Below are 57,671 nucleotides of genomic sequence, written 5' to 3'. Positions count from 1 at the left end.
ACAGCAGCAAGCGGATAAACCCGAGCATGCCGGGCACCAGCACCAATGGATAACGCGTAGCCGAACCTTGCGACATGGGGCAGACATCCTTGTGGTCGGTGAGTGACGCAAGGCGTGCAAGACGCCCGCCAAGCATCACTCGCGATGATGACAACTCGACGAGCAGTCTAGGTCATCCTGAACATCTGCCGTGGCCGCAGGCCCCGCGCTGAATCAGATAAAACTTTTCGCATCACGCGCAACTCACAACTTGGGTAGCGATCACGCCTGTAGAGCGTGGCGCCAATCGGATTAGCCTCCAGGAGACTGAAATGAGCGACCTGCATTTGTCTGATGTTCTAACCCTGCGCGAGCGCGCGCGGCAAAACGTGGAAAACGGTGCCGTCACCGAAGGCTACAGCGCCGACCGCGACGAAGTGCTGCGCCTGCTCAATGAGTCGCTGGCCACGGAACTGGTCTGCGTGTTGCGCTACAAGCGCCACTACTTCATGGCCAACGGTGTGAAGGCGCATGTCGCTGCCGAGGAATTTCTGGAACACGCCACTCAGGAAGCGCAGCACGCCGACCGTCTGGCCGAGCGCATCGTGCAATTGGGCGGCGAGCCGGAATTCAATCCTGACCTGCTGTCGAAGATGTCCCACGCGCAATACGTCGCCGGGAACACTTTGAAAGAGATGGTTTATGAAGATCTGGTGGCCGAGCGCATTGCGATCGACAGCTATCGCGAGATCATTCAGTACATCGGCGAAAAAGACCCGACCACGCGGCGCATCTTCGAAGACATCCTCGCGCAGGAAGAAGAGCATGCGGATGACATGGCCGACATCCTCAACGATTTGTAAGCCCTTCAAGATTGTCATCGCGGGCAAGCCCGCTCCCACAGGGTCGAGTACAAATCCTGTGGGAGCGGGCTTGCCCGCGATGGCGTCGGTACAGGTTTAGCGATTTACTTGGTTGGTTTGACGGTGACGGGCGCCTTGCCCGCCTTCATTTGCTCAAGCAACGGCGCACACTGATTCGGCTCACCGCCGCTCGGCGCTATCAGGGCCAACAGCCCCGCCGCCGGCGCAGCAATCACGCCCAGCGCCACCATCCCCGCGCCACGCAGCAACAACGGCACCGCTTTCACCCCGGCATCCGGTTTGATGAACTTGCCGCGCACGTACAGCGGCGAACGCAGCGAAATCAAACGCCAGCCCTTGGATTCCGGCGTCACGGTCAGGTCCAGTTGTTCGGTGGCCATGTTCGCCGTTCCGTCGACGTAGATGATCGCGTTCTCGGTATCGAACACAAACAAACGGGTCGAGGCCAGGCCGGTCTTGATGTCGAAGTCCGCCGCCGCGCAGTTGATCTTTACTTCCTTGTCGCCAAAGATCTTGCCCATCACGTAGTTGCCGACGTTAAGCCCCGCCAACTCCATCAACTCACGACTGATCGCACCGTCGTTGATCAGCATTTTCAGATTGCCATTGGCGCTGCCCAACAGCTTCGCCACCGAGTTGCCGCGACCGCTGATGTCGGCGTCGCCATTCAGCTCGCCGAAACTGGTCTTCATCGGTTCGAAAGTCGGGAACAGCTGTTTGAGCTTGAAGCGCCGCGCGGTGAGTTTGGCCCGGCCTTCGAGTGGTTCGGTACGGCCATTGAGGCGGATTTGCGCGTCGAGATTGCCGCCGGCCACGCCGAAACGCAGCGGCTCCAGGCTGAGGACGCCGTCGGTCAGCACCAGATGCGTATAGAGGTCGGTGAACGGCAACTCTTCGCTGTGAACGATGCGCTTGCCGGTGAATTCGACGTCGGCGTCCATGTCGCGCCAGCGCTCGGTCTTGAATTCTTCGACCGGCAGCACTTTATCCGTTGGCTGCTTGCTTTCGCCGCCGCGAGCCTTCTGCTTGGCGTTGGAATCGGCGCCGATCAGCGGTGCGAGGTCGGCGAACAACAGTTGATTGGACAGCAGCGCGCCGCTGAGCTTTGGTCGTGGCTGACTGGCGACGTAGGCCAGATCGCCGTGAATATCGCTGCCGCCAATCTTGCCGTTGAATTTTTCGTAGCGGAACTGCGCGCCAGCAGGGTCTTGCAGCTTGGCGATCAAATGCCCGTCGGTGGCATATGGCGGAGTATCCGGCAGAGTCACGCCGGTCAGCGGATACAAGTTACCCAGGCTGGCGCCAGCGAGTTTCAGGCGCAGATCAAGGGCGCCGAGATTCAGCGGATCAGTCAGGGTGCCGGCGAGTTCGATGCTGGTATCGCCAATCTTCGCCTGCGCCTGCAACGGGAACGGTTTGCGCGAATCCTGCAATGCCAGCAGGCCGCCGATCTTGCCTTGGCCGGCAAGTTTCTGGCCGTGGTACTGGCCAGTGACTTTCAGGCCGAACGCATAATCCTGCGGCGCAGCATGCTTGTCCTGCGCAGCTTTCGCGGCTTTGTCACCGACGATCTCGCTGAACGGAATCGGCTTGCCCAGCGGATCGATCAACACATCGAGACTGGTTTTCAGCGTCTGGTCATCAAGGGTGACGTGGCCCTTGTCGAAACCGATGGCACCGATGTCCACCACCCAGTTCGAGGGTTCGGCATTCGGGTCCTTGGGATCGAATTTGAACGTCCAGTTGGCGCGACCATCGGCCAGGCGTTGCAGATCGGCATTCGGCTCAGTCAGGTCGATGCGCGGAATCGCCACGCGCTGGGCCAACAATGCCAACGGCGAGATACGCAGTTCGACGCGCTTGAGCGTGACCATTTGCGGCTTTTTCGACCACTCGGGGTTGCCCAGGCTCAAATCCTCGGCCACCACGTGCGGCCACGGCACCCAGGCGCGCCAGCCGCCCTCGTCCAGCTCACGCCGCCAGACCACCGCCAGGTTGCCATTGATCGCAAACGGTCGGTGCAGTTCTTCCGAGACTTTGGCGTTGAGCGGCGGTTTGATGCGGTTCCAGTCGAAGAACACGATGACCAACACCAGCACCGCTAATAGCAGAACAAAAATGGTGAAGGTCCAGGCGAGGATTTTACGAGTGCGCGTCATTGCACAAAGCTCCTGAAGACGACTGCGTCCGAGAACACGACGCAGCTGAAACGGTGGGCCGAAAGCGGCCCCATTATGAGTTCTGTGACTGACAAAGCAGCCGCAGGTTTAATTGAAAGTCTGATTAGCGGGTAAAAAGCTGCCGCGATTCTGACCGATCAGTCGAGTTGGCGTTACCGGCCCCGCACTTTTGCGAGGCGCGAGTGGGTGGAAAATACCCACCTCGGTGCAAAACCACTCGCCTGAAAGGCCCGATCTAGAGCCTCCCAGCAGAACAATCAATTCTGTTGATTATTACCATTGCGTTTATGAACTTTTATATCGACTTATCGAGAGTAGCATTGCCCTCGTACCCACTTTATCGCCCTCCCGAGGAGCAACCCATCATGAAACGCCAATTACTGCTTAGTCTTACCCTCTCGATGCTGGCCAGCACTGCCTTCGCTCTGCCAGCCGCTGATCAAGCGACCCCACAAGTCAAAGCCAGCCACTCTGTGTTCAGCCAGACCCTCGCTGAAGACGGTTACGACAAGACTCCACAGGGCCAGACTGTCGCCGAAAACGGTCGCAATCGTCTGGAAGAAAAAGGCCTGGTCGAAGACGGCTACGACAAAACTCCACAAGGTCAGGCTGTAGCCGAAAACGGTCGCAATCGTCTGGAAGAGAAAGGTCTGGTTGAAGACGGCTACGACAAAACCCCACAAGGCCAAGCTGTTGCCGAAGGTGGTGGTGACCGTGTGATCGAACGCAACAGTGCCTTGAGTTAGGCCCTTGGCGGCCTGGAAAAAAAGCCCAATCACCGGATTGGGCTTTTGACTTTTAGAACGCCGGCATAAACAAATCGCTAATTCCCCGCTACACCCCCGCTGCCGTTCGACGCCAACGAAGCCGATTTGCTAGAGTGCGGCGCTTGTCCCGACCAGAACACACCTTGCGATGCTGCCCCGCGCCGAACAGAAACAACAGACCCGCAACGCCCTGATGGACGCTGCCCGCCATTTGATGGAGAGCGGCCGAGGATTCGGCAGCCTGAGCCTGCGTGAAGTGACGAAAACCGCCGGCATCGTGCCTACCGGTTTCTACCGCCATTTCTCCGATATGGACGAGCTCGGCCTGGTGCTGGTCAGCGAAGTCGGCCAGACCTTCCGCGAAACCATTCGCCTGGTGCGCCACAACGAATTTGTCATGGGCGGCATCATCGATGCGTCGGTGCGGATCTTTCTTGATGTGGTCAGCGCCAACCGTTCGCAATTTCTGTTTCTCGCGCGCGAGCAGTACGGTGGATCGCTGCAAGTGCGCCAAGCGATTGGCCGCTTGCGTGAAGACATCAGCTCCGACCTCGCGGCCGATCTGGCCTCCATGCCCAAACTGCAGCATCTGAGCCGTGATGGTTTGAGCGTGATTGCGGATCTGATCGTCAAATCGGTGTTCGCCACTTTGCCGGAAATCATCGATCCGCCGGCCGAAGCGCTGCCCGAGCATCTGATGCCGCAAGCAAAGATTACGCAGCAACTGCGTTTTATCTTTATCGGCCTCAAGCACTGGCAAGGCCTCGGAAGCACCGAATAACCCTGGGAGTTTCAATCCAGCTTCAAATTGGTGCATGTAAAAACCTTCATGCACCAAAACCCCTCATATTCCTGCAACATTCTGAAACATCCACTACGCTCCGACAGGGATTTCCCACATTTCGTCCGATTGGCAAGCCCCTTGCTCTAGCCTGAGCATTGTCCATTGCTGGAAGCTTTCCGATGCTGGTGATTCATCGCAGAATCGCGCCTCAACCCGTCTGGGCCGCCGAGTTGCACCTGACCTTCGAGGCACGCAGCAAAAGCCGTCTGCGCTGTTTCAGTGCCGAGGGCGAAGACGTCGGGCTGTTTCTGGAGCGCGGTCAGCCGCCGTTGTTTGATGGCGAATGCCTTGAGGCTGAGGACGGCCGCATCGTCAAAGTCTGCGCGCGTCCCGAGCAACTGCTGCACGTCATTTGCGCCAGTGCTTTCGAACTGACCCGCGCCGCGTATCACCTGGGTAACCGCCACGTCGCCCTGCAAGTCGGCGACGGCTGGCTGCGCCTGCTCGACGATTACGTGCTCAAAGCCATGCTTGAACAACTTGGTGCACAGGTCGAAGCGATTGAAGCGCCGTTCCAGCCGGAACACGGTGCCTACGGTGGCGGCCATCACCATTCACGCCACGGCGAGGAAGCGTTCAATTACGCACCGAAACTGCATCAGTTCGGCGTGCGTTTATGAATCCGGCCTGGGCGCTGCTGCGCCTGGCCAGTCCGCAATTGCCGATTGGCGGCTACAGCTATTCGCAAGGTCTGGAAATGGCGGTGGATAACGGCCGGGTCAACAATCCCGACAGCGCGCGGCGCTGGATCAGTGATCAACTGCTGCTGAACCTCGCGCGCTTCGAAGCGCCGCTGTTGCTTGCGCATTGCCAGGCCGCTGCCGAGGAAAACTGGGGCGAACTGCTGCAAATCTGCGAAACCCATCGCGCCAGCCGTGAAACCCGCGAGCTGCATCTGGAGAGTCGGCAGATGGGCTATTCGTTGCAGCAGTTGCTCAACGGCTTGCCCGAACTCGATCAACCGGCGCGCGATGTCCTCGAACAATGCAGCGAACCGCATCTGGCCCTGTGCTGGTCGCTGGCCGCGCGTGCCTGGCAGATCAGCCCGCAGGACGCGCTGGCCGCGTGGTTGTGGAGTTGGCTGGAAAACCAGCTCGCGGTGCTGATGAAAACTCTGCCGCTGGGCCAGCAAGCCGCGCAGCGCCTGACCAGTCAATTGCTGCCGCTGTTGCATCAGGCGCAGCAGGACGCTACTCGCAGCAATCCCCAACACATCGGCAGCGCCGCTTTTGGCCTGTCCCTGGCGAGCATGGCCCATGAGCGCCAGTACAGCCGCCTGTTCCGTTCTTAGGAGAAACAACCATGACCTCACAACCTCTGCGCGTCGGCATCGGCGGCCCGGTCGGTTCCGGCAAAACCGCGTTGACTCTGGCGCTGTGCCTGGCCTTGCGCGAGCGCTACAACCTGGCGGTGGTCACCAACGACATCTACACCCGCGAAGACGCCGATTTTCTCGTGCGCAACCAAGCCTTGGCGCCGGAACGCATCATCGGCGTGGAAACCGGTGGCTGTCCGCACACGGCCATTCGCGAAGACGCCTCGATCAACCTTGAAGCGGTCGATCAACTGAACCGGCGCTTTCCGGGGCTGGATCTGATTCTAGTGGAGTCCGGTGGCGACAATCTGTCCGCGACCTTCAGCCCGGAACTCTCCGACCTGACCATCTACGTGATCGACGTTTCGGCCGGCGACAAGCTGCCGCGCAAGGGCGGGCCGGGCATCTGCAAGTCCGATCTGCTGGTGATCAACAAGATCGACCTGGCGCCGCTGGTGGGCGCCTCCCTGGAGCTGATGGACAGCGACACCCAACGCATGCGCAACGGCAAGCCGTTCGTTTTCAGCAACCAGAAAACCGGTCAGGGCCTGGAAGCAATCATCGCCTTCATCGAACGCCAGGGCTTGCTCACCGCAGCCTGATTTTCATCAACAAGGAAGCTTATTCATGACACTCAAACGCATTCTCGGCGCGGTCGCGCTGCTGCTGACCCCGGCGCTGGCTTTCGCCCATCCGGGGCATGGCGACACCGGCCTGATCGCCGGCATCAGCCACCCGATTGGCGGCCTCGATCACCTGCTGGCAATGCTCGCGGTAGGCCTGTGGGCTGCGCAGCAACAAGGCGCCGCGCGCTGGGCGCTGCCGTGCACTTTCGTCGGCACCATGTTGATTGGCGGCATGCTCGGGTTTGAAGGACTGGAGTTGCCAGCACTGGAAAGCGGGATTGCGGCATCGGTACTGGCGCTGGGTCTGGCGGTGGCGCTGGCGGTGCGTCCACCGCTGGTGATGGCGGTAGCGGCGACGGCGGTTTTTGCGCTGTTTCATGGCGTCGCACATGGTCTGGAGCTGCCGGAGATGTCCAATCCTTGGGCCTATGCGGCGGGGTTTGTGGTGGCGACGGCTGTGCTGCATGCGGCGGGTTATGGCGTGGTGCGCGTGCTGCCTCAAGCGGCGGCGCCGTTGGTGCGCCTGGCCGGGGCGGCTTCGGCGGTGACTGGTGCGTGGTTGCTGGCCGGGTAATCGACACACCACCTGTAGGAGCTGCCGCAGGCTGCGATCTTTTGATTTTTGCTTTTTTAGATCAAAAGATCGCAGCCTTCGGCAGCTCCTACAGGGATCGTGGCCTGACAGGCGCCGCATCGCTGATGCCAGTCTCTCTGCTACCATGTCGCGCAATCGCCCCTGCCGTGACGACGTCCGCCCATGCCCCACGCTTCCCGCTCTGCCTCCCAGCCTGAATTGACCGCCGTATTCGGCGACGTGCACCAGCACTTTCTCGACGTGATCGTGCCGCTCTGGCAAGGCCCGGGCTGGAATGCCGACATGGCATTGCCTTATGAGGCGCTGGACGCCGCGCATCAACCGCTGCCACCGCAGCGCTATCGCGCCATGGCCTGCGCGCGGCAGCTGTATCTGTTTTCCAGCTTGATCGGCGTTGTGGATAACGCCGAGGTTCGCGCGGCAGCGCTGTTCCAGTCCCTGCATCGGCACTTTCACGATGCCGAGCACGGCGGCTGGTTCTACAGCATCGATCCGCAGGGCAAACCGCTGGATCAGCGCAAGGATCTGTACACCCACGCCTTCATCCTGTTCGCCTGCGCGCATTACTGGGAGAAATCCCGCGAGCCGCTGGTGCAATCGACCCTGAACGCTGCGCTGGAAGTCATCGGCCGACGTTTCGCCACTGGCGATGGCCTCTTCGAAGCCTGTCTTGAGCGCGACTGGGCAACCCTGCAAACCGGCCCGCTGCAAAATCCGCTGATGCACTTGGCCGAAGCCTTCCTCGCGACCATCGCAGTGCGTGAAGACCCGGCGGCGCAGAAAGCGTTGAGCGAGTTATGCACAGCCATGCACAAGCAATTCGTCGATCCGCAATACGGCGTGTTGATGGAGAAACCGCTGGGCGCTGTGGATAACTGGTACGAGCCGGGGCATCAGTTCGAATGGTATTTCCTGCTCGAATCCTCGCCACTGCTGCGCGGTTCGAAACTGCACGCGGATCTGGATCGGGCGTTTGCGTTCACCGAGCAGTTCGGCGTGGTCGAGCCATCCGGTGCCGTACGGGCGATGCTCGATCTGGAGCTGGATGGACGGCCGAAGGATTCAACTCAACGCATCTGGGCCCAGGCTGAATACCTGCGGGCGCTGACCTTGCGTCCGGACGCAGAAGCCGCTGTGCTGCGCCAATTGCTGGCGCTGCAACAGCACTTCCTGCATGCCGGTGGCTGGTATGAGTGTCGCGACGAACAGGGCGAGGTCAGCCGCAAGGACATGCCGTCGACCACGCCGTATCACTTGGCGACCTGCTATCGCGGGCTGGCTGAATATTTGCGCTGACCTACAGTCAGGCGACCCACTTCTTGTCGCCGGTGAAGCTGATGGTCAGCCATCGGGCGGCATCCGGCTTGCCCAATCTGGCCGAGATATCCTCGCGCAAAACGTCGAGTTGACCGACGCTCTCCAGTCGATAATCCGCCGGCAAAATCACATGAATCTCGATGAACCGCGCCCGGCCGTGCTTCTGCACGTAGGACATGTAATCGTCGAATCCATGCTCGACTTTCGCCGCCTCCATCACCTGACGCACCTGTTCATCCAGAGTGTTCGGGGCGATTCCCAACACATCACGCAATGCCGGGCGCACAATTTTGAACGCCGGAGCGAGCATGCTCAGGGCCAGCAGAATCAGGATCAACGGGTCGACGTAAAGCGCCCATTCGTCATAGCCCTGGGACTTGAGCAACAACGCCGTGAGAAAACTCACCAGCAGGCCGACAGAAAGCATCGCGTCCACCAGCCAACTGATGTTGTCGAACCGGATCAGCGTCGACTTGAGCTTGCGATTACGGCGACGGATGTAGAAGAAGTAGGCGAACTCAACCACGGTAAACACGGCCGCATAGATGATCACCATGCCCAGCTCGACTTCACGCCCGCCGCTGATGATGCCGAACACGCCGTTGAGAAATGCATAGATGGCGATCAAGAACAGGAAACTGCCTTCGATCAGCAGCACCATCGGCTCCAGATGCCAGAAGCCGAACTGAAATCTGTGATTGCTTTGCTTGGCGATCAACTTGGCGGTGATCAGCATCAGCACTTTGATGAAGGTTGCGATCAGGGAGAAAAAACCATCGAACAGGATGGATTCGGCACCAGAAACAAAACCGGTCACGATCCCGGCGATCGATACGGCGAACATCAGAATGGTGGATTGTTTGAGCAGCGACTGCTCACCTCGGTTACTCACTTTAACTCCTCGAAAACCTTGAAAACCGCAGGGGTGCGGTGGGGTTGTGCGGAGGGAGTTTACCTTATGCAGCTTTTTTGCCTGTTCTGGCCTCATTGCTGGCAAGCCAGCTCCCACAAGTACCGAGTCGGTCACAAGGTTTGTGTACACCGATAATCCTGTGGGAGCTGGCTTGCCAGCGATTGGCCGTTACTCGGTGTTAAGCCTTGTTCCGCTCGATGGCAAAACCGGCCCAGGTCTGGCTCACCGGCATCAGTTCAAGGCTGTTGATGTTGATATGCGCCGGCGCATTCATCACCCAGAAAATCGTCTCGGCGATGTCCTGCGGCTGGATCGGCTCGGCACCCGCGTAAGTCGCGTCGTAGCGCGCCTGATCGCCAGCAAAGCGCACCAGCGAGAACTCGCTCTCGCACAGGCCCGGCTCGATGTTGCTGACGCGCACGCCAGTGCCCTGCAAGTCGCAGCGCAGGTTCAGCGAGAACTGTTTAACAAATGCCTTGGTCGCGCCATACACATGGCTGCCCGGATACGCGTAGTTGCCGGCGATGGAGCCGAGGTTGACGATGCCGGCGCCACGGCCATGGGCGATCAGGCGCGGTAGCAGCAGGCGCGTGGCGTACATCAGGCCTTTGACGTTGGTGTCGACCATGGTGTCCCAGTCGTCGAGGTCGCACTTGGGCGCCGGATCGACACCCAGCGCCAGCCCGGCGTTGTTGATCAGGCCACGCAGTTTGGCGAACGATGGCGGCAGGTTGGCAATCGCCTCCTCCATCGCCTTGCGATCGCGCACGTCCAGCACCAGGCCGTGCACTTCGGTCTGCTTCGACAGTTCGGCACACAGCGCATTGAGGCGTTCTTCACGACGACCGGTCAGCACCAGTTTCCAGCCAGCCTCGGCAAAACGACGGGCGCAGGCTTCACCAAAACCGGAAGTAGCGCCGGTGATAAACAGGGTGTTGGACATCGTGTTCTCCTGACTTCGACCGCCGTGGCAGCCATTGAAATGGACCATCAGCGGGCAGCATGCCCGGCCCTGCAATCACAGGCAACCACCGAACCCTGTACAAAAAACGATCAACGCCTTGAGCGCCATAGCCTGCGCGGGCTGTAGCCATGTGCGCGCATGTTATCCACAGTCTGCTCCACAGATAACGGGGGCAAGTGCAAAAGCGCAAAGCCCCGCCACACAAGGCTTCGCGCAGGATTTTGAAAGTTTTTTGCTTGACCCTGAACCGAGGGATGTGCGGGACAGGGCATTTTGCACGACTACCCGGTCATGGACGTGATTGCGCGAGGCCAGCAATCACGGCCCTTAGCGCAGTCTTTCCAGAGTTTAATCACAGACTTATCCACAGGTTGATGCACTAGCCCTTCACCGATTTTCGTCGCCTATAAAAAGGTTGACAAGCGAAGCGTCTGCTTACCAGAAAACGCCTGATCAAAAAACAACCACAAGCCTGCAAGCCACGGTTTCAGAGGCTTTCAGCCAGCTACTCCCACGTTATTCACAGCCAGCTCCACAGCGAATGGGGACAAGTCAAAACTGTGCAAAAACAGCCATTTGCAGCGTCTTTATGTCGCGCTTTGGCAGCTTGGCGAATTTGTTTTCCACAATTTCAGAATCTCCTCGAAATTCAGATTTAAAAAAGCCCCGGGACTTGCGTCGCGGGGCTGTGTATAACTGCAGAGAATTCAGTGCCCGCCCAGATAGGCGTTGCGCACCTCCTCATTCACCAGCAACTCCTTGCCGGTGCCCGAGAGGCGAATCTCGCCGTTGACCATCACATACGCCCGGTCGGACAGTTTCAACGCATGGTTGGCGTTCTGCTCGACGAGGAAAATGGTCATGCCGGTTTTCGCCAGTTCGCGCAGGGTGGCGAAGATCTGTTTCACCACAATCGGTGCCAGACCCAGGCTCGGCTCATCCAGCAGCAACAACTTCGGCCGGCTCATCAACGCGCGGGCGATGGCAAGCATCTGCTGCTCGCCGCCGGACATGGTCATCGCCCGTTGCGTGCGACGTTCTTCGAGCCGTGGAAACAGCGCGAACATGCGCTGCATATCCTCTTTGGCGTACTTGTCGCCAATCGGGATGGTGCCCATCAGCAGGTTTTCCTCGACGGTCATGTCAGGGAACACCCGCCGCCCTTCCGGCGATTGCGCGATGCCGTTGGAGGCGATGTAGTGCGATGACTTGTGGGTGATGTCCACACCTTGGTAGAGGATCTGCCCGCTGGCCGCGCGCGGCTGACCGAAGATCGACATCAACAGCGTGGATTTGCCAGCACCGTTAGAGCCGATCAGGCTCACGGTTTCGCCTTCATTGATCTGCAGCGAGACTTTTTTCAGGGCCTGAATCGGCCCGTAAAACACGTCCAGCTCCTTGAGTTCGAGGATGGGTTGCGTCATACCAGCTCCTCTTCATCGGCGCCCAGATACGCAGCAATCACTTTCGGATCGTTGCGAATTGCCTCTGGTCCGCCCTCGGCGATCACGATGCCGTGGTCCAGTACAACGATGTGATCGGAAATGCTCATGACCATACCCATGTCGTGTTCGATCAGCACCACGGTCAGATCATGCTCGTCGCGCAGCAGCCGGATCATCGCGCTCAGCGCTTCGGTTTCCTGAGGGTTGAGGCCGGCGGCCGGTTCGTCGAGGCAGATGATCTGCGGACGCGTGCACATGGCCCGGGCGATTTCCAGACGGCGTTGCTGGCCGTAGGACAGCTCACCGGCCAGACGGTTGGCGCAGTCCACCAGATCGACCACTTCCAGCCAGTAGAACGCGCAGTCCAGCGCGTCGCTCTCGGCCTTGCGATAGCCCTTGGTATTGAGGATGCCGGCGAGCATGTTGCGGTTGACCCACATGTGCTGGGCCACCAGCAAGTTTTCCAGCACCGACATTTCCTTGAACAGACGAATGTTCTGGAAAGTTCGGGCCAGGCCTGCACGGTTCACCAGATGGGTGCCGCCGAACATCTTGTAGTACATCCGGCTGAGAAAGCTCTTCGGCGAGACGAAGTCAGTCGGTTTGAACGACTCGCCCAACAGCTGAATGACGTTGGTCTGCTGGCCGCGCACGTTGAGCTCGATCTTGCCGCCGGAAGCCTTGTAGAAACCGGTCAGGCAGTTGAACACCGTGGTCTTGCCCGCACCGTTGGGGCCGATCAGGGCGAAGATCGAGTTGCGTTGGACCTTCAGACTGACATCGCTCAAGGCCTTGATGCCACCGAAGTGCATCATCAGTTTTTCCACAGAAAGAACTACTTCACTCATCGCGCAGCCCTCTCGTAGTGAATCGCCCCTTTGCGTGGTTTGACCCCGGTACGGCTGATGCGGATCAGCCCGCGTGGGCGCCAGATCATCATCAACACCATCAGGATGCCGAACAGCAACACGCGGTATTCAGCGAAGCCGCGCAGCAGTTCCGGCGCGACCGTCAGCACGAACGCTGCGATCACCACGCCGATGGTCGAACCCATGCCGCCGAGCACGACGATGGCGAGGATCAGTGCCGATTCGAAGAAAGTGAACGAGGTCGGGTTGACGAAGCCCTGATAAGTCGCGAAAAACACACCCGCCAGACCTGCAGTCGAGGCACCGATGGTGAACGCCGAGAGCTTGACCAGCACGTGATTGAGGCCCATCGAGCGGCAGGCGATTTCGTCTTCACGCAAGGCTTCCCAGGCGCGACCGACCGGCATTTTCACCAGACGATGTTTGATGTACAGCACGGCCAGCACCACCAGGAACAACACCGCGTAAATGAAGTAATACTTCACGTCCGGGTTGTAGGCGATGCCGAAGAACTCGTGAAACGGCACCCCGCCATCCTTCGCGCGCTTGCCGAATTCCAGACCGAAGAACGTCGGCAGCGGCGCCGGCATGCCGTTCGGGCCTCCGGTCAGCGACAGCCAGTTGTTGAGCACCAGACGAATGATTTCACCGAAGCCCAGGGTCACGATTGCCAGATAGTCGCCGTGCAGGCGCAACACCGGAAACCCGAGGATGCACCCCGCCAGCCCCGCAGTGATCGCCGCCAGCGGCAGCACCGTCCAGAAACCCAGCCCCAGGTACTGATAACCGAGCGCCAGACCGTAGGCGCCAATGGCGTAGAACGCCACGTAACCGAGGTCGAGCAGACCGGCCAGACCGACCACAATGTTCAGCCCCAGCCCCAGCAGCACGTAGATCAGCCCGAGGATGACCACGCCCAGCAGATAGGAGTTGGAAACGAACGGTACGATCACCGCCAGCACAATCAGCAGCGGAATGATCCAGCGCAGGCTGGATTTGTGATCGGCTGGCAACACATGCACACCGGAACCGGTGCTCTCGAATCCGTCGAGAATCTTCAAGCCTTTCGGCGTTTGCAGGAACAGGCTGAGGGCAAACCGGCCGGCCATGACGATGGCGATGATCCACGCCACACGGGTGGTTTCGAGGTTGAAGCTGTAGCCATCGAGTACGACGCCGACAATCGGCCCGAAAACGATCAGGGCAATCAGACCGGCCAGAATCGCCTCGACCAGGCTCTTTTTGATATCAATGGATTTTTCAGTGGTTGCAGACATCGCTTACACCTTCGACACAAGAGGACGGCCCAGCAGGCCCTGCGGCCGGAAGACCAGAACAAGTACGAGCAGCGAGAAGCTGAACACGTCTTTGTAGTCGGAGTTGACCAGACCGGAGAACAGCGACTCGGAGATGCCGAGGATGATCCCGCCCAACATCGCACCGGGTAGCGATCCGATCCCGCCGAGTACCGCAGCGGTAAACGCCTTGATGCCGATGATGAAGCCGGCGTAGAAGTCGAACGTGCCGTAGTTCATGGTGATCAGCACGCCGGCCAGAGCCGCCATGGCTGCACCGATGATGAACACGTAGGAAATCACCCGGTCGGTATTGATGCCGAGGATCGAAGCCATCTTGCGATCTTGCTGGGTGGCGCGGCACATGCGGCCGAGCTTGGTGTATTTGATGATGTAGGTCAGCAGTCCCATGCCGACGAACGCCGCGATCAGAATGAACACCTTGGTGTAGGTCAGCTGGACAAACCCGGTGCCGACTTCGACCCGCCATGCGCCAGTCAGCAGCGTAGGCACGCCCTGTTGTTTGGCGCCTTGGGCAATCTGTGCGTAGTTTTGCAGAATCAGCGAAATGCCGATGGCGCTGATCAGTGGAGCCAGTCGGGTGGAGTTGCGTAGCGGTTTGTAGGCGACACGTTCGATGACCCAGCCATACACCGCCGTGACGACGATGGTGAAGATCAACGTGCCGAGCATCAGCAGAGGGAAAGATTCGATACCGAAGTACGCCAGCAGAGCCAGACTGATTGCCGCGAGGTAAGCGGAAATCATGTAAACCTCGCCGTGGGCGAAGTTGATCATGCCGATGATGCCGTAGACCATTGTGTAGCCGATGGCGATCAGGCCGTAGACCGACCCGAGGGTCAGGCCGTTGACCAGTTGCTGCAGGAAAATACCATCCATAACGCAATCTCACGCAGTGAGAACCTGCACACCCGAAAGTGTGCGGCTCTTCTAAGGAAAATACAGATATACGTCGGAGCAATGTCAGCCACGATCAGCCAGACCACACCGTCCACTGTGGGAGCTGGCTTGCCAGCGATAGCGGTCGAGCATTCAACGAATATGTTGTCTGTCAGTCCGTCATCGTCGGAACGCCGCCCGGTGCAAGCCCGCTCCCACAGGAAATGGTGGAGATCAGCCGATCAAGTCAGCCCTTACTTCTGTTTTTCCAGCTGGTGATACTTGCCATCCTTGTCCCACTGGTAAACCACGTAGTCGGAGACTTTCAGGTCGCCCTTGGAGTCCCAGGCTTTTTCGCCCATGACAGTTTTCACCGGGTTGGCTTTCAGCCACTTGGCCGCTTCTTCGCCTTTGTTCGACTTGGCGCCGTTGAACGCAGCAACCAGGGTCTGAACCGAAGCGTAGGCGTACAGGGTGTAGCCTTCAGGCTCGGTACCGGCCTTGCGGAAAGCGTCCACCACGGTTTTGCTGTCAGGCAGCATGCGTGGGTCGGCGCCGAAGGTCATCAGCACGCCATCAACAAATTGCGGGCCGCCAGCGGTGGTCACCAGTTCGTCGGTGACGATGCCGTCGTCGGACATGAATTTCACGTCTTTCAAGCCTTGCTCACGCAGTTGGCGAACCAGCGGACCGGCTTCCGGGTGCAGACCGCCGAAGTACACGACGTCGGCGCCAGCGCCACGGATCTTGGTGACGATGGTGCTGAAGTCTTTCTCGCCACGGGTCAGGCCTTCATACAGCACTGGCGTTACGCCGCGCTTGACCAGTTGCGCCTTGGTGGCGTCTGCCAGACCTTGGCCGTAGGTATCTTTGTCGTGCAGCACGACAACCTTTTTGCCCTTGAGCACGTCGACGATGTAATCGCCGGCGACGATGCCTTGCTGGTCGTCACGTCCGCACATGCGGAACATCGCGCTCAGACCACGCTCGGTAACTTGCGGGTTGGTCGAACCCGGGGTGATCGCGATGATCCCGGCTTCGTCGTAGATTTCCGACGCTGGAATGGTCGAAGAGGAGCAGAAGTGACCGACCACGCCGGCGACTTTCTGGTTGGTGAGGTCCTTGGCGACCGTCACGGCCTGCTTCGGTTCGCAGGCGTCATCGCCTTTGACCAGTACGATTTTTTCCCCGTTGACGCCGCCCGCTGCGTTGACCGCATCGGCCGCCGCTTGTGCACCCTTCATGTACTGTTCGCCAAATGCCGCGTTGGCGCCCGTCATCGGACCGGCGACACCGATTTTCACATCAGCCTGTGCAAACGCAGAAACACCCAACGCAGTAGCCACTGCGAGGGCCAGAAAGCCTTTCTTGTAAAACGTCTGGGACATGAGGTGGTGCTCCAAGGTTTTTTTTAGTTGGCACTGCGACTTCAGTTCACTGGATGCTCAGAGCAAGCGCCGTGCCATCGGTTTTTTATTCTGCAAAAAGTCGCTGCCTTGTTGTTATTTCGACTGTTTCGATCCCATTTTCATTGGGCGTGCAACCGTCTAAACCGCGGAAGGTGAAACCGTAAATATTTTCAGGCGCAACCCGCGTGCGCCATCATTGCAACCGCGCCAGCAAACGACGTGCAACCAGCCTGTAACAGCCCGCGTCACCGAACTGCACACTGCTGGTGCGGAACTGCTACAACCCGCACCATTACAGGCTAGTCGCTGCATCGAAAAGCGCCGCTTCCGGCAACATATTTCAACAATCAGATAACAATGCGCAGGCATTGGCCCGCGTGGTACAGCGAGAATCCGGCCTCGTACAGACAGCTGCGCAAGCCGACACCGGCGAGCGGCTGCATTGGCGCGAAGGGAATCGGCAGGGTTTGCGGATTGCCGTTGCACAGATAGTCGGCGAAGGCTTTGCCGACCACGGTGCCAGTGGTGACGCCACGTCCGTTGTAACCGGTGACAGCGACCAGTCCCGGTGCCGGTTCGAACAGCCGCATCAGATGATCTGGCGTGAAGGCGATGCGCCCGGTCCAGGTGCATTCCCATTCCACCGGTTTCAGATTGGGGAAGTAATGCTGCTGTACGCGGTCGGCCCAGGCCTTGAGGAACCACGCCGGTTTCTGGTTGCCGTTGCCCAGGCTGCCGAGCAACAGCCGGCCTTCTTTGTCGCGGCGAATACTGCTCAGCACCTGCCGGGTATCCCACGAGCCCTGCCCGCCCGGCAGAATTTCCTGCGCGGCGTCTTCGGTCAGCGGCACCGAGGCGACCTGGTAGTAATAACCGGGGAAGAAATTACGCTTGAGCTCGGTCCAGTCGCCTTCGGTGTAGGCGTTGGAGGCGATCACCACTTTCTCGGCGAGAACAGAACCATGTTCGGTCTGCACCGACCATTGCGAGCCTTGGCGCTCCAGACGGGTGACTGGCGAATGATCGAACATCTGCCCGCCGAGACTGAGCACGGCGTTGGCCAGACCTGTGGTGTAAGCCATCGGATTAAGCGTGCCGGCGCGTCGATCGAGCAACGCAGCGGCGATTTTTTTGGTGCCGGTGGCTTGCTCGCACGCCTGGCCGGTGAGCAACTCGACGGGCGCACCGCGACGTTTCCATTGTTCCTCGCGACTGCGCAGATCCGCCTCGCCACGGGCGTTGTGCGCCATGTGCAACGTGCCTTCGCGGCGCAACTGGCAATCGATGTTGTATTTATCCACAAGGCTGAACACCAGCGCCGGCGCCCCACCGAGCATGCGGTTGAGCTGGCTGCCGACCGCTTCGCCGAAGCCGGCTTCGATCTCGTCCGGCGGGATCCACATGCCGGCGTTGACCAGCCCGACGTTGCGCCCGGAACCGCCGTGACCAGCGCGATGCGCCTCAAGCACGCAGACACTTTTGCCTTGTTCCAGCAGATGCAGCGCTGCCGACAGCCCGGTAAATCCGGCGCCGATCACACACACGTCAACCTTGACCTCACTCCTGAGCGCCGCATTATCCGGCCTTTGCGGCGTGAGCTTTTCCCACAGACATTCTTCGCGTAACGGCATTGCCAGACTCCAACAGAAACCTGCCAAACACACCAAAATGATCGTTCCCACGCACTGCTTGGGAACGAGGAACTGTCAGTCGAAGGTAATGCCCTGCGCCAGCGGCAATTCCAGCGAGTAGTTCACGGTATTGGTCTGCCGACGCATATAAGCGCGCCATGCATCCGAACCAGACTCGCGCCCGCCGCCCGTCTCTTTCTCGCCACCAAACGCGCCGCCAATCTCAGCGCCGCTCGGGCCGATGTTGACGTTGGCGATCCCGCAGTCGCTGCCGATCGCCGACATGAACTGCTCGGCCTCGCGCACATCGGTGGTGAAGATGCACGACGACAAACCTTGTGGCACGGCGTTGTTCAGACGCAGCGCTTCCTGGAAGTCGCTGTAACCGACCACGTACAGAATCGGCGCAAAGGTTTCGCTGCACACCACGTCGCTCTGCTCCGGCATTTCGACGATGGCCGGCGACACGTAATAGGCATTGGGGAATTGCTCTTCGAGCTGACGCTTGCCGCCAAACACCCGACCACCCTCGCTCAGCGCCTGCTCCAGCGCGTCCTGCATGTTTTCGAAGCTGTGCTTGTCGATCAGCGGGCCGACCAGATTGCCTTCCAGCGGATGGCCGATGCGTACTTTCGAATAGGCGGCTTTGAGGCGAGTGACGATTTCTTCTTTGACCGATTCATGCGCAATCAAGCGACGCAACGTGGTGCAACGCTGACCGGCAGTGCCGACGGCGCTGAACAGGATCGCACGTACGGCCATGTCCAGATCAGCGCTCGGGCCGAGGATCATCGCGTTGTTGCCGCCCAATTCGAGAATGCTGCGCGCGAAACGTGCGGCGACTTTCGGCGCCACTTCGCGGCCCATGCGCGTGCTGCCGGTGGCACTGATCAGCGCCACACGCGGGTCATCGACCAAGGCCTCGCCGGCATCGCGGCCGCCGATGATCACTTGGCAGAGATTGGCCGGAGCATCGCTGAAATTCTTTACCACGCGATCAAACAACGCCTGACAGGCCAGCGCGGTCAGCGGGGTTTTCTCCGATGGTTTCCACACCACCGGGTTGCCGCAGACCAGCGCCAGCGTGGTATTCCACGCCCACACCGCGACCGGAAAGTTGAACGCGCTGATCACGCCAACCACGCCCAGCGGGTGCCAGGTTTCACGCATGTGGTGGCCCGGACGCTCGGAGGCGATGGTCAAACCGTACAGTTGACGAGACAGACCGACGGCGAAATCGCAGATGTCGATCATCTCCTGCACCTCGCCAAGGCCTTCCTGGGTGATCTTGCCCGCTTCCCAGGACACCAGCTCGCCGAGATCGGCTTTGTACTCGCGCAAGACTTCACCGAACTGACGCACCAGCTCGCCGCGACGCGGGGCCGGCACCTTGCGCCAATGCTCGAACGCATGATCTGCGCGACTGATGTGCTGCTCGACTTCGGCCGCGCCTTCCCAGTTCACAGCCGCGATGCGACTGCCGTCGACGGGCGAATGCACCGGCACTTTGCCGTTCTGGTACAGGGCCGGGTTCACACCTAGACGATCAAGCAATGCGGCAACCATGGGTCACTCCTCAAGCAAAAAACTGAATGTGTGCGGGCGCTGTTTTCCACCCGTGCAGACCATTAGTTGTAGCGCTCCTTCGGTGAGGCAACAAACGACCATTAAGCGAGATATCATTCCGTTTATTCATGCTGCGCGTTGCGTGCCATAGAAAGACAAGAAAAAGGATCAGCCATGCTCAACAAACGCCACTTGCCATCGATCACCGCATTGCAGTGCTTCGAAGCCGTGACCCGGCACTTGAGTTTCACCCGCGCCGCCGAAGAGCTGAACCTGACCCAAAGCGCCGTCAGCAAACAGGTGGCGCAGCTTGAAGAGTTGTTGCAGCACTTGCTGTTTCGCCGCGTGCGCCGGCGCTTGCAGATGACCCCGGCCGGCGATTTGTACCTTGTGGAAGTGCGAAAAATCCTCACCCAGGTGGAAATGTCCACGCATTACCTGCGGTCCTACGGCGGCGAGACCGAAGTCCTGCGCGTCTCTACGCCATCGACCTTCGGCGCCCGCTGGCTGGTGCCGCGCCTGAAGGGCTGGCGTCTGCGCCATCCGTCGATTCATCTGGACTTGTGCAACGAACAGGAAGCCGATGACTTGCTGCAAGGGCGCAGCGATCTGGCGTTCTACTTCGGCCAGGGCGCGCGCGCCGGTACCGAATGCCTGAAACTGTTTGGCGAAGAGTTGGTGCCGGTCTGCGCGCCGTCCAGCCTGCCGGCCACGCCGTTCACCGACCCGACGCAACTCACCGATCTGGTGCTGCTGCAAAACGCCTCACGCCCACAGGCCTGGCACGAATGGTTCGACGCTCAGGGTTACCACACCGAACACAGCTACCACGGCCCGCGCTTCGAAACCTTCTATATGTGCATCCGCGCCGCCCAGGTCGGTTGCGGTGTAGCCCTTTTACCGAGGTTTCTGGTGGAAGAGGAATTGGCCGACGGCAAACTGGTCATTCCCTGGCAGCATGCAATGCCCAGCACGGACGCGTATTACCTGGCGTACCCGGAACACTCGGCGGAAGTGCCCAAGGTGAGGGATTTTGTGAAGTGGATGTTGGAGCAGATCGACCATCCTCCTGCCGACTGACGTCACGCAATCACGAACAAACCATCAACCACTTTGGTTTGCGAAAGCCTCGAGCGTAGGTCTTCATCGATAGCCGGGTCATCAACGTCGTAAAGACGTACACGGCGATAGGCATCGATCCGATTGATTTCCTGCCCCAGATATTCCCACACCACTCTCGAACACGCCGGAGCGCGGTGGTCAGCAGCGGAAACACCGATTTTCAGGCCATTGAGCCGAGTGATGCAGCTTTTGAAGCTCGGAATGAGAATGGTCTGGCTGACCTCGTTCGAAGTCAGCGACTCGTAATCGATGAGAAACAGGCGATCTCTCAGGTAATAGGCGATCCCGACGTATCGATACCGCTCAAACTCGCCTTCGGATCCCGCAATCTGTAAGCGCTCGTTTCGTTCGTAGACGACGTCTGATCCGTCTTCTCGCACATGCACCAGTGCGCACAAGATCGAGCCAGGCTCTGTCATGGCATGGTAGTACTCGTAGTAATAACCGGTGTGCGCCATCAGCTCCGGCGAAGATTTTTGGCGCAGGTGCTCCAGCATGCTCTGCGCTGCTGTTGCTGTCTCGACAGGCCTGACTCGCCTCGCATTGGCCCCAATCAGCGAAATGAACTGCGCTGTTGGAAGTGTTATTTCAAACTCTTCGACGCCAAAAAAATCGCAGATTCTTTTCAAGTTGAACGCTGTAGGAATGCTGTTTCCGCACAGGTATTTATTAAATTGCCCACGGTTAATTCGAATTTTCCTACAAACTTCCGCGACAGATCTGTAGTGGCTGCACAGCAGCCTTAAGTTAGCTGGAAGAAATTCCTCCATAAATATCCCGACAACTGTTTTAGAAGACGCAACCATAGCAGCAACTCGCATCACTTTTGAGCAACTTGCGAAATTGCGCCGAGGGAAATATGGCTGGATATTACGAGTCCTGAATGGCTTCAGGCTTTAACACCAACAAACATCGCCAGCACTTTCAACAGCAAGGAGCTTTGAATGCTAGACATCATCAACGACTTTCTCTCGGGGAAGATATTGATTCCCGTCGTTCTTGGACTGGGCAGCTACTTCACCATCCGATCAAGATTTGTCCAGTTCAGATATTTCCTGCATATGTTTAGCGTTCTGCAGGGCAGCTGGCGCAGCGGCAGCCAGCATTTGAGCTCGTTTCAGGCGTTGACCCTGAGCCTGGCCGGCCGGGTGGGCACTGGCAATATCGTCGGGGTCGGAATCGCCGTCAGCATGGGCGGCCCCGGCGCAGTGTTCTGGATGTGGATGACAGCCTTGCTCGGCATGTCGAGCAGTTTCTTCGAATGTACGCTGGGCCAACTCTACAAACACAGCGACGGCAATGGCCTGTATCGAGGCGGGCCATCGTGGTACATCGAACATGGTCTGAACAAACGCTGGCTCGGAATCATCGCAGCGCTGCTCCTGCTGGTGACGTTTGGATTTGCCATCAACGGCCTCGAATCGCATGCGGTGTCTCACTCGCTCAAAGACGCTTTTGGTCTTGAGCCCATGTGGACAGGGTTCGCATTGTCATTGCTACTCGGAGCGGTGTTTATTGGCGGGATAAAACGCATCGCCGCCGTCGCCGACCTGCTGGTTCCGCTGAAGGTGCTCGCCTACATCGCGGTGACTGGTTATGTGATCGTGCTGCAGTTTGATCAAGTGCCAGCGATGCTGTTGACCATCATCCGCAGCGCGTTCGGCCTCGATCAGGCATTTGGCGGGTTGGTCGGCAGTGCGATCGTCATGGGTGTACGGCGTGGCGTTTTTTCCAACGAAGCCGGACTCGGCAGCGCGCCCAACGTCGCCTCGGTGGCGAAAATCGCCCACCCGGTTGCGCAAGGTGTCGTGCAAGCATTCAGCGTCTTTATCGACACGTTCGTGATTTGCACATGCACCGCTTTACTCATTCTGCTTTCGGGTTTCTACGCGCCAGGATTCGAGGGCGACGGTATAGCGCTGGCACAAAACTCGCTGGCAGCGGTGGTCGGAGAATGGGGGCGAATGTTCATCAGCGTGGTGCTGGCATTGTTCGTATTCACGGCGATGCTTTACAACTATTACCTGGGGGAAAACAGCCTGCGGTTCATCTTCGGCGAACCTCGAAAAGCGTTGTTCTTGTACCGCGCACTGGTGTTGGTTCTGGTGTTCTGGGGATCGGTCGAAGATCTTACGACCGTCCTCGCGTTCGCCGACATCACCATGACCTTGCTGGCACTGGTCAATCTTGTCGCCATGGCCCTGCTGTTTAAAGTTTGCATGCGCATCCTGCGCGATTACGACCAGCAGCGACGTGCCGGAATCAAGACGCCCATATTCGATTCCAGCCAGTTTCTCGATCTGGATCTCGACCCGTTGGCATGGCCACCGCTGCCGCAAATTTCACTAGTTAGAACTAAAAACCAAGCAACTCTTTAATCCAAAAACAATTTGAGGATGCTCCCTGATGAATCGCTACTTCCCACTTAAAGCCAATGCAACCAGCACACCCACTTATTTCATTGATTCGCAGGCTGCTCCTAACCAGCTATTCGAAGATGCCTGTTTCAGAATTCGCGCAGCTGTCAGCCTTCTGGAAACATTGACATCGGTCACCATTAAACACACTAATGACTCTGATCTGTATCGACTGATACTTCCTGTGTACGTATTACTTCAAGACGGAGTGGACTCGCTGGAGCAAATCTCTTTCAAGGGAGAATTGGCTCATGCCTGAAACTCCAACCTATTAAATGCTCCGGGCCGCAATGATCAAAGCGGTTGAGACAACCCTCATTCCTCGACACTCGCTTCTTGCTGAATATGTAAAAAGTTGGGAGCGGCTGGAGTTGGTCATTCAAGCCGCGCTCGCTGCGCACCCCGCAACAGATGCTGGCTCGGGCCGAACAATATAAAGGGATAGAAGAAAGAGCAGGCGGCCGCGCAAAAAAATCGCTGGCAATCTTCACACGGGATATGCGCCACTAGCGCCATTGATTGCTTCCGCGCCACCGCGCGGCCCGTCTGGAGACCCCGTTATGAGCGAGAGCGTGTTTGCCGATCGCATCGTGCAGAACCTGCTCGACACCGACTTCTACAAACTGACGATGATGCAGGCGGTGCTGCACAACTACCCCAACGTTGAAGTCGAATGGGAGTTTCGTTGCCGTAACAGTGAGGATCTGCGCCCGTATCTGGCCGAGATCCGCTTTCAGATCGAGCGCTTGGCGGATTTGAGCCTGAGTGCCGATCAGTTGAGTTTTCTCGAGCGCATCAGCTTCCTCAAGCCGGACTTCCTGCGCTTTCTCGGACTGTTCCGTTTCAACCTGCGCTATTTGCATACCGGCATCGAAAACGGTGAGCTGTTTATCCGCATCCGCGGGCCGTGGCTGCATGTGATTCTGTTTGAAGTGCCGCTGCTGGCGCTGGTCAGCGAAGTGCGCAACCGCTATCGCTACCGCGAAACCGTGCTGGAACAGGCGCGCGAACAGCTGTATCGAAAGTTCGACTGGCTGACGGCCAACGCTTCGAGCGAGGAATTGTCCGAGTTGCAGGTCGCCGATTTCGGCACGCGTCGCCGGTTCTCCTACCGTGTACAGGAAGAAGTGGTCAGCGTGCTCAAGCACGATTTCCCCGGACGTTTTGTCGGCACCAGCAACGTGCACCTGTCGCGCGAACTGGACATGAAACCGCTGGGCACCATGGCCCATGAGTGGATCATGGCGCATCAGCAACTCGGCCCACGACTGATAGACAGTCAGATCGCCGCGCTCGATTGCTGGGTGCGCGAGTATCGCGGGCTGCTGGGGATTGCGCTGACCGACTGCATCACCACCGATGCTTTCCTCAGCGATTTCGACCTGTATTTCGCCAAGCTCTTTGACGGACTGCGCCACGATTCCGGCGACCCGGTGATCTGGGCCGAAAAATGCATCGCCCGTTACCACAAGCTCGGCATCGACCCGATGAGCAAGACGCTGGTGTTCTCCGACAGCCTGACGCTGCCCAAGTCGCTGGAGATATTCCGTGCGCTGCGCGGGCGGATCAATGTCAGCTTCGGCATCGGCACCAACCTGACCTGTGACATTCCGGGGGTTGAACCGATGAGCATCGTGCTTAAAATGACCGCCTGCAACGGTCAACCGGTGGCGAAGATCTCCGACGAGCCAGGCAAGACTCACTGCAAAGACCCGAATTTCGTCGCCTATCTGCGGCATGTGTTTCAGGTTCCTGCCATTTCCAGCACATCTAGCAAGGAGTGAATTCATGCAAGCCGTACAGCGTGAGATTGCTGAACAGCTCAAGGTTCAGCCACCGTTCGCCGATCGACAGGCCCTCGAAACGGAAGTCGCCCGACGCATCAGCTTCATTCAGGACTGCCTGACCAATTCCGGCCTGAAGACGCTGGTGCTGGGCATCAGCGGCGGCGTCGATTCGCTGACTGCCGGCCTGCTGGCCCAACGCGCCATGCGCGAACTGCGCGAGCGCACGGGCGACGACGCCTACAAGTTCATCGCCGTGCGCCTGCCGTATGAAACCCAGTTCGACGAGCAAGATGCCCAGGCTTCGGTGGACTTCATCGCCCCGGATGAACGCCACACGGTGAACATCGGTCCGGCGGTCAAATCGCTGGCCAATGAAGTGGCAGCGTTTGAAGGCAAGCATGCGGTGTCGGTAGATTTCGTGCTCGGCAATACCAAGGCGCGGATGCGCATGGTGGCGCAGTACACCATCGCTGGCGCAGCACACGGGCTGGTGATTGGCACCGACCACGCGGCGGAAGCGGTGATGGGTTTCTTCACCAAATTCGGCGATGGCGCTTGTGATCTGGCTCCGCTCAGCGGGCTGGTGAAAAATCAGGTGCGGGCGATTGCGCGCAGTTTCGGCGCGCCGGAATCGCTTGTGGAGAAAGTGCCGACGGCGGATCTGGAAGACTTGTCGCCGGGCAAGCCGGACGAAGCTTCACATGGCGTGACCTATGCCGAGATCGATGCGTTTCTGCATGGCGAGTCGGTGCGTCAGGAAGCGTTCGACATCATCGTTAACACTTACCAGAAGACGCATCACAAACGGGTAATGCCGTTCGCGCCTTGATCGATGAATGCATGAAAAAGCCCGCTGAGAAGTGATTCTCAGCGGGCTTTTTCTTTGGTCGAAACATCTATCGATGCTAATGACCTCATCGCGGGCAAGCCCGCTCCCACAGGGTGTGGGGTGAACCTGATTACTTCAGGGTCACGGTGCCTTTCATCATCGAGATGTGGCCCGGGAACGAGCAGAAGAAACCATATTTCTCGTCGGCCTTGAGCTTGGACACGTCGAAGGTCACCGAGTCGGTTTCCTTGGCGCCGATGATTTTGGTGTGAGCGATGACGCGCTCGTCGCCGTCTTTCAGGTAGTTCTTGTCGATGCCGGCGGCCAGGCCGTCGGTGGCGATCGGCTGCATGTCAGCTTCTTTGCTGATCACCAGGTTATGGCCCATGACGTTCTTCGGCAGGTTGCCGGAGTGGGTCAGTTCGACGGTGAAAGTCTTGCAGCTCTTGTCGATTTCGATGGCCTTGGTGTTGAAGGACATTTGGTCGGTGGAGTCGATGGTGGTTTTGCACTCGGCAGCCATCAATTGGCTGCTGGCCAGCGCCAGCAGGGATACCGCAATAACTTTGGAAAACATGGTGAATCTCCAAGGCAGGGTTAACAAAAACACTAATGGTTGGAAGACTGCCTGAAATCTTCGCAAGTTCCTATGACCTGAGTCAAAAATTGTATACAACTTTCAGGCTATGACACTCATCGAAACAATCTACCGGCCAATGCTCTGGCCCGGCCCTATGATCGGCGCATCGTCAATCATCGGAGTCTCCGCCATGTCCTTCAACAGCTTGTTGTGCAGTCTGCTTGCCGCTTACGCCTGTGGTGCCAGCGGCACTTACGAAACGCCGAAGCGCGACGCGTAGTCCTTGGATCGAGCGCTGTGAGCCTTTACCCTGTGAGCCTGATTGATCCAGGAGGAAGGCATGTCTTTGAAATCCGTTTGTGTTTTTTGCGGTGCCAACGCCGGCACTGATCCGGCTTATACCGAAGCTGCCATCGCCCTTGGCCGAGCACTCGCCGAGCGTAAATTGACTCTGGTGTACGGCGGTGGCGCCGTGGGTTTGATGGGCATCGTCGCCGACGCCGCACTCGCGGCTGGCGGTGAAGTGATCGGGATCATTCCGCAGAGCCTGATGGACAAGGAAATCGGCCATAAAAGCCTGACACGCCTGGAAGTGGTCGACGGCATGCATGCGCGCAAGGCGCGGATGGCCGAACTCAGCGATGCCTTCGTCGCATTGCCCGGCGGCCTTGGCACTCTCGAAGAATTGTTCGAAGTCTGGACCTGGGGCCAGCTCGGCTACCACGGCAAACCGCTGGGACTGCTCGAAGTGAACGGTTTCTACAGCAAACTCACGGCTTTTCTTGACCATATCGTCGGCGAAGGCTTCGTTCGCGCGCCACACCGTGACATGCTGCAAGTGAGCGAATCGCCTCTTTCCCTGCTCGACGCACTCGACCAATGGCAGCCAACTGTAGTGCCGAAGTGGGTCGATCAAAAACCCGGCTAACAGCCGAGCCCCGATACAGGGCAGAATACGCGCCGCTCAACCTCACCTTCGACCCTAGAGGATCGCCCATGGCCAAACCCAATTACTCCTTCGCCAAACGTCAACGTGACCTGGAAAAGGAAAAGAAGAAAGAGGAAAAGCTTCAGCGCAAGAAACAATCAGCTGAAGAAGCAGCACTGAACCCTGACGGTGAAGTGGCAGCGGAAGATGCTGCAGACGTAGATACCGATGCACCGAAAGAGCAGGCGCCTGACGCTTGAATGATTGATTTGTGGCGAGGGAGCTTGCTCCCGCTGGGTTGCGCAGCGACCCCAAAACTTTCGCGACTGCTTCGCAGCCGAGCGGGAGCAAGCTCCCTCGCCACAAAAGCTCCCCACAAAAGCTTCCCACAATAAATCGTCCTTACTCCAGCGGCATCACCGTGACCCGCACTTCCGGATCATGGCTCCCTCCTCCCAGAATCACCCCGCGCAACGGTGATACATCGGAAAAATCCCGGCCCCAGGCCAGGGTGATGTGTTCCAGTGCCGGTTGCACATTGTTCGTCGGATCGAAATCCACCCAACCCAGCACCGGGCAATACACCGAAACCCAGGCGTGGGACGCATCGGCGCCGATCAGCCGTGGCTGCCCCGGTGGCGGCTGCGTCAGCAGATAGCCGCTGATGTAGCGCGCAGCCAAGCCTCGCGAGCGCACGCACGCAAGCATCAAGTGCGCGAAGTCCTGACACACCCCGCGCCGCCGCTCCAGCACTTCGACCAGTGGCGTCGCCACTTGGGTGGCTTCAGCATCGAAGGTGAATTCCGTGAAAATCTTCTGCATCAACGCCTGCACGCCAAGCATCAGCGGTCGTCCTGCAGGAAAACAGCTTTCTGAAAACTCGACGAAGCTGCGCTTCAGATGAACATAGGGCGATTGAAAACGATAACGGCAGGCCTCGAGCACTTCGACGGACAACGGCTGGCTGCTGTAAGTCAGCGAATTGCGCGTCAGCTCCCACGCCGGGGACAGGTTGAAATCCGGCGTTGGCCGTGCCAGCACCTCCACCGTAAGCCGCGCGTTGACCTGCAATTCATCATGCGGCCGTTCGAAAGCCAGCCGCGTCAGCGGATTGCCGAACACGTCCAGCTCATCCCGGCGTGCGGAGGGCTGGGGGCTGATCAGCAGTTGTTGTTCAGTGCAGCGCTGCCACGCGCACTCACGCGGCCACAGGTGCGCCAATTGCTGAGCGAGGGACACCGGGCTGTCGTAGTGGTAGCAGGTGTCGTGGAGGATCTGGTAATGCGCGCTCATCAGACGGACACCGTGCGTTGGCTGACATCATCGACATGCGCGAAATGACGCAGCGCCAGTCGATCAGAGACTTGGCCGCTGGCATCGGCGATTTCCTGCAACAGATCCGCCAGACCATCGAGTGCCGCACGTACGCTGGTTTCGCCGAACAAAGGATTCTCCAGGCAACCCAAATCAAAATGCGCCAGACGCTCGACCAATTCCGGCAATACCGCTTCCCGCGGTGCAGCGAAATCCTGGTTCAAACGCTTGACGGTGCGCGTCACCAGTTTCAGCTGGAACAGCACCGCATGCGGGTTCTGCTCGTCGAGCAGTAGCAGGTCGAGCACTGGAATCAACTGCGCCACCGCCAGATAGCGCGAGCGGTATGTGATGCTGCTGTTGCCCAGTTCCAGCAACCACTCAAGCCCGGCCTGATCAAACGCCCCGGCACCGCGCAGGAATCCGGCCAGACTGCTGCTGAGAAACTGCAGCCGTTCAATCCGCCGGCCGATCATCAAAAAACGCCAGCCTTCGTCACGGGTCATGTCGTCCAGAGCAAAACCGGACAGCGCCGCCAGCGACATTACCAAGCGGTTGAGGAAATCCAGCAGTTCGCCGAAGTCTGGATCGTCGGTTTCCAGCTCCATGGCTTCGCGCTGCAACTCGACCAGTGCCTGCCAGTTTTCCCGCGAGAGCTTGCCGCGTACCTGCGAAGCCGCCCACTGCAAACGTTGCAGGTTGGAGCGCAGGCTGAACGACCAGTCATCACCGAGCAGCGCCGCGAGCAAGCGCTCCGGCAGTTCGCCTTCTTCGGGCAGCAGCATCAGCCGTTCGCCGAGTTCCACCGCTGCTTGCAGGGCCAATGGATCATCGCCGTCAACGTAGCGTGCGAGCATGATGCGCAACAGCCGCGCACTGTCGTCACAGCGCTCACAGTAACGGCCGAACCAGAACAGGTTCTCCACCACCCGCGACGGCAAATACGGATCGCGCCGCACCAGATCATGCACACCGATATTGCGCTGGGCCTTCCACTGTTCGCCGCTGGGAGGTCGGTCACCCAGCACCCAGGTGTCCTTGCTCGCGCCGCCGCGCTGCATCGACACCACTTCGGCATCGGCGTCAGCGGCAACCCGGGTCAGGCCTCCGGGCAACACCCGGTAGCCGTCACGACTGGCCACCGCATACATGCGCATGCCGATAGCCCGAGGTTGTAGTTGATCGTCCTCGGGCTGCCAGATGGGCGCATGAGACAGCTGAGCCAATTCTTGCGCGACATAAGCGTAAGGCCGTGCACGCATGCGCTCGGCGAGCTCTTGGCGCTGGTTTTCGCTCAGATCCCGGCCAAACACAGGAGCGAAGCTTTGCGAGGGGAATGCCGGTTTGATCAGCAACTCCGGCAATTTTTCCAACGCTTGGGCCAACACCGGCGGCTCGCCACACCACCAGGTCGCAATGGACGGCAGGATGAGTTCCTCGCCGAACAGGTATTGATTGATCTTCGGCAGAAACCCCAGCAGCCCCGGCGATTCCAGCACGCCGCTGCCCAGCGCGTTGGCCACCAGCACCCGCCGCTGACGCACCGCTTCGAGCAGACCGGGCACGCCCAGTGCCGAATCCGTGCGAAGCTCCAGCGGGTCGCAGAAATCATCGTCGAGCCGGCGCATGATTGCGTGCACCCGACGCAGTCCACTGAGGGTTTTCAGATAAACCGTGGCATTGCGCACCGTCAGGTCGCCGCCCTCGACCAGCGGATAGCCGAGCTGGCGCGCCAGATACAGGTGTTCGAAATAGCTTTCGTTGAAACGCCCCGGCGTCAACAGCACGATCAGCGGCGCTTCATCGTCGCTCGGCGCCTGCCGCGTCAGCGTCTCCTGCAAGGTCCGAAAGAATCCGGCCAGATGCTGCACTTTCAGATCGCGATACAGCTCGGGAAACGCCCGTGACACGATGGTGCGGTTTTCCAGCGCATAACCGGCACCGGACGGCGCCTGGGTACGATCCGCCGTCACCCACCAACGACCGTCCGGCGTACGCGCCAGATCTACCGCGTACAAATGCAGAAAGGCCCCATCCGGCGGCGTAATGCCCTGACAGGGCCAGAGAAAGTTGTTGTGCCCGAACACCAGCTCCGCCGGCAGCAAACCTTCGCTGATCAGCTTCTGTGGCCCATACAGATCCGCCAACACTGCGTTGAGCAGCCGCGCACGCTGGGCGATCCCCGCCGACAACTGGTGCCACTCATCCGCCGCGATCACATGCGGCAGCAGATCCAGTTCCCAAGGTCGGTCGGCGCCTTTGGGGTCGGCATACACGTTGTAGGTGACGCCGTTTTCCTGAATCTGCCGCGCCAGCAATGCCTGACGCTGCACCAGTTGCGCCGGGGTACTGCGCTGCAATTGGTCGAACAGCCGCCGCCAGTGCGGGCGCACGGCTCCGCTGTCGTCGAGCAGTTCGTGATAAGTGCCCGCGGTCAGCGGGTAGCGGTCAAGCAGGTCAGGCATGGAAAGCTCGGCAGCCAGCAGGGAACGGTCAGACTAACGCAGGCACATGACACCCGGATATACGAAAAATCCGGGCGTCGTGTACGACTTAGAAACGTCGTAAATCGAGCGTCATCGGTAGCTCGTCAGTAGTTTCCAGAATCGGTACAGGAAGTTTTCCCGGCGTGTGTCCGATGCGGAAGAAACGCGCCATGCGTCGGCTCTCGGCTTCGTTGGCATTCACTGGCAGCGTCTCGTAATTGCGGCCGCCCGGATGGGCGACGTGGTACTGGCAGCCACCCAGCGAACGCTGCATCCAGGTATCGAGCAGGTCGAACACCAGCGGCGCATGCACCGGGATAGTCGGTTGCAGGCAGTTGGCCGGTTGCCAGGCGCGAAAACGCACACCAGCCACGAACTCGCCAACGCGCCCGGTCGGTTGCAGAGGCACCGCAATACCGTTGCAGGTCAGCAGGTAACGTTGCGGCGGCAAACCGTTGAGCTTGACCTGCAAACGCTCCAGCGACGAATCGACGTAACGGACCGTGCCGCCAACCGCGCCCTCCTCGCCCAGCACATGCCAGGGTTCCAGCGCTTGGCGCAGCTCCAGTTCGATGCCATTGACGGCGTAATCACCGACCTTGGGAAAGCGAAACTCCAGATGCGCGGCAAACCATTCGGCGCGCAGTGGATAACCGGCAGTATTGAGTTCGACGATGACGTCGGCGAAGTCCTGCTCGATGAAGTGCGGCAGCAGGAATCGGTCGTGCAGTTCAGTGCCCCAGCGCGCGAGCTTCGGCGGTGCATAAGGCTCACGCCAGAAGCGCGCCACCAGCGCTCGCAGCAACAGTTGCTGCGCCAGACTCATGCGCGCATGCGGCGGCATTTCGAACGCGCGCAACTCCAGCAGACCGAGACGCCCGGTCGCACCGTCCGGTGAATAGAGTTTGTCGATGCAGAATTCGGCGCGATGGGTATTGCCGGTGACGTCGATCAGCAAATTGCGCAGCAGCCGATCCACCAGCCACGGCGCGCACTCCTCACCCGGTTCGGGCATCTGCGCAAAAGCGATTTCCAGCTCATACAACGCGTCATTACGCGCCTCATCCACGCGAGGCGCCTGCGAAGTCGGGCCGATGAACAGCCCGGAAAACAGGTAGGACAACGAAGGATGGTTGTGCCAGTAACTGATCAGGCTGCGCAACAGATCGGGACGCCGCAGAAACGGTGAGTCAGCCGATGTTGCGCCGCCGAGGACGAAATGGTTGCCGCCGCCCGTGCCGGTGTGGCGGCCGTCGATCATGAACTTCTCGGTGGTCAGCCGGGTTTGTCGAGCTTCTTCGTAGAGAAATTCGGTGCGCTCGACCAACTCGTCCCAGGTCGCGGACGGCTGCACGTTGACCTCGATCACGCCCGGATCCGGGGTGATACGGAAGTTGCTCAGCCGCGGATCGCTCGGCGGCTCGTAACCCTCCAGCAGCACCGGGCAGCGCAGTTCTTCAGCGGTGGCTTCGATGGCCGCCACCAGTTCCAGGTAATCCTCAGCCTGCTCCAGCGGCGGCATGAACAAATACAACCGGCCTTCGCGCGCCTCGGCGCAGAATGCCGTGCGGGTCAGCCAGTCGGCGGATTCGTCGATCTTTGGCACGCGTTCGTCAGCCGTGGCCGATGCGCCGTGGCTGGCGAGTTGCGCAGTGTCGGGCAGCGGCGGGAAATCCTGATTTGGATCGTTCGGATGGATGAACGGATATTCGGCCGCTTTTACCCATGGCTGCGAAGCCAGTGGCAGGCGATAGCCGAGTGCCGAATCCCCGGGCACCAGCCGGCAATGTTCGTCACGCAGGTACCAGCGACCGCTCTGCCACTGATCACCCTTGGCGGTGCGCGCTAATGGCAGGACTTGGCCGATCACCTTGTCGAGGCCTTGGCTGAATACCTTGCGCAGCCGCGCACGCTCCAGCGGCTCCTCCAGGCGTGAGTCCTCGGCGCTGACGTTGCTCGGCAACGCCCCCTCACGCCAGAGGTAATAGAAGTTGTCTTCATAGGCTGGAAACACGAATCGCGCCGGCAGCTTCAAACGCTCGGCGACACTCGCCAGAAAGCGTCCGGCCAGAGCGCCATCGGCGCCGTAGTCCTGCTGCTCGTCGGCAATCAATGCGCTGTTGTGCCAGATCGGAACCCCGTCGCGGCGCCAATAGCAATTGAGCGACCAGCGCGGCAGTTGCTCGCCCGGATACCATTTGCCCTGACCGAAATGCACCAAGCCATTGGGCGCGTAGTGTTTGCGCAGACGCTGAAACAATTCGGCGGAAAGTTTGCGCTTGTCCGCGCCAAGGGCGGCGGTGTTCCATTCGGCGCCGTCGGGGTCGTCGATGGACACGAAGGTCGGTTCACCGCCCATGGTCAGGCGCACATCGCCTTCCAGCAGGTCGGCGTCAATCTGCCGGCCCAGCGTTTGAATCGCCAGCCATTGTTCATCGGTATAGGGCTTGGTGACGCGCGGGGCTTCCCATAGCCGCTCCACCGACATTTCGTGAGTGAATTGCGTCTCGCACGGTTCGACCAAACCACTGATCGGCGCCGCCGACGATGGATCGGGACTGCAGGCCAACGGGATATGCCCTTCACCGGCGAACAGCCCGGACGTGGCATCGAGACCGATCCACCCTGCTCCCGGCAAATACACTTCGCACCAGGCATGCAGATCGGTGAAATCCACTTCGGTGCCGGACGGCCCGTCGAGGCTTTTCACATCTGCCGTCAGTTGAATCAGGTAACCGGAGACGAAACGCGCGGCCAGTCCGAGATTGCGCAGCAGTTGCACCAGCAGCCATGCCGAGTCGCGGCAGGAACCGGAGGCGTGTTCGAGGGTGTGTTCCGGGGTTTGCACGCCCGGCTCCATGCGGATCAGGTAGCTGATGTCTTCGCTCAGACGCTGATTCAGCGCGACGAGGAAATCCACGGCTGGCAGCGGCGTGCGGTCGATCCTGTCGAGGTAGGCCTTGAATGCCGGGGTCAGCGGCAGGGTTTCGAGGTACGGCGCCAGCTCTTTGCGCTCATCGGCGGCGTAATCGAAGGGGATTTTCTCGGCGTAGGGTTCGAGGAAGAAGTCGAACGGGTTGAACACGGCCATTTCCGCGAGCAGGTCGACTTCGATGCGCAGCTCGTCGGTCTTCTCGGGGAACACCAGCCGCGCAAGGTAGTTGCCCTGCGGGTCTTGCTGCCAGTTGATGAAGTGCTGCTCGGGCGAGACTTTCAGCGAATACGACAGAATCCGCGTGCGACTGTGGGCGGCCGGGCGCAGGCGAACGATCTGCGGACCGAGCTCGACAGCGCGGTCGTAGCGGTAATGCGTGACGTGATGCAATGCGACATGAATCGACACGGCGTGCCTCCTGCGAGCCTAAGCGTATTGGAAAGCGCGCAAGAGTTATGCCATGCACAGGCCTGGGCGCTTTTCCGGAAATGCTCAGGGCAGTACAGCACCAAAAACGGGCGATGCGAGGAATTGCTTGGTCACAGTTGCACGCAAATGTTGCGAGCAGTTGTTCATGCGTTGCCTGATCCGACGCCATCGCTGGCAAGCCAGCTCCCACAGGGATCTTCAGTGGCCACAGTTTTGTGAACGACAGATAACCCTGTGGGAGCTGGCTTGCCAGCGATGAGGCCGATGGATTCAGCACAACTCTTGAACCCGGAAACGCAAAACGCCAACCCGAAGGTTGGCGTTCTGTTCACGTCACGAGCGATTTAGCGTGGCACTACAGGCTTGCGTGCCGGTTTCGGCCCTTTGCCCTTCGCTGCATCCTTGCGATCCTTGGCCGCTTGCTGATTGCGGGCAAATGCCGCGGCCTTGGCCTGTTCGCGCTTGTCCCACGAATTACCGCCATCACTGGCACGCGGTGGCAAACCGGTGTGCTGGGTGAGGATCTTGGTGGTCTTCTCACCCGCAACCTTGTGGCTGCCAGCCGGCGTCGAGTTCTTGCGACGGGCGCTCTGGTAGCTGTCAGTCGCCGGTTGATGTGCCGGGATCAACTGGGTCTTGCCCGGCCCGATCAGGTCGGAACGGCCCATGCGGATCAGCGCTTCACGCAGCATCGGCCAGCCTTTCGGATCGTGATAACGCAGGAACGCCTTGTGCAGACGACGCTGCTCTTCGCTCTTGACGATGGTCACGCTGTCGCTCTTGTAGCTGACCTTGCGCAGCGGATTCTTGCCCGAGTGGTACATCGCGGTGGCGGTGGCCATCGGCGAAGGATAAAACGCCTGCACCTGGTCAGCACGGAAGCCGTTGCCTTTGAGCCAAAGAGCCAGGTTCATCATGTCTTCGTCGGTGGTGCCCGGGTGCGCGGCGATGAAGTACGGAATCAGGTACTGCTCTTTGCCGGCTTCCTTGGTGTACTTCTCGAACATGCGCTTGAACTTGTCATAGCTGCCGATGCCCGGTTTCATCATCTGGTTGAGCGGACCTTCCTCGGTGTGTTCCGGGGCGATCTTCAGGTAACCACCGACGTGGTGGGTCACCAGCTCTTTGACGTACTCCGGCGACTCGACCGCGAGGTCGTAGCGCAGGCCGGAGGCGATCAGGATTTTCTTCACACCCGGCAAGGCACGGGCGCTGCGGTACAGCTGAATCAGCGACGAGTGGTCGGTGTTCAGGTTCGGGCAGATGCCGGGGAATACGCAGGACGGCTTGCGGCACGCGGATTCGATTTCCGGGCTCTTGCAGGCAATGCGGTACATGTTCGCGGTCGGGCCGCCGAGGTCGGAGATGACACCGGTGAAGCCTGGAACCTTGTCGCGGATCTCTTCGATCTCGCGAATGATCGACTCTTCGGACCGGTTCTGGATGATCCGGCCTTCATGCTCGGTAATCGAGCAGAAGGTACAGCCGCCGAAGCAGCCACGCATGATGTTCACCGAGAAACGGATCATGTCGTAGGCGGGGATCTTTTCCTTGCCGTAAGCAGGGTGCGGAACCCGTGCGTAAGGCATGCCGAACACGTAGTCCATTTCTTCAGTGGTCATCGGAATCGGCGGCGGGTTAAACCAGACGTCGACTTCGCCGTGCTTCTGCACCAGCGCGCGGGCGTTACCCGGGTTGGTTTCGAGATGGAGTACGCGGTTGGCGTGAGCGTAGAGCACCGCATCGCCACGGACTTTTTCCATCGACGGCAGACGGATCACCGTCTTGTCGCGAGTCATGCGCGGGCTGGCCAGGATCTGTACGACCTTGGCTTCCTGCGGGTCTTCAACCGGGCCCTTCTCCTGCTCGATTGCGCAAGCCTGAGTGTCTTGGGTATTGACGTACGGGTTGATGATCTTGTCGACCTTGCCCGGACGGTCGATGCGCGTCGAATCGACTTCGTACCAGCCCGCCGGCGTGTCACGACGGATGAACGCGGTGCCGCGCACGTCGGTGATGTCTTCGATCTTGTGACCGTAGGACAGACGCTGGGCGACTTCGACAATTGCCCGCTCGGCGTTGCCGTACAGCAGGATGTCGGCGCAGGCGTCGATCAGGATCGAGTTACGCACGCGATCCTGCCAGTAATCGTAGTGCGCGATGCGGCGCAGGGAAGCTTCGATGCCGCCGAGCACGATCGGTACGTTTTTGTAGGCTTCCTTGCAGCGCTGGCTGTAGACCAGGCTGGCGCGATCCGGACGTTTGCCGGCCATACCGCCGGGGGTATAGGCGTCGTCGGAACGGATTTTCTTGTCGGCGGTGTAGCGGTTGATCATCGAATCCATGTTGCCGGCCGCGACGCCGAAGAACAGGTTCGGCTCGCCGAGCTTCATGAAGTCGTCTTTGGACTGCCAGTTCGGCTGGGCAATGATCCCGACGCGAAAGCCTTGCGACTCCAGCAGCCGGCCGATGATTGCCATGCCGAACGACGGATGATCGACGTAGGCATCTCCGGTAACAATGATGATGTCGCAGGAATCCCAGCCAAGCTGATCCATCTCCTCCCTGCTCATCGGCAGGAATGGCGCTGGGCCGAAACATTCGGCCCAGTATTTTGGATAGTCAAATAACGGCTTGGCTGTTTGCATGTCGACGACCGGTGTTGAGATGAAAAATCGCGGGCGCGGAATATAGCACAAAAATTAACCAATTCCGACGGCAATGGTCGGTTTCTCTTTGCCCCCGCCCAACTCCACCCAGTCGCTGCAAAACCGGCAATGAAGCCGAACGCTCGTCAGTCTCTTTTCGACGGATGCGCCTACACACAAGGATGAACAAACATGCCATTGAAACCGCCTGTCAGGGGCAGTACCCACGTCGAGGTGCACACACCGCCCCTCCGCCCCGGGAATGAAACCCCGCCGCGCATCGGCGCGCCGGGCCATTTCGAACCTGACACTTCGATTTTCAGCCCCGGACAAAAACCGCGCGGACACAACAAAGGACCGGCCGACACCGACCTGGATGCAATCCTCCCGGAGTCATCGCTGACCATCAACGAACTGTCGCCCTCCGAGATTGAATCCAGGCCACTGCGCCGCCCGCTGGAGGACTACCGGGTTCCCAACGCCAATCACCTGCCGGCGGCGGATGCTCAGGGCCTGCGCAGCTTCAAGAGTCGCCTGTTCGTCGACGGCTACGATGGCAGCACCCTGCACGTAGGTCGCGATCCTGAGAGCGGTCTGTACCGGGCCAAACTGCAGAGTGAACAGAACGCCTCCGGGCCTGATCTGCTGCGTGACCCGGAAACCGGCCTCTGGCATCCACTGCAACAGCTGGAAGCGATGACCTTCACGCTATCGGCTAGCCGCCTCCAGGACTACCGCACGGCGCTGGACTTCGGCGCCGCGCAACCTGACAGTGCCGGGCTCTATCACTTCGAAAAGCGCGTGTATGCGGTCATCGAGGATCAGGCCTATCAGGTCATGCATGATCTCGATGCGTCATCGCCCGAGCTGGCCGTGATGCGCATCGTCCGGCCCGCGGACCCCGTCGCCAGTGACGAAAATAACCGTTACGTCGCCACGCGACCGGGCAAATCGGAGCCGGTGTTTTTCAACCGGCAGATCGGCTGGACCGGCCTGATTGTTGGCGGTGCGGGCGGGATGTTCAGCGGCCAGGAGCGCTCCTGGCGCAGGCAACTGGGCGCCGCGGTGAATCAACATCTGCGCAGTGCGCAAAGCCGCGCTCGCAAACTGTTTCCAGCAATGGACCAGGCCGGGATCGAAGTGTTTATTCAATCGCTCGGGGGCGACGTTGCAGCAGGGCTGACCCGCCGGGAAACCCAACTGGGAACCCTCAAGCAGGAGCTGAAAACCTGGAGCCAGCAAACCGCCGCTGCATCTCCCGGGACTTGGGCCAAGGACGTGTCCGCAGAAATCCTGCGTGGCTGGCGCCGGGAAACCGGGACCACGCTTACGCTGCCAGAGGCAGGCGGAGCCTTGCCGGCATTGAAAGCGGATTTCGAGCATATCGAGTCTCTGAATTTGCGGGCGATCGAGTGGTCCGACACTGCCACAGCCTTCCTCGGCAATTTCTCCGCGCTGAATCATCTGAGCATCGTGCGCTCCACTCTGGGAGAAGTCCCCGCTGCGATCCTGGGGATGCACAATCTGACCACGCTGGACCTGCACGCCAATCGCATCAAGATCAACGCTGAAGGCGTCGCTCGACTCAGCGCGCCCACCCGGCTCGAACAACTTGATCTGTCGCACAATAAATTGGGCGTTGCGCCCGACCTGCAAGGCATGTCCGCACTGAAAGTGCTTAACCTGAGCAACACCGCCATCGAGCAGTGGCCCACGGGGTTGCAGACCCGCACAGGTCTGAAAATCCTCGATTTGCGCAACAACCGCTTGCGTGCGGTGCCACCGGCCTACCTGAACCCGCCAGCCGAGCAGCTCGAGGCGGTCGCGAAGATCAACGGCGTCACACTGCTGGACGGCAATCCGTTCCCTGCCGATTACTGGCAGCACTTCGACGCGTACTGGCAACGCCTGCATCTAGAGCGTCCGGACTTGCTGGCACTCGCCACGCCCGGCGCTTTCGATAGCGCAAACCCTAAAGTCGAGCGCTACCGGCTTATGTTCCCGGACAAAACCTTGCCAGAGGCCCGGCAATTCATCAGGGCGCTCGGCGCCGGGGCCGAGCCTGAGCTGGTGCGCCTGGAACGCGAATATCAGGTTCTGGAGGATCAATTGGCTGCATGGTCGTTTTCTGGTGGCGGCGCGCAGCAGCGTTACGTTCGCGCCAACCAGATGCGCCTGGACCAGAGCGAAGTGGGCGATCGCTATGAAGCACGGCGCCGGATCTTTCAGTGCTGGCGCCGTGAAACGCCGCAGAAACTGGCAAACGACGGCACGCCCATAGGGCTGATGCTCGATCTGAGCGGCCTGACCCTGCCAAGCCTGCCGGACCTGGATGTTGATTTCAGCCATGTGGGTGCACTGAAACTCAACAACATGAACTTGAGCGCGTCTCCCGAAGGCTTCCTGTCGGGTTTTCGCCATGTTCGCTGGCTGGACCTGTCGAACAATCAACTGCGCGACCTGCCCCCCGCCATCGGCGAGATGCACGCAATGACGCGTCTGTTTCTGCAAAACAACCAGATCATGCTCACCCCGGACACGGCGCGGATCCTTTCCGAGCGGGTGACGCTGCGAGCGTTGATGCTGGAAAAAAACCCGTTGGGCATCGCCCCGGATTTCAGCCTGATCAGCGATATGCGTTCGCTGAATTTAGCCAATACGCGGATCGACGCCTGGCCGAACGGGCTGGCCGAGCAACCTTCGCTCGACCTGATCAATCTGGCCGGCAATCGGATCACGACAATTCCCGACTCAGTCATTGCGCCGACAGATTCCCGGTTGGCGCAGATGACGCGCATCAACGACGTGACCAACCTGAGCGACAATCCGTTGTCCGATGCGACGGTGGAGCAAGTGCAGCACTATGCCGAACGATTGAACAGGCACGCACTGACCGAACCCGGTCGCCCCAATCGCCTGGTCGCCACCGCGCACTCTCGGACCAATCGCAGACAGGCCAACAACCTGGCGGACTCGCCGTTCAAACGCTGGTCGGAAGGTTTGTCAGAAGAGCAGACAACGATCCGACGCGTGCAGTGGCAGGTTTTGAAGGCGCATCAAGGCTCGGACCCGTTCTTCGAAATTCTCAACCGCCTCAAGCATGGCGGTGCCGGCCATACCGATCAGCAACGCCGGGTCTGGGATGTGCTGGATACCATGAGCGAAAACAGTCCCGAGTCCGAGCGCCTGCGCGACGATCTGTTCAACCGCGCAGGGGAACCTGCCTGCTGTGACCGCGCGGCATTCTCTTTCGGCAATCTTGAAGTCCTGTCCATGGCGTACAAGGCACGGACTCAAGCGCTGGACCAGTCTCAGGGCCAACAGTTGGCAGACTTCTCCCGACGCCTGTTCCGCTTGCATGAAGTCGACAAGTTCGCATCTCTCGACATCCAGAACAGCGAAGCCATCTTGCGTGATCCGCACACCTCTGCGGCAGACAGGCATCTGCATAGCCTGCGTCTCTCAGAGGAGGTCGAGATCAGACTGGCTTATCGTTTTGGCCTGAAGGCGCGGCTTGATTTGCCGGGACAGCCCGAGCAAACCAGCTTCACCCACATGGGCAAGGTCGATCAGGACAAACTGGACAACGCCCATGACACGGTCAAGGCGCTGGATAATTCGCCGCAAGAGCGTGAAGCGTTGCTGTCCCGGGAATTCTGGAAGGACTATCTGACGAATAAACATCGTCAGCAATTCGAGGATCAACGTGCGCCGTTTCAGGATCGACTGGCCGACCTGCATGACAGCTTCGTCGATCGGCAGTTGACCGAGATCGAGTACAAAGCGAAAAGCGAAGACTTGCAGGCTCAGTTGGCGATAGAAGAGGCGGCGCTGATGCAGACCCTGACGATTCAGGAGCTCGACGCCCCTGCCGCTGGCGACACCATCAATCCACCGAACTAAGGGTTACCGGGAAAGGGCCTGGCGGTTTTCACCGGCCAGCCCTTACTCGTCGTCGTCGAAGTTGTAGCTACCCGGCGCGAGGTTTTCAAAGCGTGTGTATTTGCCGATGAACGCCAGGCGGATAAAGCCGATCGGGCCGTTCCGCTGCTTGCCGATGATGATTTCGGCGATGCCTTTGTGTTCGGTTTCCGGGTGATACACTTCGTCCCGGTACACAAACATGATGACGTCAGCATCCTGCTCGATGGCTCCTGATTCCCGGAGGTCGGAGTTGATCGGACGTTTGTTCGGTCGCTGTTCCAGGGAACGGTTGAGCTGGGACAGTGCGACCACCGGGCAGTTGAATTCCTTGGCCAGGGCTTTCAGGGAACGCGAGATCTCGGAAATCTCGTTGGTCCGGTTATCACCGCCGGAACCCGGAATCTGCATCAGTTGCAGGTAGTCGATCATGATCAGGCCAATGTCACCGTGCTCGCGCGCCAGACGCCGGGTACGCGCACGCATTTCCGACGGGCTGATGCCAGCAGTGTCATCGATGAACAGCTTGCGATCGTTGAGCAGGTTGACCGCCGAGGTCAGGCGCGGCCAGTCATCGTCCTCCAACTGACCGGAACGCACCTTGGTCTGATCGATACGCCCAAGCGATGAGAGCATACGCATGATCAGCGATTCGCCTGGCATCTCGAGGGAGTACACCAGCACTGCCTTGTCGCTGCGCAGTACGGCGTTTTCCACCAGGTTCATGGCGAAGGTGGTTTTACCCATCGATGGACGACCAGCGACGATGATCAGGTCGGACGGTTGCAGGCCGCTGGTCTTCTCGTCGAGGTCGGTGTAGCCGGTGGACAGGCCGGTGATCGCGTTGTCAGTGTTGAACAGGGTGTCGATACGGTCGATGGCCTTGGTCAACAGGTCGTTCACGCTTACCGGGCCGCCGGTTTTTGGCCGGGCCTCGGCAATTGCGAAGATCTGGCGTTCGGCTTCGTCGAGGATTTCCTCGGCGGTGCGGCCTTCCGGGTTGAAAGCGCTGTCGGCGATCTCGGTGCTGATGCCGATCAGTTGGCGCAACGTCGCACGCTGGCGAACAATCTGCGCATAGGCCTTGATGTTGGCGACGGACGGCGTGTTCTTTGCCAGTTCGCCAAGGTAACCGAGGCCACCGACCTGCGAGGTCTGACCTTCCTTGTCCAATTGCTCGGCAAGGGTCACGACGTCGATCGGCGAGTTCTGATCGGCCAGTTTGGCGATCGCACGGAAGATCAGACGGTGGTCATGTCGGTAGAAATCGCCGTCGGAGACTTGATCAAGCACGCGTTCCCAGGCGTTGTTGTCCAGCATCAGACCACCGAGCACAGCCTGTTCGGCCTCGATGGAATGCGGAGGCACCTTCAGGGCAGCGGTTTGCAGATCATATTGCTCGGGAGCGGAGATTTCGTTCATGGCCACTTGTATGTTTGGTAAAAGCAGGGAGTACAGAAAGACAAAGGGCACGACCTGTAAACAGGATCGTGCCCGATGTTAACCGTCTGACGGGCAAGCCGCCAGCCGATCAGGTGTTGCTTAAGCTGCTACCACGACAACGCGTACGGTGGCTTCAACTTCAGCGTGCAGGTGCACGGCTACGTCGAATTCGCCTACGTTGCGGATGGTGCCGTTCGGCAGACGAACTTCGCTTTTCGCAACTTCAACGCCGGAGGCGGTCAGTGCGTCAGCAATGTCGTGAGTACCGATCGAACCGAACAGCTTGCCTTCGTCGCCAGCGGTGGCAGTGATAGTCACTTCCAGCTCGGCCAGTTGGGCAGCACGGCTTTCAGCCGATGCTTTACGGTCTGCTGCTGCTTTTTCCAGCTCGGCACGACGCTCTTCGAACGCAGCGATGTTCGCTGGGGTCGCGGCGGTAGCCTTGCCGTATGGCAGCAGGTAGTTACGGCCGTAACCGGCCTTAACGTTTACTTTGTCACCCAGGTTGCCCAGGTTGGTGACTTTTTCCAGAAGGATCAGTTGCATGTGAAAATCCTCTAACTTTTAACCTTCACCGTTCGCGCTGTCGGTGTCTTTCGACACGTGACGACCGCGAAAATCAATCAGGCTGTCGACAATGGCCAAGACCACGAGCAACGGATAGACCAGCTGCATGAACAGCAACAGCGTGACGTACAACCCCACCAGCCAGAATCCGGCCAGTCGCTTTTGCGCCACCAGCCCATGAATCAGGGCCAGCCCGGCGAACACCAGCGGTACACTGCACAACGGCGTCAACATAGCCATCTGTGCACCGAGATTCGGGCCCAGAAGCATCAACGCCAGCAGTAACATCGCCGGCCCCAGCGGGATTCGAATGGCGCGAAACTCGCGACCAAAACCACCCGGGTTGTACAACAACGCCTGCCAGTAACGCCCGACAATCAGGCTCACAACGCTGAGGATCTGCAACAAGGCCGCAATCAGTCCGGTCAGGACGGGTGCAATCAGCGATGCGAAACGCGCTTGCTCGTCTACCGACAATTGTTGGTAAGACTCGCCGAGAAGCGCTGGCATGACCTTTATCAAGGCCTGCGCGAGCATCTCGATCTGGGGCGCGAAAACCGCCCCGAGCACCACTGCAAACACCAATCCCATGGCTACGCTGACCAGCAGCGTGCGGACCCAGGACTCGCTTGCGCGCAATACCAACGCAAGCCCCGAAGAACCCAGCAGCACCAGAAGTGCCCGTGGGTCATCGGCATACAACCACCAGACCAATGCTGGCAGCAGTCCCAGCAACAGAACGCCGAGGGCGTCTGTCAATCCGCGCCGCAAAAGCACGAAGCTTCCAGCGGCAGCACCCAACCAATACAACAACGGCAATGTCGCACATCCAGCCACTACGAGAGTGGCCTGCATGCGGCCGCGCATGATGAACTCAGCTAAGGCACGCATACATTCTATCCTTTGCTACTTGTCGACTGCCCGGTCTCAGCGGCCGTGGCTGTCGGTGTAGGCCAGCAGGGCCAGGAAGCGGGCGCGCTTGATAGCGGTGGCCAGCTGACGCTGATAACGAGCTTTGGTACCGGTGATGCGGCTTGGAACGATTTTGCCGGTCTCGGATACGTAGGCTTTCAGAGTGTTGAGATCTTTGTAATCGATCTCCTTCACGTCTTCAGCGGTGAAGCGGCAGAATTTACGACGACGGAAGAAACGTGCCATTTGATAGGCTCCTTAAAAGGTCCGTGGATTACTCGTCAGCGTTATCGCTGTTGTCGCTGTCATCACGATCAGCGCTATCAGCGCCTTCGTGGTCTTCAGGACGGTCGCGACGCTCACGGCGCTCACTGCGGTTTTCTTCAGCCTTGAGCATCTCGGACTGGCCAGTAACGGCGTCGTCGCGACGGATGACCAGGTTACGGATCACTGCATCGTTGTAGCGGAAGTTGTCTTCCAGCTCGGCCAGAGCCTTGCCAGTGCATTCAACGTTCAGCATCACGTAGTGAGCCTTGTGAACATTGTTGATTGCATAGGCCAGTTGACGACGGCCCCAATCTTCCAGACGGTGGATTTTGCCGCCGTCTTCTTCGATCAGCTTGGTGTAACGCTCTACCATGCCGCCGACTTGCTCGCTTTGATCCGGGTGGACCAAAAAGATGATTTCGTAATGACGCATGAATGCTCCTTACGGGTTGTAGCCTGCCGCTCAAAAACGGTCAGACAAGGAGTGAATGACACTTATGGACTTGCTGGCGCGGGGCACATGCGTGCCTGCCGTCACAGCAAGGGGCGCAATTGTAGAGAAGGGACTGCGGAGGTGCAAGGCAATTGGTGATTATTTGAACAACCCCCAACTCATGCCACACCACAAACCACTGTGGGAGCGAGCTTGCTCGCGAATGCGGTTTGTCAGGCAACATTTATGTCGACTGACACTCCGCTTTCGCGAGCAAGCTCGCTCCCACACTTGAATCGTGTACGGCTCAGGACTTCTTGGCAGAAGCCTTGCCTTTGACACTGCGCTGGCGCTGCGCTTCGAACAGGCACACACCGGTTGCCACGGACACGTTGAGACTGCTCACGCTACCGGCCATTGGCAGGTTCACCAGATAGTCGCAATGTTCGCGGGTCAGGCGGCGCATGCCTTTGCCTTCAGCGCCCATGATCAGAATGGTCGGGCCAGTCAGATCCTGGTCGTAGATGCTGACTTCAGCTTCGCCGGCCGTACCGACCACCCACAGACCACGCTGCTGAAGTTTCTCCAGCGTGCGCGCAAGGTTGGTCACTGCCACCAACGGAATCACTTCCGCAGCGCCGCAGGCTACTTTACGCACGACCGGCGTCAGGGTTGCCGACTTGTCTTTGGGCACGATCACCGCCAGCGCACCGGCAGCATCTGCCGAACGCAGGCAGGCGCCGAGGTTGTGCGGATCGGTCACGCCGTCGAGCACCAGCAACAGTGGCGCGCCGTCGGTGCGATCGAGCAATTCGTCGAGCATCGCCTCGCCCCAGACCTGGCTCGGACTGACGTCCGCGACTACGCCCTGGTGCACGCCTTCAACCCAGGCGTCCATTTCGCGGCGCTCGGCCTGACCGACCTGGACGCGGTTTTCGTTGGCCAGCTCGATCAGCGTCTGCACCCGCGGATCGTTGCGGCTTTCAGCCAGCCAGATCTGCTTGACGCGTTTAGGGTGATGACGCAGCAACGCTTCTACTGCGTGCACACCGTAGATTTTTTCCAGCTGACTCATGACTTGGCCTTAGGTTTACGCGCCCCGCCACTTTTGGCTGGAGCAGAACCCGCTTTTGGCGGGCCTTTACGGTGCTTGCTCGGTTTGGCTGGCTTGCCGCCGGAGTCCTTTTCAGGCGCCGACCGTCCGGTCTTTCCCCCGGACGCCGCTTTACCACCGTTTTTGGCATCGGCCAGCAAGGCCTGCTTCATTTCACGGCTTTTGCGCAGCTCGGCGTTTTTCGCCACGGCGTCGCTAGGGCGATACGCTTCAGAAGCCTTTTCCTTGGCGGGACGGCGGCCAGCGGTTTTTGCCGGAGCCGGTTCTGCCGCGGTTTTGCCAGCAGTTTTACCCGCAGTCCTGGCAGCAGGCGCAGCAGTTTCGGCGCCACGTTTCTTGCGACCGATCGGCGCGCTGATGGTTTTTTCGGCCATCTCGAAGTCGATCTTGCGCTCGTCGAGATCGACGCGCATCACGCGCACTTCAACCGTGTCACCCAGACGGAAGCTGCGACCGGTGCGCTCGCCCGCCAGGCGGTGATGCACAGGATCGAAATGGTAGTAATCACCCGGCAGCGCGGTGACATGCACCAGGCCTTCGACGTAGATATCGGTCAGCTCGACGAACAGGCCAAAACCGGTCACGGCGGTGATCACACCCGGGAACGACTCGCCCACGCGATCTTTCATGAACTCGCACTTGAGCCAGTTCACTACGTCGCGGGTCGCTTCGTCGGCACGGCGCTCGCTCATCGAGCACTGCTCGCCGAGCTGCTCCAGAGCCGCTTCGTCGTACGGATAAATGCGCGCCTTCGGAATGGTCATCGCACCGGCACGGCGAACGTGCGGGGTGTCCTGTTTCGAATGGATCACGCTGCGGATCGCGCGGTGCGTGAGCAAGTCCGGGTAACGACGGATCGGCGAGGTGAAGTGGGTATAGGCTTCGTAGTTCAGGCCGAAGTGGCCCTGATTGTCAGCGCTGTACACCGCCTGACTCAGCGAACGCAGCATCACGGTCTGGATCAGATGGAAATCCGGACGATCCTTGATGCTCGCCAACAATGCCTGGTAATCCTTCGGCGACGGGCCATCCTTGCCTTTATGCAGGGACAGGCCGAGCTCGCCGAGGAACGCGCGCAGTTTTTCCAGACGCTCCGGCGGCGGACCGTTGTGAACGCGATACAACGCGGGTATTTCGTGTTTCTTCAGGAATTCAGCGGTGGCCACGTTGGCCGCCAGCATGCATTCCTCGATCAGTTTGTGCGCATCGTTACGAACGGTCGGACGGATCTCGGCGATCTTGCGCTCGGTGCCGAAGATGATCCGGGTTTCCTGCGTTTCGAAATCGATCGCGCCGCGCACGTGACGAGCGGCCAGCAACACCTTGTACAGCGAGTACAGCTGCTTGAGGTGCGGCAGAACGTCGTTGTACTCACCCCGAAGCTGACGCGCCTCGGTGAGTTTCGGCGTTTCCAGCATGGCACTGACCTTGTTGTAGGTCAGGCGAGCGTGGGAGTGAATCACCGCTTCGTAGAAGCAGTAGTCGGTCATTTCGCCGGATTTGGAGATGGTCATCTCGCAAACCATGGCCAGACGATCAACGTGCGGATTCAGCGAGCACAGGCCGTTGGACAGTTGCTCAGGCAGCATCGGAATCACGCGCTCGGGGAAGTACACCGAGTTGCCGCGAACCTGAGATTCGTTGTCCAGCGCCGAACCGATCTTCACGTAGCTGGAGACGTCGGCAATCGCCACGTACAACTTCCAGCCGCCGGAGAACAGGCGCAACTTGCCCGGTTTGGCTTCGCAATAAACGGCGTCATCGAAGTCGCGAGCATCTTCACCGTCGATGGTCACGAACGGCAGATGGCGCAGATCGACGCGCTTCTCTTTGTCTTTCTCTTCGACTTCCGGCTTGAGCTTGGCGGCTTCTTTCAAGACCGCTTCAGGCCAGACGTGCGGGATATCGTACGCGCGCAGGGCAACATCGATTTCCATGCCCGGGGCCATGTAGTTGCCCACGATTTCAACCACATCGCCTTGCGGCTGGAAGCGTGGCGTCGGCCAGTGGGTGATCTTGACTTCGACGAACTGACCGATCTGCGCGTTGGCATTACGGCCCGGGGTGACCAGCACTTCTTGCTGAATCTTCGGGTTGTCCGCAAGCACGAAGCCGATGCCGCCTTCTTCGAAGTAGCGACCAACGATGGTTTCGTGAGCACGCGAAACCACTTCAACGATCACGCCTTCGCGGCGACCGCGACGGTCCAGACCGGAAACCCGCGCCAGCGCACGGTCACCGTCGAACACCAGACGCATCTGGCCCGGGCTCATGAACAGATCGTCGGAACCATCGTCCGGCACCAGGAAGCCGAAGCCGTCACGGTGACCGCTGATGCGGCCAAGGATCAGGTCGAGCTTGTCCACCGGCGCATACGTGCCACGGCGGGTGTAGATCAACTGAGCGTCGCGCTCCATGGCGCGCAGACGGCGGCGCAGGGCTTCGACCTGGTCTTCTGTGGTCAGACCAAACTCTTCGACCAGTTGCTCGCGGGCAGCAGGCGAACCCCGATCGGCGAGATGCGCCAGGATCAGTTCGCGGCTAGGAATAGGGTTTTCGTATTTTTCCGCTTCACGAGCGGCCTCGGGATCGAGGGACTGCCAATCGGCCATTAGAGAGTTTTCACCTTGTCTATATGCGGGTTAGTTTGGCATAGGCGCCATGAAACGGGAAATTTCAGGCTATAAAGGCCCATCTAAAGGCTTGTATCGACCTTTGAAAGGCGATTTCAACGCCGCTGGTAAAAAAAATCAATTATTTTCCCGACGGGGGTTTACAGTTAAAAAGGTGCTCCGTATAGTGCGCGCCATCGACGACGCAGACGCGCTGCCGATACTGCCCAGATGGTGAAATTGGTAGACACGCCAGCTTCAGGTGCTGGTGACCGCAAGGTCGTGGAAGTTCGAGTCTTCTTCTGGGCACCAATTTCGAGTTTGAGACTAGATCAGTTTCAAGACTCACACAAAACCCGCGAAAGCGGGTTTTTGCATTCTAAGCCCGTACTTTCTTAAAACTGATTTATTAAAACCAAATCAGGGGTTTACAGATCAAAAGACGCTCCGTATAGTGCGCCACATCAACAGCGGCAACGCTTGCGATGAATGCCCAGATGGTGAAATTGGTAGACACGCCAGCTTCAGGTGCTGGTGACCGCAAGGTCGTGGAAGTTCGAGTCTTCTTCTGGGCACCAATTCAAATTCATGGTTACGACCCTGAATTTCACAAAAACCCGCGAAAGCGGGTTTTTGCGTTTCTGGCGTTCAGAAACCATCCCGCGTCACGCCCTAACAAACCCGCACCCTCCCCGCAAGGCGCACTTGAGAAACAATATCGTTTATCATTGTTACAAGTTTTTGCAATGCGACAGTGAGGAACCCTGCGAATGATGTTTCGAAATACCCTGCGCCGTGGCTTGACCTTCACCCTGCTCGGCCTGGCACTCGCCACTCCCCTCACCCAGGCTGCCGATGCAGTTTCCCTGACGCTCTACAACGGTCAACACAAGGAAGTCGGCGATGCGATCGCCAAGGCTTTCGAGGCCAAGACCGGTATCCACGTCAATGTGCGCAAGGGCAGCAGCAACCAGCTCGCCAGCCAGATCGTCGAAGAGGGCGAGCGTTCCCCCGCCGACGTGATCTATACCGAAGAATCTCCGCCACTGAACAAGCTCGGCGAACAAGGCCTGCTGGCCAAGGCTGACGATGCGACTCTGGCGGTATTGCCCAAAGAATACGTTGCCGGCAACGGCACCTGGATCGGCGTCACCGCGCGAGTTCGTGTAGTGGCCTACAACCCGAAACTGGTGGATGAAAAAGACCTGCCGAAATCGGTGATGGAGTTCTCCGATCCGAAATGGCAGGGCAAAGTCGGCTTCGTTCCGACCAGCGGTGCATTCCAGGAGCAAGCCGTTGCGATCATCAAGCTGCACGGTCGCGACGCTGCCGAAGAATGGCTGACCGGCCTGCGCGCCTTCGGCAAAACCTACAGCAACAACATGGTCGCCCTCAAAGCCGTGGAAAACGGCGAAGTCGCCACCGTGCTGGTGAACAACTACTACTGGTTCGCCCTGCAACGCGAGAAAGGCCAGCTGGATTCGAAACTGCATTACTTCACCGGCGGCGACGTCGGCGGGCTGATCACGGTTTCCAGCGCAGCCGTGCTGAAATCCAGCAAACACCCGAAAGAAGCCCAGCAATTTCTCGCCTACATGGCCAGCGAAGAAGGTCAGCGCGTGATCACCCAGACCACCGCCGAATACCCACTGCACAAAGGTATGGAATCGGATCGCGGTCTCAAGCCGTTCAGCGAACTGGAAGCACCGAAAGTCACCCCGGCCGATCTGGGCAATGCCGAAGAGGCGCTGGATCTGGAACGTGAAGTCGGCCTGAACTGATGAGCGCATCGTTATCCGCCCCCGCCGCGCGCGGGGGTTTCGTGCCAAAGCGAAAACGGCCGTCGATCTGGCTGCTGCTCCCGGTTTTGTTGCTGGTGGTGCTCAGCCTGTTGCCGCTGGCCTACGTCGGGTTGAAAGCCTGGCAGGCTGGCTGGGCCGAGGCGCTGCATTTGTTGTGGCGCCCGTACGTATTCGGCTTGCTGAAAAATACCCTGGCGTTGATGGTCGGCGTGACGCTGACCTGCGGCCTCATCGGCCTGTCGCTGGCCTGGCTGCTGGAACGCAGCAATCTGCCGGGACGGCGTTTGTGGGGCGTAATCCTGTGTCTGCCGTTCGCCGTGCCGGCATTCGTCAGCAGCTTCACCTGGGTTTCGTTGAGCGCACAGTTCGAAGGCCTCGGCGGGGCAATCCTGGTGATGAGCCTGTCGAAATATCCGCTGATCTTTTTGCCGGTGGCCGCAACGCTGCGCAATCTTGATCCGTCCCTTGAAGAGTCAGCACGCACGCTCGGACAAAGTCGCTGGGGGGTGTTTTTCCGCGTCACCCTGCCCTTGCTCTGGCCGTCGCTGCTGGCCGGTTCGCTGCTGATCGCGCTGCACATGCTGGTGGAATTCGGCGCACTGTCGATCATCGGCCTGCAAACTTTCACCACCGCGATCTATCAGCAATTCGAACTGGAATTCAGCAACGCCAATGCGGCGATGCTGTCTGCCGTGCTGCTGGCGCTGTGCCTGATGTTGTTGTGGCTGGAGCTGCGCGTGCGCGGTAAGGGCCGGCATGTGCGCATCGGTCAGGGTGCGGCGCGCCGGGCCGAGCAAGTCAGCCTCGGACGATGGGCGGCGGCGGGTCAGGTGTATTGCCTGAGTCTGGCGATCATCGGCAGCGGGATTCCGCTGGGCATGCTCGCTTACTGGCTGGCGGTGGGTTCGTCGGCGGCATTCCCGGTCGCAGCGATCAGCGAAGCGCTGCTGTCGTCACTGGCGTTGTCGCTAGGCGGCGCAGCGTTGTGCCTGGTGCTGGCAGTGCCCGTTGGACTGCTGGTGGTGCGCTACAAAGGCCAACTGGCGATCTGGGCCGAGCGCCTGCCGTATCTGCTGCATGCGCTGCCGGGCTTGGTCATTGCGCTGACACTGGTGTATTTCGCCCTGCATTACGTACCGGTGCTGTATCAGACTTCGGCGTTGTTGCTGATTGCTTATGCCCTGCTGTTTCTGCCGCTGGCGCAGGCGCCGATCCGCACGGCGCTGAACAAGGCGGCTCCGCAGTTGGAAGAGGCTGCTCGTACGCTGGGCGCGTCGTCGTTTTCGGCATTTTGTCGGGTGACGTTGCCGATCATTTTTCCGGCACTGGGCGCGGCATTTGCGCTGGTGTTTCTCGATGCGATGAAGGAACTGACTGCGACTCTGCTGTTGAGTCCGACCGGGCTGAATACCTTGGCTACCGAGGTTTGGGCGCATACCGCGAACGTCGAGTTTGCGGCGGCGGCGCCATATGCGGCGTTGTTGATATTGGTCTCGGGTTTGCCGGTTTATCTGCTGACGACGCGGATGTATCTGAGCCGCTGAAAAAGCAAAAAGATCGCAGCCTGCGGCAGCTCCTACACAGGATATTGCGTTTCCCCCTGTAGGAGCTGCCGAAGGCTCGGGCCGCGATCGGACGATCTTTTGATCTTCAGGCCCGAAATTGCCCCAAGCTCGCTTTCAACTGGGCAGCCAACCCATCCAGCACCTTGCCACTGGCCGTGGTCTCCACCACCGCCTGAGCCGCTTTCTCGGCCTGTGCATGAATCGTCTCGACTCGCCCGCGCACAGCCTGCGCGCCCTGCGCCTGATGCGCGGCGGCCTGGGTCGCCAGCCCAATCGCCGCATGCACCTGCTTCACCGAAGCCTGCACCGACTGCTGCAATCGCGCACTGTCGCGCAGCACCAGCAAACCTTCGCTGGCCTGGCGCCCGGCCTGACCAATCGCCTCCACCGCCTCGCGTGCGCCCTGCTGCAACGCCACGATGTGCGCCTGAATGTCGCCAGTCGAGCTTTGCGTTTTGCTCGCCAGAGCCCGGACTTCATCCGCCACCACAGCAAAGCCGCGACCGGTTTCGCCCGCTCGTGCCGCTTCGATGGCGGCATTGAGCGCCAGCAAATTGGTCTGCTCGGCGATGCCATGAATCACGGTCAACACCACTTCAATCTGCTCGCTCTGCTGCGCCAGCCGTTCGATGACTTTCGAGCCGGTATCGACTTGGCCGGCCAGCGCTTCGATGAGGCTGCCGACCTTGGCGGATGTGCGGGTGTTTTCATCCGTGGCCTGACGAATATCGACCACTTGCTTCAACGCGGCCTGCATCGCATGGCTTTCCGATTGTGCTTCATCGGCCATCTGCGACAACGCACGCAGACTTTCCGCGACCTCATCCCGCTGCATCCCGGCCGCTGCATCCGCGCCAGCATTGCGCAAAGTCATGGCACCAATTTCGACTCCCGTCCGCTGGGCCACATCGCCCGCTTCACGCACGATTGGCTGCAACTTATCCACAAAGCGATTGACCGCCGAGGCCATGTCGCCGATCTCGTCCTTGCTATTGATCTGCACGCGCTTGGTCAGGTCGCCCTCACCCGCCGCCAGATCATCCATTGCGGCTATCAGCAGCTTCAGACGATTGACCACACGCCGACCGAGGACGATTGCGATCAACAGCAACACGCCGGCGCCGACCAACGCCAGCCCCATACCGATGCGCCAGCGCAAGGTGCCAGCGGCGTCCTGCACGGTGCTGGTGGTGTTGGCTTTCATCTCGGCGGCGGTGGACTGCGCTGATTGCAGGCGCGCGCGCATCGCTGTGGCGCTGTCGGCTGCGGCGCCTTTGAGGCTGTCGCCGACCAGTTGATCGCTGCTGGCGATCAGCGCCGTGAAGCGCTTATCCAACGCTGCCAGATCAGTTTCCACCGAGGCGGTAGAAACGCCCATCAGCACTTTGCCAATCTCTACGCCATTGGGGTTGATCGAGGCTTCGAGGTAGTAGACCGAAGGATCGTTTTTTGCCGCATCCAGCACTTTGTCCAGCGCGCGCTCGCCCTGGCCTTTTTCCAAAAGGGCCTTGTTGATCGGGTTTTCGCGATTGAGGTAGCGGGTCAAATGCTGGCCGGTGGCGTCGTCGTAGACCACGAACAGCACGTTGGGATTGCGCTGGGCCCGGCGGGCGAATTCGGACAGGGTCGGCACGTCGCTGTCCCACATGGCGCGTGGCGCCACCGAGGCGAGCAACTGGGCCATGTCGTTAGCCGAGTCCTTGAGGTCTTTTTCCAGAGTGGCACGCAGTTGCGCCTGCTCGTCCTTCAGACGCGAAGACAAACCGGCGGTCAGCCGCTGACGGGTATTGGTCGAGAGAGTGTCGAGGCTTGACGTGACTTCACGCCCGGCCTGCTCCAGTTCGCCCGCGAGTTTCTGGCTGTCGGCACCCAGCCGCGCGCCCAGATCGGCTTCCAGCGCGGTGACGGTGCTCCGTGTCAGGGCAACAGCCACCAGCACTTGCACCAAAAGGGCGATACCAAGGGTAACGAACACCGGTCGCAACAACCGGCTTTGTAACAGTGAGAGAACGGCTGACACTTTGAATCCCTCTACTTCTGACGCCATTAATTTGATGGCACTCTTGTAGACAGATTCACAGCAAAGGTCATGCCGTCCAACAGGCATAAACGACAAAGGCCCCAATTGAGGGGCCTTTGTGTTGTTACATCAACGACTTATCAAGCGAACGGATGACGCAGAACGATGGTTTCGTTGCGGTCCGGGCCCGTCGAAATAATGTCGATCGGCGCGCCGATCAACTCTTCAACGCGTTTGATGTAGGCGCGAGCGTTAGCTGGCAGCTCTTCGAGGGTTTTGGCGCCCACGGTCGACTCGGTCCAGCCCGGCACTTCTTCGTACACAGGCTGCAGGCCGACGTAGCTGTCAGCGTCAGTCGGGGCAACTGCCTTGCCTTCGGCATCTTTGTAGCCGATGCAGATGTTGATGGTTTCCAGGCCGTCGAGTACGTCCAGCTTGGTCAGGCAGATGCCCGAGATGCTGTTCACATCGATAGCGCGACGCAGGATTACGGCATCGAACCAGCCGCAACGACGGGCACGGCCGGTGGTAGCGCCGAACTCGTGACCTTGTTTGGCCAGGTGCGCACCCACTTCGTCAAAAAGCTCAGTCGGGAATGGACCCGAACCAACACGAGTGGTGTAAGCCTTGGTGATGCCCAGGATGTAGTCGAGGAACATCGGGCCAACGCCCGAACCAGTGGCAACGCCGCCCGCAGTGGTGTTGGAGCTGGTCACGTACGGGTAGGTGCCGTGGTCGATGTCGAGCAACGAGCCTTGGGCGCCTTCGAACATGATGTCTTTGCCAGCGCGACGCAGGTCGTGCAGCTCGGCAGTCACATCCAGCATCAGCGGCTTGAGCAGCTCAGCGTATTCCTTGCACTCGGCCAGAGTCTTTTCGAACTCGATGGCCGGCTCTTTGTAGTAACCCACCAGCATGAAGTTGTGGTAATCCACCAGTTCACGCAGCTTGTCTTCAAAGCGCGGCATGTTCAGCAGATCGCCAACACGCAGGCCACGACGTGCAACCTTGTCTTCGTACGCCGGGCCGATGCCGCGACCGGTAGTACCGATCTTCAGCTCGCCACGGGCCTTTTCACGGGCCTGGTCCAGCGCCACGTGGAAGGACAGGATCAGCGGGCAGGACGGGCTGATACGCAGGCGCTCGCGCACCGGTACGCCTTTCTCTTCCAGCTTGATGATCTCGCGCAGCAGGGCGTCAGGTGCAACCACCACGCCGTTGCCGATCAGGCACTGCACGCCTTCGCGCAGCACGCCGGACGGGATCAGGTGCAAGACAGTTTTTTCGCCATCGATGACCAGAGTGTGACCAGCGTTGTGGCCACCCTGGTAGCGCACTACGGCGGCAGCATGTTCGGTCAGCAGATCAACGATCTTGCCTTTGCCCTCATCACCCCATTGGGTGCCCAGGACTACGACATTCTTACCCATAACACTTGTCCTCATTCGCGCAAACTTGGTGCCGGCGTCAGCCGGCAGGAAAACTCAAGAAGCCAGTGGCGATACTTGCCAAAGCCCGTTCTGCTGGATCAATTGCCGGTCGCAGTCCGCTTCACGGGCGGCGGCCAATGGTTGTCCAGGCAATGCCTGAACGACACGCTGACCCTCACTGCGCAACTGACAAACCTGCTGCCAGAGTGCCGCATCCGTACTGTCAGGCATCCAGATACCGCCAGACGGTAGCTCGATCTCAGCACGCCCCAGGGTCACCAGGGTTTTCAAATCGGTGGAAAAGCCAGTCGCCGGACGCGCGCGACCAAAATCAGCGCCGATGTCATCGTAACGACCGCCCTGCGCGATGGACTGGCCAACGCCCGGTACGAACACCGCGAACACCACACCGGTGTGGTAGTGGTAGCCGCGCAACTCGCCCAGATCAAAGTACAGCGGCAGCTCCGGGAAGCGCGCCGACAAGCGCTCGGCGATCGCCAGCAAATCTTCCAGTGCCGCCAATACCGGCGCCGGCGCATTGGCCAGACGCTCGCGGGCAGCGCTCAACACTTCACGTCCGCCACACAGGTCGACCAGCGCACGCAGCATGCCGGACAGATCGGCCGGCAGGCCTTCGGTCAGGGTAATGACCTCGTCGATGGCCTTGCGTTGCAAGGCGTCAAACAACTGTTGCTCGACTTCGCCCGACAGACCAGCCGCCTGGGCCAGACTGCGGTAGATGCCAACATGCCCGAGGTCCATGTGCACATCCGGCACATCGGCCAGTTGCAGCATGGCCAGCATCAGGCTGATCACTTCAACGTCGCTGCTCGGGCTGCCATCGCCATACAACTCGGCGCCCAACTGGATCGGGCTGCGTGAGGAAGACAATGCACGCGGCTGCGCATGCAGCACGCTGCCGGCGTAGCACAGACGGCTAGGGCCTTCGCGACGCAGGGTATGCGCATCGATGCGCGCCACTTGCGGCGTGATGTCCGCGCGAAAACCCATCTGCCGGCCCGATTGCGGGTCGATGACCTTGAAGGTACGCAGATCGAGATCGGAGCCTGCGCCGGTCAGCAGGGATTCCAGGTACTCGATATGGGGAGTCACGACAAACTCGTAACCCCAGCTCTGGAACAGATCCAACACCTGACGACGCGCTACTTCAATGCGCGCCGCTTCCGGTGGCAGTACTTCTTCGATGCCATCTGGCAGCAGCCAGCGGTCTACCGTTGCCATTACGCCATTCCCCTTTGATCCGGGCGGCCAGCACTAGGGCGAGCCTTGAGTGAAGCAGAAAATGACCAGTCTGTTCAAAACGCACGCGCATGAACGACGCAGCGAAAGGCCTGTCAGCGGCTTCGCCCATCACTTTCCTCGAAAAACTGTCGGGTCATTCAACCCGACGCCTGCAACCAACAACAGCAATCAAACGTGCAGACGCAAAAAAGCCGGGAATTTCCCGGCTGCCGCATCATACACACGTTTTCCCAAAGGATCACCCCGCCGCAGTTTTTAGCCGCCAGGCGGGGATGATTCAGGTCAACGTTGTATCAAGGCTTGGACTTTTCCAGGTAACGGAAGAAGTCGCTGCTTGGGTCGAGGACCATGACGTCGGTTTTATTTGCGAAGCTTTCACGGTAGGCACGCAGGCTACGGTAGAAACCGTAGAACTCCTGATCCTGGCCGTAGGCCTTGGAGTAGATCGCAGCGGCCTGAGCGTCACCATCACCACGAACCTCTTCCGATTCACGATAGGCTTCAGCCAGCAGCACGCGGCGTTGACGATCGGCGTCGGCACGGATGCCTTCGGCCAGCTCGTTACCCTTGGCGCGGTGCTCACGAGCTTCACGCTCACGCTCGGTGCTCATACGTTCGAACACGCTGCGGTTAACTTCTTTTGGCAAGTCGATGGTCTTGACCCGGACATCGACCACTTCGATACCCAGCTCTTTTTCCGCCATCTTGTTCAGCGACGCAGTGATGTCAGCCATCAGCGCATCGCGCTCACCGGATACCACTTCGTGCAGGGTGCGCTTACCAAACTGGTCACGCAGGCCCGATTCCAGACGACGGGAAAGACGCTCGTCGGCGATCTGCTTGAGGCCGGAAGTTGCGGTGTAGAAGCGCTCGGCATCTTTCACGCGCCACTTGGCGTAGGCATCGACCATCACGGCTTTCTTTTCCAGCGTCAGGAAACGCTGTGTCGGTGCATCCAGCGTCATCAGGCGAGCGTCGAACTTGCGCACCTGGTTGACGTAAGGCACTTTCACATGCAGACCCGGCTGGACATCGGCCTGAACCACACGACCGAATTGCAGCAGCACCGCACGCTCGGTCTGAGCGACGATGTAGAAGCAGTTCCAGCCCACCAGCAGCACCACAACGCCAACGATCAGGGCGATCAGCGATTTATTGCTCATCAGCGGGTCTCCCTTGTACGCGATTGCGGCTGGTCAGTGACATGCGGCGTGCCGTCCGTGTTGTTGGTGGCAGCGGCCGAACCGGTTACCGGCGCATTGCCGCCCGAACCATTCTGAATCATCTTGTCCAGCGGCAGGTACAGCAGATTGCTCTGGCCGTCCTTGTTGCCGGTCACGAGAACCTT

The 57,671-nt window shown here is 59.5% G+C and carries 47 protein-coding genes and 2 tRNA genes (2 of these 49 cut by a window edge); 20 read left to right on the top strand and 29 right to left on the bottom strand.

Translation table 11 applies throughout. The features are described 5' to 3' along the window. Positions 1 to 76: the beginning of an alpha/beta fold hydrolase gene (locus tag ACP7EE_RS02545; RefSeq protein WP_426233260.1), read on the bottom strand. Its footprint begins 815 nt before the window's first position; 76 of the gene's 891 nt are visible here — the first part of the coding sequence; the start codon lies at positions 74 to 76; the stop codon falls past the left edge of the window. Between the two features lie 235 nt (positions 77 to 311). Between ACP7EE_RS02545 and ACP7EE_RS02540 the strand changes: the two genes are divergently transcribed. After that, positions 312 to 842: a ferritin-like domain-containing protein gene (locus ACP7EE_RS02540; RefSeq protein ID WP_426233258.1), complete on the top strand. Its 531-nt coding sequence runs from the start codon at positions 312 to 314 to the stop codon at positions 840 to 842. Positions 843 to 946: 104 nt separating this feature from the next. On the opposite strand, the gene ACP7EE_RS02535 is transcribed toward ACP7EE_RS02540, so the two are convergent. Further along, positions 947 to 3,022: an AsmA family protein gene (locus ACP7EE_RS02535; protein WP_426233256.1), complete on the bottom strand. Its 2,076-nt coding sequence runs from the start codon at positions 3,020 to 3,022 to the stop codon at positions 947 to 949. Between the two features lie 386 nt (positions 3,023 to 3,408). On the opposite strand from ACP7EE_RS02535, the gene ACP7EE_RS02530 reads away from it, so the two are divergent. From ACP7EE_RS02530 to ACP7EE_RS02500, 7 genes are all read left to right on the top strand, one after another. Continuing rightward, positions 3,409 to 3,789 (top strand): hypothetical protein, encoded by a 381-nt coding sequence (locus ACP7EE_RS02530; protein ID WP_426206112.1) that lies wholly within the window; start codon positions 3,409 to 3,411, stop codon positions 3,787 to 3,789. A gap of 169 nt (positions 3,790 to 3,958) precedes the next feature. Next, the gene (locus tag ACP7EE_RS02525; protein WP_426233254.1) at positions 3,959 to 4,591 is read left to right on the top strand and encodes a TetR family transcriptional regulator; all 633 of its coding nucleotides are present in this window, start codon (positions 3,959 to 3,961) and stop codon (positions 4,589 to 4,591) included. A gap of 182 nt (positions 4,592 to 4,773) precedes the next feature. Continuing rightward, positions 4,774 to 5,274 (top strand): urease accessory protein UreE, encoded by a 501-nt coding sequence (gene ureE / locus ACP7EE_RS02520; protein ID WP_426233252.1) that lies wholly within the window; start codon positions 4,774 to 4,776, stop codon positions 5,272 to 5,274. After that, positions 5,271 to 5,945, top strand: a complete 675-nt coding sequence (locus ACP7EE_RS02515) for an urease accessory protein UreF (protein ID WP_426233250.1) — start codon at positions 5,271 to 5,273, stop codon at positions 5,943 to 5,945. The genes ureE and ACP7EE_RS02515 overlap by 4 nt, the downstream gene beginning before the upstream one ends. Positions 5,946 to 5,956: 11 nt before the next feature. Next, positions 5,957 to 6,571: an urease accessory protein UreG gene (gene ureG, locus ACP7EE_RS02510; RefSeq protein WP_426233248.1), complete on the top strand. Its 615-nt coding sequence runs from the start codon at positions 5,957 to 5,959 to the stop codon at positions 6,569 to 6,571. A gap of 25 nt (positions 6,572 to 6,596) precedes the next feature. Next, positions 6,597 to 7,169 carry a HupE/UreJ family protein gene (locus ACP7EE_RS02505; protein WP_426233246.1) on the top strand — a complete coding sequence of 191 codons (573 nt, stop codon included), beginning with the start codon at positions 6,597 to 6,599 and terminating at the stop codon, positions 7,167 to 7,169. A 183-nt stretch (positions 7,170 to 7,352) separates the two neighbouring features. Continuing rightward, on the top strand, positions 7,353 to 8,486 hold the full coding sequence (locus ACP7EE_RS02500; RefSeq protein ID WP_426233244.1) for an AGE family epimerase/isomerase: 1,134 nt from the start codon (positions 7,353 to 7,355) through the stop codon (positions 8,484 to 8,486). A 7-nt stretch (positions 8,487 to 8,493) separates the two neighbouring features. On the opposite strand, the gene ACP7EE_RS02495 is transcribed toward ACP7EE_RS02500, so the two are convergent. The 9 genes from ACP7EE_RS02495 to ACP7EE_RS02455 all read right to left on the bottom strand — a co-directional run bounded on the left by ACP7EE_RS02495 (position 8,494) and on the right by ACP7EE_RS02455 (position 19,499). After that, positions 8,494 to 9,399, bottom strand: coding sequence for a cation diffusion facilitator family transporter (locus ACP7EE_RS02495; RefSeq protein ID WP_426233242.1), 906 nt, complete (start codon positions 9,397 to 9,399; stop codon positions 8,494 to 8,496). Between the two features lie 199 nt (positions 9,400 to 9,598). Further along, a complete protein-coding gene (locus ACP7EE_RS02490) occupies positions 9,599 to 10,363 on the bottom strand; it encodes an SDR family oxidoreductase (protein ID WP_420647042.1) in 765 nt (254 codons plus the stop codon). A 728-nt stretch (positions 10,364 to 11,091) separates the two neighbouring features. Continuing rightward, a complete protein-coding gene (locus tag ACP7EE_RS02485) occupies positions 11,092 to 11,808 on the bottom strand; it encodes an ABC transporter ATP-binding protein (RefSeq protein ID WP_420647041.1) in 717 nt (238 codons plus the stop codon). Next, positions 11,805 to 12,677 carry an ABC transporter ATP-binding protein gene (locus ACP7EE_RS02480; RefSeq protein WP_426206587.1) on the bottom strand — a complete coding sequence of 291 codons (873 nt, stop codon included), beginning with the start codon at positions 12,675 to 12,677 and terminating at the stop codon, positions 11,805 to 11,807. Before ACP7EE_RS02480 ends, ACP7EE_RS02485 begins: the two co-directional genes overlap by 4 nt. After that, positions 12,674 to 13,975, bottom strand: coding sequence for a high-affinity branched-chain amino acid ABC transporter permease LivM (gene livM, locus ACP7EE_RS02475; RefSeq protein ID WP_426233240.1), 1,302 nt, complete (start codon positions 13,973 to 13,975; stop codon positions 12,674 to 12,676). Before livM ends, ACP7EE_RS02480 begins: the two co-directional genes overlap by 4 nt. Before the next feature lie 3 nt (positions 13,976 to 13,978). Next, positions 13,979 to 14,893 (bottom strand): ABC transporter permease subunit, encoded by a 915-nt coding sequence (locus ACP7EE_RS02470; RefSeq protein ID WP_041480712.1) that lies wholly within the window; start codon positions 14,891 to 14,893, stop codon positions 13,979 to 13,981. A gap of 254 nt (positions 14,894 to 15,147) precedes the next feature. Beyond that, a complete protein-coding gene (locus tag ACP7EE_RS02465; protein ID WP_426233238.1) occupies positions 15,148 to 16,281 on the bottom strand; it encodes an ABC transporter substrate-binding protein in 1,134 nt (377 codons plus the stop codon). 368 nt (positions 16,282 to 16,649) lie between these two features. Beyond that, on the bottom strand, positions 16,650 to 17,933 hold the full coding sequence (locus tag ACP7EE_RS02460) for an NAD(P)/FAD-dependent oxidoreductase (RefSeq protein WP_426233236.1): 1,284 nt from the start codon (positions 17,931 to 17,933) through the stop codon (positions 16,650 to 16,652). 75 nt (positions 17,934 to 18,008) lie between these two features. Next, complete coding sequence (locus ACP7EE_RS02455) at positions 18,009 to 19,499, bottom strand: aldehyde dehydrogenase family protein (RefSeq protein ID WP_426233234.1); 1,491 nt, start codon at positions 19,497 to 19,499, stop codon at positions 18,009 to 18,011. A 174-nt stretch (positions 19,500 to 19,673) separates the two neighbouring features. On the opposite strand from ACP7EE_RS02455, the gene ACP7EE_RS02450 reads away from it, so the two are divergent. Then, complete coding sequence (locus tag ACP7EE_RS02450) at positions 19,674 to 20,579, top strand: LysR family transcriptional regulator (protein WP_426233232.1); 906 nt, start codon at positions 19,674 to 19,676, stop codon at positions 20,577 to 20,579. Between the two features lie 2 nt (positions 20,580 to 20,581). Here the strand turns inward: ACP7EE_RS02450 and ACP7EE_RS02445 are convergent, their stop codons facing one another. Further along, entirely contained in the window at positions 20,582 to 21,391 is an 810-nt protein-coding gene (locus ACP7EE_RS02445; RefSeq protein WP_426233422.1) for a helix-turn-helix domain-containing protein, read from the bottom strand. 174 nt (positions 21,392 to 21,565) lie between these two features. Between ACP7EE_RS02445 and ACP7EE_RS02440 the strand changes: the two genes are divergently transcribed. From ACP7EE_RS02440 to nadE, 4 genes are all read left to right on the top strand, one after another. Further along, positions 21,566 to 22,999, top strand: a complete 1,434-nt coding sequence (locus ACP7EE_RS02440; protein ID WP_426233230.1) for an alanine/glycine:cation symporter family protein — start codon at positions 21,566 to 21,568, stop codon at positions 22,997 to 22,999. 28 nt (positions 23,000 to 23,027) lie between these two features. Then, complete coding sequence (locus tag ACP7EE_RS02435) at positions 23,028 to 23,297, top strand: hypothetical protein (protein ID WP_426206593.1); 270 nt, start codon at positions 23,028 to 23,030, stop codon at positions 23,295 to 23,297. A 301-nt stretch (positions 23,298 to 23,598) separates the two neighbouring features. Beyond that, the gene (pncB, locus tag ACP7EE_RS02430) at positions 23,599 to 24,822 is read left to right on the top strand and encodes a nicotinate phosphoribosyltransferase (protein ID WP_426233228.1); all 1,224 of its coding nucleotides are present in this window, start codon (positions 23,599 to 23,601) and stop codon (positions 24,820 to 24,822) included. A gap of 4 nt (positions 24,823 to 24,826) precedes the next feature. Next, positions 24,827 to 25,654, top strand: a complete 828-nt coding sequence (gene nadE / locus ACP7EE_RS02425) for an ammonia-dependent NAD(+) synthetase (RefSeq protein WP_426206596.1) — start codon at positions 24,827 to 24,829, stop codon at positions 25,652 to 25,654. Positions 25,655 to 25,784: 130 nt separating this feature from the next. On the opposite strand, the gene azu is transcribed toward nadE, so the two are convergent. Beyond that, on the bottom strand, positions 25,785 to 26,231 hold the full coding sequence (azu, locus tag ACP7EE_RS02420) for an azurin (RefSeq protein WP_420647033.1): 447 nt from the start codon (positions 26,229 to 26,231) through the stop codon (positions 25,785 to 25,787). 343 nt (positions 26,232 to 26,574) lie between these two features. On the opposite strand from azu, the gene ACP7EE_RS02415 reads away from it, so the two are divergent. Both ACP7EE_RS02415 and ACP7EE_RS02410 read left to right on the top strand, forming a co-directional pair. Beyond that, positions 26,575 to 27,162: a TIGR00730 family Rossman fold protein gene (locus tag ACP7EE_RS02415; protein WP_426233226.1), complete on the top strand. Its 588-nt coding sequence runs from the start codon at positions 26,575 to 26,577 to the stop codon at positions 27,160 to 27,162. A gap of 68 nt (positions 27,163 to 27,230) precedes the next feature. Then, positions 27,231 to 27,422: a hypothetical protein gene (locus ACP7EE_RS02410; protein ID WP_420647031.1), complete on the top strand. Its 192-nt coding sequence runs from the start codon at positions 27,231 to 27,233 to the stop codon at positions 27,420 to 27,422. 142 nt (positions 27,423 to 27,564) lie between these two features. On the opposite strand, the gene ACP7EE_RS02405 is transcribed toward ACP7EE_RS02410, so the two are convergent. From ACP7EE_RS02405 to ACP7EE_RS02390, 4 genes are all read right to left on the bottom strand, one after another. After that, positions 27,565 to 28,455 carry a transglutaminase family protein gene (locus ACP7EE_RS02405; RefSeq protein WP_426233224.1) on the bottom strand — a complete coding sequence of 297 codons (891 nt, stop codon included), beginning with the start codon at positions 28,453 to 28,455 and terminating at the stop codon, positions 27,565 to 27,567. Further along, positions 28,455 to 30,941: a circularly permuted type 2 ATP-grasp protein gene (locus ACP7EE_RS02400; protein ID WP_426233222.1), complete on the bottom strand. Its 2,487-nt coding sequence runs from the start codon at positions 30,939 to 30,941 to the stop codon at positions 28,455 to 28,457. Before ACP7EE_RS02400 ends, ACP7EE_RS02405 begins: the two co-directional genes overlap by 1 nt. Before the next feature lie 88 nt (positions 30,942 to 31,029). Beyond that, positions 31,030 to 34,305, bottom strand: a complete 3,276-nt coding sequence (locus ACP7EE_RS02395) for a DUF2126 domain-containing protein (RefSeq protein WP_426233220.1) — start codon at positions 34,303 to 34,305, stop codon at positions 31,030 to 31,032. 365 nt (positions 34,306 to 34,670) lie between these two features. After that, entirely contained in the window at positions 34,671 to 36,974 is a 2,304-nt protein-coding gene (locus ACP7EE_RS02390; protein WP_426206602.1) for a YgiQ family radical SAM protein, read from the bottom strand. Between the two features lie 192 nt (positions 36,975 to 37,166). On the opposite strand from ACP7EE_RS02390, the gene ACP7EE_RS02385 reads away from it, so the two are divergent. Then, on the top strand, positions 37,167 to 40,877 hold the full coding sequence (locus ACP7EE_RS02385; protein ID WP_426233218.1) for an NEL-type E3 ubiquitin ligase domain-containing protein: 3,711 nt from the start codon (positions 37,167 to 37,169) through the stop codon (positions 40,875 to 40,877). A 42-nt stretch (positions 40,878 to 40,919) separates the two neighbouring features. Here ACP7EE_RS02385 and dnaB read toward each other — a convergent pair whose 3' ends face one another. From dnaB to rnr, 7 genes are all read right to left on the bottom strand, one after another. Then, on the bottom strand, positions 40,920 to 42,317 hold the full coding sequence (dnaB, locus tag ACP7EE_RS02380) for a replicative DNA helicase (protein WP_420647025.1): 1,398 nt from the start codon (positions 42,315 to 42,317) through the stop codon (positions 40,920 to 40,922). A 120-nt stretch (positions 42,318 to 42,437) separates the two neighbouring features. Next, a complete protein-coding gene (rplI, locus tag ACP7EE_RS02375) occupies positions 42,438 to 42,884 on the bottom strand; it encodes a 50S ribosomal protein L9 (RefSeq protein ID WP_008078307.1) in 447 nt (148 codons plus the stop codon). An 18-nt stretch (positions 42,885 to 42,902) separates the two neighbouring features. Beyond that, positions 42,903 to 43,796 carry a hypothetical protein gene (locus ACP7EE_RS02370; RefSeq protein WP_420647024.1) on the bottom strand — a complete coding sequence of 298 codons (894 nt, stop codon included), beginning with the start codon at positions 43,794 to 43,796 and terminating at the stop codon, positions 42,903 to 42,905. A gap of 36 nt (positions 43,797 to 43,832) precedes the next feature. Next, positions 43,833 to 44,063, bottom strand: coding sequence for a 30S ribosomal protein S18 (gene rpsR, locus ACP7EE_RS02365; RefSeq protein WP_002551829.1), 231 nt, complete (start codon positions 44,061 to 44,063; stop codon positions 43,833 to 43,835). A gap of 28 nt (positions 44,064 to 44,091) precedes the next feature. Continuing rightward, positions 44,092 to 44,517, bottom strand: coding sequence for a 30S ribosomal protein S6 (rpsF, locus tag ACP7EE_RS02360; RefSeq protein ID WP_426233216.1), 426 nt, complete (start codon positions 44,515 to 44,517; stop codon positions 44,092 to 44,094). Positions 44,518 to 44,824: 307 nt separating this feature from the next. Further along, positions 44,825 to 45,592, bottom strand: a complete 768-nt coding sequence (gene rlmB, locus ACP7EE_RS02355; protein WP_426233214.1) for a 23S rRNA (guanosine(2251)-2'-O)-methyltransferase RlmB — start codon at positions 45,590 to 45,592, stop codon at positions 44,825 to 44,827. Next, the gene (gene rnr / locus ACP7EE_RS02350) at positions 45,589 to 48,243 is read right to left on the bottom strand and encodes a ribonuclease R (RefSeq protein ID WP_420647021.1); all 2,655 of its coding nucleotides are present in this window, start codon (positions 48,241 to 48,243) and stop codon (positions 45,589 to 45,591) included. Before rnr ends, rlmB begins: the two co-directional genes overlap by 4 nt. Before the next feature lie 225 nt (positions 48,244 to 48,468). Between rnr and ACP7EE_RS02345 the strand changes: the two genes are divergently transcribed. From ACP7EE_RS02345 to ACP7EE_RS02330, 4 genes are all read left to right on the top strand, one after another. Beyond that, a tRNA-Leu gene (locus ACP7EE_RS02345) sits at positions 48,469 to 48,555 on the top strand. Between the two features lie 179 nt (positions 48,556 to 48,734). Then, a tRNA-Leu gene (locus ACP7EE_RS02340) sits at positions 48,735 to 48,821 on the top strand. Positions 48,822 to 49,013: 192 nt separating this feature from the next. Beyond that, positions 49,014 to 50,024 (top strand): iron ABC transporter substrate-binding protein, encoded by a 1,011-nt coding sequence (locus tag ACP7EE_RS02335; RefSeq protein ID WP_426233211.1) that lies wholly within the window; start codon positions 49,014 to 49,016, stop codon positions 50,022 to 50,024. Then, the gene (locus ACP7EE_RS02330; RefSeq protein WP_426233209.1) at positions 50,024 to 51,589 is read left to right on the top strand and encodes an ABC transporter permease; all 1,566 of its coding nucleotides are present in this window, start codon (positions 50,024 to 50,026) and stop codon (positions 51,587 to 51,589) included. Before ACP7EE_RS02335 ends, ACP7EE_RS02330 begins: the two co-directional genes overlap by 1 nt. Before the next feature lie 106 nt (positions 51,590 to 51,695). On the opposite strand, the gene ACP7EE_RS02325 is transcribed toward ACP7EE_RS02330, so the two are convergent. The 5 genes from ACP7EE_RS02325 to hflK all read right to left on the bottom strand — a co-directional run. Beyond that, a complete protein-coding gene (locus tag ACP7EE_RS02325; RefSeq protein WP_426233207.1) occupies positions 51,696 to 53,630 on the bottom strand; it encodes a methyl-accepting chemotaxis protein in 1,935 nt (644 codons plus the stop codon). A 140-nt stretch (positions 53,631 to 53,770) separates the two neighbouring features. After that, on the bottom strand, positions 53,771 to 55,060 hold the full coding sequence (locus ACP7EE_RS02320) for an adenylosuccinate synthase (protein ID WP_420647017.1): 1,290 nt from the start codon (positions 55,058 to 55,060) through the stop codon (positions 53,771 to 53,773). Between the two features lie 54 nt (positions 55,061 to 55,114). Beyond that, positions 55,115 to 56,302, bottom strand: coding sequence for an ATP phosphoribosyltransferase regulatory subunit (locus ACP7EE_RS02315; RefSeq protein ID WP_420647016.1), 1,188 nt, complete (start codon positions 56,300 to 56,302; stop codon positions 55,115 to 55,117). Positions 56,303 to 56,616: 314 nt separating this feature from the next. After that, positions 56,617 to 57,486, bottom strand: coding sequence for a protease modulator HflC (hflC, locus tag ACP7EE_RS02310; RefSeq protein WP_420647015.1), 870 nt, complete (start codon positions 57,484 to 57,486; stop codon positions 56,617 to 56,619). Continuing rightward, positions 57,486 to 57,671, bottom strand: the final stretch of a protein-coding gene (gene hflK / locus ACP7EE_RS02305; protein WP_420647014.1) for an FtsH protease activity modulator HflK. 984 nt of this gene lie beyond the right edge of the window; the window shows 186 of its 1,170 coding nt (coding positions 985-1,170); the start codon falls outside the window, past its right edge; it ends in the stop codon at positions 57,486 to 57,488. Before hflK ends, hflC begins: the two co-directional genes overlap by 1 nt.

It is taken from the genome of Pseudomonas sp. TWP3-2 (assembly GCF_049897765.1).
Lineage (GTDB): Bacteria > Pseudomonadota > Gammaproteobacteria > Pseudomonadales > Pseudomonadaceae > Aquipseudomonas.
This window is presented reverse-complemented; position numbering and strand designations above follow the sequence as displayed.

Bases quoted from the DNA above. Each gene is read 5' to 3' on its own strand.
- ACP7EE_RS02540 (WP_426233258.1), top strand. From the start codon at position 312: ATGAGCGACCTGCATTTGTCTGATGTTCTAACCCTGCGCGAGCGCGCG.
- ACP7EE_RS02535 (WP_426233256.1), bottom strand. From the start codon at position 3,022: ATGACGCGCACTCGTAAAATCCTCGCCTGGACCTTCACCATTTTTGTT.
- ACP7EE_RS02530 (WP_426206112.1), top strand. From the start codon at position 3,409: ATGAAACGCCAATTACTGCTTAGTCTTACCCTCTCGATGCTGGCCAGC.
- ACP7EE_RS02525 (WP_426233254.1), top strand. From the start codon at position 3,959: ATGCTGCCCCGCGCCGAACAGAAACAACAGACCCGCAACGCCCTGATG.
- ureE (WP_426233252.1), top strand. From the start codon at position 4,774: ATGCTGGTGATTCATCGCAGAATCGCGCCTCAACCCGTCTGGGCCGCC.
- ACP7EE_RS02515 (WP_426233250.1), top strand. From the start codon at position 5,271: ATGAATCCGGCCTGGGCGCTGCTGCGCCTGGCCAGTCCGCAATTGCCG.
- ureG (WP_426233248.1), top strand. From the start codon at position 5,957: ATGACCTCACAACCTCTGCGCGTCGGCATCGGCGGCCCGGTCGGTTCC.
- ACP7EE_RS02505 (WP_426233246.1), top strand. From the start codon at position 6,597: ATGACACTCAAACGCATTCTCGGCGCGGTCGCGCTGCTGCTGACCCCG.
- ACP7EE_RS02500 (WP_426233244.1), top strand. From the start codon at position 7,353: ATGCCCCACGCTTCCCGCTCTGCCTCCCAGCCTGAATTGACCGCCGTA.
- ACP7EE_RS02490 (WP_420647042.1), bottom strand. From the start codon at position 10,363: ATGTCCAACACCCTGTTTATCACCGGCGCTACTTCCGGTTTTGGTGAA.
- ACP7EE_RS02485 (WP_420647041.1), bottom strand. From the start codon at position 11,808: ATGACGCAACCCATCCTCGAACTCAAGGAGCTGGACGTGTTTTACGGG.
- ACP7EE_RS02480 (WP_426206587.1), bottom strand. From the start codon at position 12,677: ATGAGTGAAGTAGTTCTTTCTGTGGAAAAACTGATGATGCACTTCGGT.
- livM (WP_426233240.1), bottom strand. From the start codon at position 13,975: ATGTCTGCAACCACTGAAAAATCCATTGATATCAAAAAGAGCCTGGTC.
- ACP7EE_RS02470 (WP_041480712.1), bottom strand. From the start codon at position 14,893: ATGGATGGTATTTTCCTGCAGCAACTGGTCAACGGCCTGACCCTCGGG.
- ACP7EE_RS02465 (WP_426233238.1), bottom strand. From the start codon at position 16,281: ATGTCCCAGACGTTTTACAAGAAAGGCTTTCTGGCCCTCGCAGTGGCT.
- ACP7EE_RS02460 (WP_426233236.1), bottom strand. From the start codon at position 17,933: ATGCCGTTACGCGAAGAATGTCTGTGGGAAAAGCTCACGCCGCAAAGG.
- ACP7EE_RS02455 (WP_426233234.1), bottom strand. From the start codon at position 19,499: ATGGTTGCCGCATTGCTTGATCGTCTAGGTGTGAACCCGGCCCTGTAC.
- ACP7EE_RS02450 (WP_426233232.1), top strand. From the start codon at position 19,674: ATGCTCAACAAACGCCACTTGCCATCGATCACCGCATTGCAGTGCTTC.
- ACP7EE_RS02445 (WP_426233422.1), bottom strand. From the start codon at position 21,391: ATGGAGGAATTTCTTCCAGCTAACTTAAGGCTGCTGTGCAGCCACTAC.
- ACP7EE_RS02440 (WP_426233230.1), top strand. From the start codon at position 21,566: ATGCTAGACATCATCAACGACTTTCTCTCGGGGAAGATATTGATTCCC.
- ACP7EE_RS02435 (WP_426206593.1), top strand. From the start codon at position 23,028: ATGAATCGCTACTTCCCACTTAAAGCCAATGCAACCAGCACACCCACT.
- pncB (WP_426233228.1), top strand. From the start codon at position 23,599: ATGAGCGAGAGCGTGTTTGCCGATCGCATCGTGCAGAACCTGCTCGAC.
- nadE (WP_426206596.1), top strand. From the start codon at position 24,827: ATGCAAGCCGTACAGCGTGAGATTGCTGAACAGCTCAAGGTTCAGCCA.
- azu (WP_420647033.1), bottom strand. From the start codon at position 26,231: ATGTTTTCCAAAGTTATTGCGGTATCCCTGCTGGCGCTGGCCAGCAGC.
- ACP7EE_RS02415 (WP_426233226.1), top strand. From the start codon at position 26,575: ATGTCTTTGAAATCCGTTTGTGTTTTTTGCGGTGCCAACGCCGGCACT.
- ACP7EE_RS02410 (WP_420647031.1), top strand. From the start codon at position 27,231: ATGGCCAAACCCAATTACTCCTTCGCCAAACGTCAACGTGACCTGGAA.
- ACP7EE_RS02405 (WP_426233224.1), bottom strand. From the start codon at position 28,455: ATGAGCGCGCATTACCAGATCCTCCACGACACCTGCTACCACTACGAC.
- ACP7EE_RS02400 (WP_426233222.1), bottom strand. From the start codon at position 30,941: ATGCCTGACCTGCTTGACCGCTACCCGCTGACCGCGGGCACTTATCAC.
- ACP7EE_RS02390 (WP_426206602.1), bottom strand. From the start codon at position 36,974: ATGCAAACAGCCAAGCCGTTATTTGACTATCCAAAATACTGGGCCGAA.
- ACP7EE_RS02385 (WP_426233218.1), top strand. From the start codon at position 37,167: ATGCCATTGAAACCGCCTGTCAGGGGCAGTACCCACGTCGAGGTGCAC.
- dnaB (WP_420647025.1), bottom strand. From the start codon at position 42,317: ATGAACGAAATCTCCGCTCCCGAGCAATATGATCTGCAAACCGCTGCC.
- rplI (WP_008078307.1), bottom strand. From the start codon at position 42,884: ATGCAACTGATCCTTCTGGAAAAAGTCACCAACCTGGGCAACCTGGGT.
- ACP7EE_RS02370 (WP_420647024.1), bottom strand. From the start codon at position 43,796: ATGCGTGCCTTAGCTGAGTTCATCATGCGCGGCCGCATGCAGGCCACT.
- rpsR (WP_002551829.1), bottom strand. From the start codon at position 44,063: ATGGCACGTTTCTTCCGTCGTCGTAAATTCTGCCGCTTCACCGCTGAA.
- rpsF (WP_426233216.1), bottom strand. From the start codon at position 44,517: ATGCGTCATTACGAAATCATCTTTTTGGTCCACCCGGATCAAAGCGAG.
- rlmB (WP_426233214.1), bottom strand. From the start codon at position 45,592: ATGAGTCAGCTGGAAAAAATCTACGGTGTGCACGCAGTAGAAGCGTTG.
- rnr (WP_420647021.1), bottom strand. From the start codon at position 48,243: ATGGCCGATTGGCAGTCCCTCGATCCCGAGGCCGCTCGTGAAGCGGAA.
- ACP7EE_RS02335 (WP_426233211.1), top strand. From the start codon at position 49,014: ATGATGTTTCGAAATACCCTGCGCCGTGGCTTGACCTTCACCCTGCTC.
- ACP7EE_RS02330 (WP_426233209.1), top strand. From the start codon at position 50,024: ATGAGCGCATCGTTATCCGCCCCCGCCGCGCGCGGGGGTTTCGTGCCA.
- ACP7EE_RS02320 (WP_420647017.1), bottom strand. From the start codon at position 55,060: ATGGGTAAGAATGTCGTAGTCCTGGGCACCCAATGGGGTGATGAGGGC.
- ACP7EE_RS02315 (WP_420647016.1), bottom strand. From the start codon at position 56,302: ATGGCAACGGTAGACCGCTGGCTGCTGCCAGATGGCATCGAAGAAGTA.
- hflC (WP_420647015.1), bottom strand. From the start codon at position 57,486: ATGAGCAATAAATCGCTGATCGCCCTGATCGTTGGCGTTGTGGTGCTG.